The 56,036-nt window shown below is 74.0% G+C and carries 53 protein-coding genes (2 of these 53 running past the window's edge); 24 read left to right on the forward strand and 29 right to left on the reverse strand.

Going from position 1 to position 56,036, the window contains the following annotated elements:
* A protein-coding gene (gene betT / locus ACI8AG_RS05315) for a choline BCCT transporter BetT (RefSeq protein ID WP_456596201.1) crosses the window boundary here: on the forward strand, nt 1–1,005 show its 3' portion. Its footprint begins 996 nt before the window's first position; the window shows 1,005 of its 2,001 coding nt (coding positions 997–2,001); the start codon falls outside the window, past its left edge; its stop codon occupies nt 1,003–1,005.
* Between the two features lie 9 nt (nt 1,006–1,014).
* Here betT and phaZ read toward each other — a convergent pair whose 3' ends face one another.
* From phaZ to ACI8AG_RS05330, 3 genes are all read right to left on the reverse strand, one after another.
* Nucleotides 1,015–1,839 (reverse strand): poly(3-hydroxyalkanoate) depolymerase, encoded by an 825-nt coding sequence (phaZ, locus tag ACI8AG_RS05320; protein ID WP_456589986.1) that lies wholly within the window; start codon nt 1,837–1,839, stop codon nt 1,015–1,017.
* The gene (locus tag ACI8AG_RS05325) at nt 1,823–3,586 is read right to left on the reverse strand and encodes a PHA/PHB synthase family protein (RefSeq protein WP_456596202.1); all 1,764 of its coding nucleotides are present in this window, start codon (nt 3,584–3,586) and stop codon (nt 1,823–1,825) included. The genes phaZ and ACI8AG_RS05325 overlap by 17 nt, the downstream gene beginning before the upstream one ends.
* Before the next feature lie 121 nt (nt 3,587–3,707).
* The gene (locus tag ACI8AG_RS05330) at nt 3,708–4,892 is read right to left on the reverse strand and encodes an acyl-CoA dehydrogenase family protein (RefSeq protein ID WP_456596203.1); all 1,185 of its coding nucleotides are present in this window, start codon (nt 4,890–4,892) and stop codon (nt 3,708–3,710) included.
* Nucleotides 4,893–4,994: 102 nt separating this feature from the next.
* Here ACI8AG_RS05330 and ACI8AG_RS05335 point away from each other — a divergent pair, with 102 nt between their 5' ends.
* Nucleotides 4,995–5,726, forward strand: a complete 732-nt coding sequence (locus tag ACI8AG_RS05335) for a hemerythrin domain-containing protein (protein WP_456596204.1) — start codon at nt 4,995–4,997, stop codon at nt 5,724–5,726.
* A gap of 177 nt (nt 5,727–5,903) precedes the next feature.
* On the opposite strand, the gene ACI8AG_RS05340 is transcribed toward ACI8AG_RS05335, so the two are convergent.
* On the reverse strand, nt 5,904–6,944 hold the full coding sequence (locus tag ACI8AG_RS05340; RefSeq protein ID WP_456589982.1) for a YihY/virulence factor BrkB family protein: 1,041 nt from the start codon (nt 6,942–6,944) through the stop codon (nt 5,904–5,906).
* A gap of 118 nt (nt 6,945–7,062) precedes the next feature.
* Nucleotides 7,063–8,517, reverse strand: a complete 1,455-nt coding sequence (locus tag ACI8AG_RS05345; protein ID WP_456596205.1) for an MFS transporter — start codon at nt 8,515–8,517, stop codon at nt 7,063–7,065.
* A gap of 246 nt (nt 8,518–8,763) precedes the next feature.
* Here ACI8AG_RS05345 and ACI8AG_RS05350 point away from each other — a divergent pair, with 246 nt between their 5' ends.
* The gene (locus tag ACI8AG_RS05350; RefSeq protein WP_456589980.1) at nt 8,764–8,934 is read left to right on the forward strand and encodes a hypothetical protein; all 171 of its coding nucleotides are present in this window, start codon (nt 8,764–8,766) and stop codon (nt 8,932–8,934) included.
* Between the two features lie 69 nt (nt 8,935–9,003).
* On the opposite strand, the gene ACI8AG_RS05355 is transcribed toward ACI8AG_RS05350, so the two are convergent.
* Entirely contained in the window at nt 9,004–10,797 is a 1,794-nt protein-coding gene (locus ACI8AG_RS05355; RefSeq protein ID WP_456596206.1) for an acyl-CoA dehydrogenase, read from the reverse strand.
* Between the two features lie 111 nt (nt 10,798–10,908).
* Between ACI8AG_RS05355 and ACI8AG_RS05360 the strand changes: the two genes are divergently transcribed.
* Together ACI8AG_RS05360 and ACI8AG_RS05365 are read left to right on the forward strand one after the other, a co-directional pair.
* Nucleotides 10,909–11,364 carry a hypothetical protein gene (locus tag ACI8AG_RS05360; RefSeq protein WP_456589978.1) on the forward strand — a complete coding sequence of 152 codons (456 nt, stop codon included), beginning with the start codon at nt 10,909–10,911 and terminating at the stop codon, nt 11,362–11,364.
* Nucleotides 11,361–12,530: a zinc-dependent alcohol dehydrogenase gene (locus ACI8AG_RS05365; protein WP_456596207.1), complete on the forward strand. Its 1,170-nt coding sequence runs from the start codon at nt 11,361–11,363 to the stop codon at nt 12,528–12,530. The genes ACI8AG_RS05360 and ACI8AG_RS05365 overlap by 4 nt, the downstream gene beginning before the upstream one ends.
* Before the next feature lie 150 nt (nt 12,531–12,680).
* Here the strand turns inward: ACI8AG_RS05365 and ACI8AG_RS05370 are convergent, their stop codons facing one another.
* Nucleotides 12,681–14,453 (reverse strand): MDR family MFS transporter, encoded by a 1,773-nt coding sequence (locus ACI8AG_RS05370; RefSeq protein WP_456596208.1) that lies wholly within the window; start codon nt 14,451–14,453, stop codon nt 12,681–12,683.
* Nucleotides 14,450–14,989 (reverse strand): MarR family winged helix-turn-helix transcriptional regulator, encoded by a 540-nt coding sequence (locus ACI8AG_RS05375; protein WP_456596209.1) that lies wholly within the window; start codon nt 14,987–14,989, stop codon nt 14,450–14,452. The genes ACI8AG_RS05370 and ACI8AG_RS05375 overlap by 4 nt, the downstream gene beginning before the upstream one ends.
* A gap of 203 nt (nt 14,990–15,192) precedes the next feature.
* Between ACI8AG_RS05375 and hrpA the strand changes: the two genes are divergently transcribed.
* A complete protein-coding gene (gene hrpA / locus ACI8AG_RS05380; protein WP_456596210.1) occupies nt 15,193–19,167 on the forward strand; it encodes an ATP-dependent RNA helicase HrpA in 3,975 nt (1,324 codons plus the stop codon).
* A 10-nt stretch (nt 19,168–19,177) separates the two neighbouring features.
* On the opposite strand, the gene ACI8AG_RS05385 is transcribed toward hrpA, so the two are convergent.
* Nucleotides 19,178–19,546, reverse strand: a complete 369-nt coding sequence (locus ACI8AG_RS05385) for a hypothetical protein (RefSeq protein WP_456589973.1) — start codon at nt 19,544–19,546, stop codon at nt 19,178–19,180.
* A 212-nt stretch (nt 19,547–19,758) separates the two neighbouring features.
* Here ACI8AG_RS05385 and ACI8AG_RS05390 point away from each other — a divergent pair, with 212 nt between their 5' ends.
* From ACI8AG_RS05390 to ACI8AG_RS05400, 3 genes are all read left to right on the forward strand, one after another.
* Entirely contained in the window at nt 19,759–20,148 is a 390-nt protein-coding gene (locus ACI8AG_RS05390) for an ATP-binding protein (RefSeq protein WP_456589972.1), read from the forward strand.
* A 74-nt stretch (nt 20,149–20,222) separates the two neighbouring features.
* Nucleotides 20,223–20,387, forward strand: a complete 165-nt coding sequence (locus ACI8AG_RS05395; RefSeq protein WP_456589971.1) for a hypothetical protein — start codon at nt 20,223–20,225, stop codon at nt 20,385–20,387.
* 91 nt (nt 20,388–20,478) lie between these two features.
* Nucleotides 20,479–21,828, forward strand: coding sequence for a cytochrome P450 (locus ACI8AG_RS05400; RefSeq protein ID WP_456596211.1), 1,350 nt, complete (start codon nt 20,479–20,481; stop codon nt 21,826–21,828).
* A gap of 104 nt (nt 21,829–21,932) precedes the next feature.
* Here ACI8AG_RS05400 and ACI8AG_RS05405 read toward each other — a convergent pair whose 3' ends face one another.
* Entirely contained in the window at nt 21,933–23,276 is a 1,344-nt protein-coding gene (locus tag ACI8AG_RS05405; protein WP_456589969.1) for a sulfate adenylyltransferase subunit 1, read from the reverse strand.
* Between the two features lie 68 nt (nt 23,277–23,344).
* On the opposite strand from ACI8AG_RS05405, the gene ACI8AG_RS05410 reads away from it, so the two are divergent.
* A complete protein-coding gene (locus tag ACI8AG_RS05410) occupies nt 23,345–23,566 on the forward strand; it encodes a hypothetical protein (protein ID WP_456596212.1) in 222 nt (73 codons plus the stop codon).
* Here ACI8AG_RS05410 and cysD read toward each other — a convergent pair.
* The 6 genes from cysD to ACI8AG_RS05440 all read right to left on the reverse strand — a co-directional run bounded on the left by cysD (nt 23,557) and on the right by ACI8AG_RS05440 (nt 29,168).
* Nucleotides 23,557–24,465 (reverse strand): sulfate adenylyltransferase subunit CysD, encoded by a 909-nt coding sequence (gene cysD, locus ACI8AG_RS05415; protein ID WP_456596213.1) that lies wholly within the window; start codon nt 24,463–24,465, stop codon nt 23,557–23,559. The two genes, ACI8AG_RS05410 and cysD, sit on opposite strands and share 10 nt — an antisense overlap.
* An 86-nt stretch (nt 24,466–24,551) precedes the next feature.
* Complete coding sequence (locus tag ACI8AG_RS05420) at nt 24,552–25,301, reverse strand: inositol monophosphatase family protein (RefSeq protein WP_456596214.1); 750 nt, start codon at nt 25,299–25,301, stop codon at nt 24,552–24,554.
* The gene (locus ACI8AG_RS05425) at nt 25,292–26,014 is read right to left on the reverse strand and encodes a PaaI family thioesterase (RefSeq protein WP_456589965.1); all 723 of its coding nucleotides are present in this window, start codon (nt 26,012–26,014) and stop codon (nt 25,292–25,294) included. Before ACI8AG_RS05425 ends, ACI8AG_RS05420 begins: the two co-directional genes overlap by 10 nt.
* Nucleotides 26,015–26,036: 22 nt before the next feature.
* The gene (locus ACI8AG_RS05430) at nt 26,037–27,464 is read right to left on the reverse strand and encodes a sensor histidine kinase (protein ID WP_456596215.1); all 1,428 of its coding nucleotides are present in this window, start codon (nt 27,462–27,464) and stop codon (nt 26,037–26,039) included.
* A gap of 56 nt (nt 27,465–27,520) precedes the next feature.
* Entirely contained in the window at nt 27,521–28,285 is a 765-nt protein-coding gene (locus ACI8AG_RS05435; protein ID WP_456596216.1) for a response regulator transcription factor, read from the reverse strand.
* 88 nt (nt 28,286–28,373) lie between these two features.
* Nucleotides 28,374–29,168, reverse strand: a complete 795-nt coding sequence (locus ACI8AG_RS05440; protein WP_456589962.1) for a siderophore-interacting protein — start codon at nt 29,166–29,168, stop codon at nt 28,374–28,376.
* A gap of 104 nt (nt 29,169–29,272) precedes the next feature.
* On the opposite strand from ACI8AG_RS05440, the gene ACI8AG_RS05445 reads away from it, so the two are divergent.
* Nucleotides 29,273–29,482 (forward strand): DUF2945 domain-containing protein, encoded by a 210-nt coding sequence (locus tag ACI8AG_RS05445; RefSeq protein ID WP_456596217.1) that lies wholly within the window; start codon nt 29,273–29,275, stop codon nt 29,480–29,482.
* A 60-nt stretch (nt 29,483–29,542) separates the two neighbouring features.
* Complete coding sequence (locus tag ACI8AG_RS05450; protein ID WP_456589960.1) at nt 29,543–29,986, forward strand: DUF2795 domain-containing protein; 444 nt, start codon at nt 29,543–29,545, stop codon at nt 29,984–29,986.
* Between the two features lie 51 nt (nt 29,987–30,037).
* Here the strand turns inward: ACI8AG_RS05450 and ACI8AG_RS05455 are convergent, their stop codons facing one another.
* On the reverse strand, nt 30,038–31,102 hold the full coding sequence (locus ACI8AG_RS05455) for a hypothetical protein (RefSeq protein ID WP_456596218.1): 1,065 nt from the start codon (nt 31,100–31,102) through the stop codon (nt 30,038–30,040).
* Nucleotides 31,103–31,932: 830 nt separating this feature from the next.
* On the opposite strand from ACI8AG_RS05455, the gene ACI8AG_RS05460 reads away from it, so the two are divergent.
* Nucleotides 31,933–33,342 (forward strand): LCP family protein, encoded by a 1,410-nt coding sequence (locus ACI8AG_RS05460; RefSeq protein WP_456596219.1) that lies wholly within the window; start codon nt 31,933–31,935, stop codon nt 33,340–33,342.
* Nucleotides 33,343–33,398: 56 nt separating this feature from the next.
* Here ACI8AG_RS05460 and pstB read toward each other — a convergent pair whose 3' ends face one another.
* The 4 genes from pstB to pstS form a co-directional block, all read right to left on the reverse strand.
* Nucleotides 33,399–34,178 (reverse strand): phosphate ABC transporter ATP-binding protein PstB, encoded by a 780-nt coding sequence (gene pstB / locus ACI8AG_RS05465; RefSeq protein WP_456589194.1) that lies wholly within the window; start codon nt 34,176–34,178, stop codon nt 33,399–33,401.
* Nucleotides 34,179–34,206: 28 nt separating this feature from the next.
* Nucleotides 34,207–35,292 (reverse strand): phosphate ABC transporter permease PstA, encoded by a 1,086-nt coding sequence (gene pstA / locus ACI8AG_RS05470; protein WP_456596220.1) that lies wholly within the window; start codon nt 35,290–35,292, stop codon nt 34,207–34,209.
* The gene (gene pstC / locus ACI8AG_RS05475) at nt 35,292–36,245 is read right to left on the reverse strand and encodes a phosphate ABC transporter permease subunit PstC (RefSeq protein WP_456596221.1); all 954 of its coding nucleotides are present in this window, start codon (nt 36,243–36,245) and stop codon (nt 35,292–35,294) included. Before pstC ends, pstA begins: the two co-directional genes overlap by 1 nt.
* Nucleotides 36,246–36,361: 116 nt before the next feature.
* The gene (pstS, locus tag ACI8AG_RS05480) at nt 36,362–37,477 is read right to left on the reverse strand and encodes a phosphate ABC transporter substrate-binding protein PstS (RefSeq protein ID WP_456596222.1); all 1,116 of its coding nucleotides are present in this window, start codon (nt 37,475–37,477) and stop codon (nt 36,362–36,364) included.
* A 399-nt stretch (nt 37,478–37,876) separates the two neighbouring features.
* On the opposite strand from pstS, the gene ACI8AG_RS05485 reads away from it, so the two are divergent.
* The gene (locus ACI8AG_RS05485; RefSeq protein ID WP_456596223.1) at nt 37,877–38,218 is read left to right on the forward strand and encodes a hypothetical protein; all 342 of its coding nucleotides are present in this window, start codon (nt 37,877–37,879) and stop codon (nt 38,216–38,218) included.
* 26 nt (nt 38,219–38,244) lie between these two features.
* Here ACI8AG_RS05485 and ACI8AG_RS05490 read toward each other — a convergent pair whose 3' ends face one another.
* Both ACI8AG_RS05490 and ACI8AG_RS05495 read right to left on the reverse strand, forming a co-directional pair.
* Nucleotides 38,245–38,649, reverse strand: coding sequence for a hypothetical protein (locus ACI8AG_RS05490; RefSeq protein ID WP_456596224.1), 405 nt, complete (start codon nt 38,647–38,649; stop codon nt 38,245–38,247).
* A gap of 894 nt (nt 38,650–39,543) precedes the next feature.
* A complete protein-coding gene (locus ACI8AG_RS05495) occupies nt 39,544–41,022 on the reverse strand; it encodes a PhoX family protein (protein WP_456596225.1) in 1,479 nt (492 codons plus the stop codon).
* Nucleotides 41,023–41,307: 285 nt separating this feature from the next.
* Between ACI8AG_RS05495 and ACI8AG_RS05500 the strand changes: the two genes are divergently transcribed.
* Together ACI8AG_RS05500 and ACI8AG_RS05505 are read left to right on the forward strand one after the other, a co-directional pair.
* Nucleotides 41,308–41,955, forward strand: a complete 648-nt coding sequence (locus tag ACI8AG_RS05500) for a flavodoxin domain-containing protein (protein ID WP_456596226.1) — start codon at nt 41,308–41,310, stop codon at nt 41,953–41,955.
* 35 nt (nt 41,956–41,990) lie between these two features.
* Nucleotides 41,991–42,302 (forward strand): twin-arginine translocase TatA/TatE family subunit, encoded by a 312-nt coding sequence (locus ACI8AG_RS05505; protein ID WP_456589187.1) that lies wholly within the window; start codon nt 41,991–41,993, stop codon nt 42,300–42,302.
* Nucleotides 42,303–42,332: 30 nt separating this feature from the next.
* On the opposite strand, the gene mshD is transcribed toward ACI8AG_RS05505, so the two are convergent.
* Together mshD and ACI8AG_RS05515 are read right to left on the reverse strand one after the other, a co-directional pair.
* Entirely contained in the window at nt 42,333–43,226 is an 894-nt protein-coding gene (gene mshD / locus ACI8AG_RS05510) for a mycothiol synthase (protein ID WP_456596227.1), read from the reverse strand.
* Nucleotides 43,227–43,233: 7 nt separating this feature from the next.
* A complete protein-coding gene (locus ACI8AG_RS05515; protein WP_456589185.1) occupies nt 43,234–43,989 on the reverse strand; it encodes a winged helix-turn-helix transcriptional regulator in 756 nt (251 codons plus the stop codon).
* 250 nt (nt 43,990–44,239) lie between these two features.
* On the opposite strand from ACI8AG_RS05515, the gene ACI8AG_RS05520 reads away from it, so the two are divergent.
* The 5 genes from ACI8AG_RS05520 to ACI8AG_RS05540 all read left to right on the forward strand — a co-directional run bounded on the left by ACI8AG_RS05520 (nt 44,240) and on the right by ACI8AG_RS05540 (nt 47,495).
* The gene (locus ACI8AG_RS05520; RefSeq protein WP_456596228.1) at nt 44,240–45,064 is read left to right on the forward strand and encodes a hypothetical protein; all 825 of its coding nucleotides are present in this window, start codon (nt 44,240–44,242) and stop codon (nt 45,062–45,064) included.
* Nucleotides 45,061–45,750 (forward strand): LmeA family phospholipid-binding protein, encoded by a 690-nt coding sequence (locus ACI8AG_RS05525; protein WP_456596229.1) that lies wholly within the window; start codon nt 45,061–45,063, stop codon nt 45,748–45,750. The genes ACI8AG_RS05520 and ACI8AG_RS05525 overlap by 4 nt, the downstream gene beginning before the upstream one ends.
* Before the next feature lie 54 nt (nt 45,751–45,804).
* On the forward strand, nt 45,805–46,131 hold the full coding sequence (locus ACI8AG_RS05530; protein ID WP_456596230.1) for a thioredoxin family protein: 327 nt from the start codon (nt 45,805–45,807) through the stop codon (nt 46,129–46,131).
* 236 nt (nt 46,132–46,367) lie between these two features.
* On the forward strand, nt 46,368–47,195 hold the full coding sequence (locus ACI8AG_RS05535; protein WP_456596231.1) for a sulfurtransferase: 828 nt from the start codon (nt 46,368–46,370) through the stop codon (nt 47,193–47,195).
* A 6-nt stretch (nt 47,196–47,201) separates the two neighbouring features.
* The gene (locus tag ACI8AG_RS05540) at nt 47,202–47,495 is read left to right on the forward strand and encodes a DUF1416 domain-containing protein (protein ID WP_456589180.1); all 294 of its coding nucleotides are present in this window, start codon (nt 47,202–47,204) and stop codon (nt 47,493–47,495) included.
* 79 nt (nt 47,496–47,574) lie between these two features.
* Here ACI8AG_RS05540 and ACI8AG_RS05545 read toward each other — a convergent pair whose 3' ends face one another.
* Both ACI8AG_RS05545 and ACI8AG_RS05550 read right to left on the reverse strand, forming a co-directional pair.
* Entirely contained in the window at nt 47,575–49,332 is a 1,758-nt protein-coding gene (locus tag ACI8AG_RS05545; RefSeq protein ID WP_456596232.1) for a SpoIIE family protein phosphatase, read from the reverse strand.
* 126 nt (nt 49,333–49,458) lie between these two features.
* Nucleotides 49,459–50,136, reverse strand: a complete 678-nt coding sequence (locus ACI8AG_RS05550; protein WP_456589178.1) for a WHG domain-containing protein — start codon at nt 50,134–50,136, stop codon at nt 49,459–49,461.
* Nucleotides 50,137–50,265: 129 nt separating this feature from the next.
* Between ACI8AG_RS05550 and ACI8AG_RS05555 the strand changes: the two genes are divergently transcribed.
* The 3 genes from ACI8AG_RS05555 (at nt 50,266) to ACI8AG_RS05565 (ending at nt 53,571) form a co-directional block, all read left to right on the forward strand.
* A complete protein-coding gene (locus ACI8AG_RS05555; protein ID WP_456596233.1) occupies nt 50,266–51,195 on the forward strand; it encodes an NAD-dependent epimerase/dehydratase family protein in 930 nt (309 codons plus the stop codon).
* Between the two features lie 136 nt (nt 51,196–51,331).
* The gene (locus tag ACI8AG_RS05560) at nt 51,332–51,865 is read left to right on the forward strand and encodes an FABP family protein (RefSeq protein WP_456596234.1); all 534 of its coding nucleotides are present in this window, start codon (nt 51,332–51,334) and stop codon (nt 51,863–51,865) included.
* A complete protein-coding gene (locus ACI8AG_RS05565) occupies nt 51,862–53,571 on the forward strand; it encodes a DUF885 domain-containing protein (protein ID WP_456596235.1) in 1,710 nt (569 codons plus the stop codon). The genes ACI8AG_RS05560 and ACI8AG_RS05565 overlap by 4 nt, the downstream gene beginning before the upstream one ends.
* Here the strand turns inward: ACI8AG_RS05565 and ACI8AG_RS05570 are convergent.
* Nucleotides 53,568–54,326, reverse strand: a complete 759-nt coding sequence (locus ACI8AG_RS05570; protein WP_456596236.1) for a hypothetical protein — start codon at nt 54,324–54,326, stop codon at nt 53,568–53,570. The genes ACI8AG_RS05565 and ACI8AG_RS05570 overlap by 4 nt on opposite strands.
* A gap of 350 nt (nt 54,327–54,676) precedes the next feature.
* Nucleotides 54,677–56,036 carry the 3' portion of a Na+/H+ antiporter NhaA gene (nhaA, locus tag ACI8AG_RS05575; RefSeq protein ID WP_456596237.1) on the reverse strand. The gene runs 257 nt beyond the window's last position, so the window shows 1,360 of its 1,617 coding nt (coding positions 258–1,617); its start codon lies off the right edge, out of view — the gene reads right to left on this strand; it ends in the stop codon at nt 54,677–54,679.

The following is a 56,036-nucleotide window of genomic DNA, read 5'->3' on the forward strand; positions in this document are numbered from 1 at the left end:
GCGTCCTTCGTCGGGCTCTTCCTCGCCCGCATCTCGCGGGGCCGGACGATCCGTCAGTTCGTGGCCGGGACGCTGCTGCTGCCCTTCAGCTACATCCTGATGTGGGTGTCGATCTTCGGGAACAGCGCCATCCACCGCATCCGGCAGGGCGATGCGGCGTTCGGCGAGACGGCGATGAACATCCCGGAGCGGGGCTTCTACACCCTCCTGGCGGACTACCCGGCCTTTCCGTTCATCGCCTCGATCGCGACCTTCATCGGCCTGCTGTTCTACGTGACGTCCGCGGACTCCGGCGCGCTGGTGATGGCGAACCTGTCCTCGCGGCTGCGCCGGCCGCAGGACGACGCGGCCGCCGGCGTCCGGATCGTCTGGGCGGTCGTGACCGGCGTGCTCACCGCTGCGATGCTGCTGGTCGGCGGCGTGCCCGCGCTCCAGAACGCGACCATCATCATGGGCCTGCCCTTCGCCTTCGTGATGGTGGCGGTGATGGTCGGGCTGCACCGCGCGCTGCGCAGCGAGGCCGATCGCGCCGTCAACCGCCACCGGATCGCTCCCTCCGGCCGGCCGGCCGCGCGGCGGCGCGCCCGGCTGCGACGGCGCCGGGCACCTGTCCCCACCGGCCGTGAGCGGGTCGACCAGTACCTCCACGAGACGGCGCGGCCGGCTCTGGCGGAGGCCGCGGCCGAGCTGCGCGCCCGGGAGGTCGAGTCGGACATGCACTGGGCCGTCGACGACTCCGGCGCGCCCTGCGTCGAGCTCACGGCGCAGGCCGACGGCGGCGCGCCGTTCCGCTACCGCATCCGGCCCAGCCGCCCGCCGCGCCGCGGGGACGGCGCCCGGCCGTCGTCGGACCCGGGTGCCTCCCGGCTCGACGTCCAGGTCGAGCCGGGCAGCCCGGCGGGGGCGGGCGGCTACGACGTCATGAACTACACCCACGCCCAGCTCATCGACGACGTGATGGACCGCTTCGAGCAGCACGTCGCCGCCGCGGCCGCCCGCGGCTGAACCGCCCGGTCAGCCGTCGAGGAACGACTCGATCACCGGGGCCAGCTCGTCGGCCTCGGTGACCAGCGCGATGTGCCCGCCGCGGTAGACGTGCAGCTGCGCCCGGGGGATCAGCCGGGCCATCACCCGGGCGTTCACGACCGGGATGATCGGGTCGTCGTCCCCCGCCACCACCAGCGTCGGCTGCCGGATGAGCCGCAGGAACGGCAGGCTGCTCCACCCGGTGCTCGAGGCGAGCTGGTAGTAGTAGCCGCGCTTCGGGCCGACCCGGGTGTGCGTGTGCAGCGCCGCCGCCGCCCGCTCGGGGTCGGTGCGCATCGTCCCGCCGTAGATCAGGCCGGCGATCTCGCGGGCGTACTCCGGGTCGCGGTGCCGCCGCGGGGTCAGCATGCGGGCCAGCACGGCGGGGCGGGCCGGCACCATGAGGGAGCCGGTCGCCGTCGCGGCCAGCACCAGCCGCCGGCAGCGGCGCCGGTGCTGCACCGCGAAGTGCTGGGCCAGCCCTCCGCCCCAGGACAGCCCGAGGACGTCCACCGGCCGGTGGTGGCCCAGCCGGTCCAGCAGCCCGGCGACCACGGGGCTCAGCGTGGAGAGCAGGTAGGGGACGACGGGTGGCGGTGAGCCGCCCACGCCCGGCACGTCGAACCGGATGACGGTGCGCCGGGGATCCAGCGCGTCGACGAAGGGCTGCAGCACCTCCAGGCTGGCGCCGATGCCGTTCATCAGCAGCAGCGGCGGCACCGCGTCGTCGGTACCCGGCCGCACGGCGGTCCGGAGCGTCCGGCCCCCGACGGTGAGGCTGCGGACGACCTCCCGGCTACTTGTCGAAGACATAGGTGCCCGGGGCCTCGGCGAGCACCTCGAGGCCGTTCCCACCCAGCTCGGCCGGCGCCGGCACCTCCTCGCCCGACCGCTCGCCGAGCCAGGCCATGAAGTCCGGCCACCAGGAGCCCTGCACCGTCTCGGCCGACCGCAGCCACTCCTGGGGGTCGGGTGGCGTGGCGCCCGCCACCTGGAAGGTGGACTTCGGGTTGCCCGGCGGGTTCACCAGGGAGGCGATGTGGCCGCTGGTGGAGAGGATGAACCGGCTCTCCCCGCCGAGCAGCTGGGTGGTCCGGTAGCAGGCCTGCCACGGGCACAGGTGGTCGGCGATCCCCGCGGTGACGTAGGAGTCGACGGTGACCGCCGACAGGTCCACCGGCGAGCCGAGCATGGTGGCCCGGCCGGGCTCGGTCAGCGCGTTGCCCAGTGCCACCTCGATGAAGTCGCGGTGCAGGGCCGCGCTCATCCGGGTCGTGTCGGCGTTCCAGAACAGGATGTCGAAGTTCGGCGGCGGCTTGCCCTGCAGGTAGTTGTTGACCCAGTAGTTCCAGATCAGGTCGTTGGGTCGCAGCCAGGCGAACACCTCCGCCAGCTGGGCGCCGTCGAGGTAGCCCTTCTTCCGGGAGCGTTCGGTGGCGGCCTGCACCTCGTCCTCGTCCATGAGGGCGGAGATGGTGCCGGCGCGGGCCCAGTCGAGGACGGTGACGGCGTAGCTGGCCGCGCGCACCCGGTCCTGCCGGCCGGTCGCGGCCAGGTGCGCCAGCACCATCGCGGTGATGATGCCGCCGGAGCAGAACGCCTGGACGCTCACCTGCTCCTGCCCGGTGACCCGCTCCACGGCGTCCATCGCGTCGAGGACCGCCTGCCCGTAGGCGTCCAGGCCCCAGTCGGCGTGCCGCTCGTCGGGGTTGCGCCACGAGATCATGAAGACCTGCTGACCGCTGGCCACGTAGTGCTCCACGATGCTGCGGCCCGGTGCCAGGTCGGTGATGTAGTACTTGTTGATCGTCGGCGGGACGATCACCAGCGGCACCGCGCGCACCCGCTCCGTCGTCGGCCGGTACTGGATCAGCTCGAAGACATCGGTGCGGAACACCACGGCCCCCGGCGTCACCGCGAGGTCCTCCCCGACGGTGAAGGCGTCGGGCTCGACCATCGACGGCACCCGGGGCGGGTTCGCCAGGTCCTTGACCATCCGCCGCACGCCCTCGACGGCGTTCTTGCCGCCGGTGTCGATGACCGCCTTGAGGGCCAGCGGGTTGAGCACCGGCACGTTGCTGGGGGCCAGCGCGTCGACCAGGTTCGTGGCGGTGAACCGGATCCGTTCGTCGTCCTGCCAGTCGAGGCCGGCGTCCTCGATCAGCTCCCAGGCCACCCGCGCCGTCGCCAGGTGCGCCTGCATGGCCCGCCGGAGCAGCGGGTTGCCGCTCCACGCGGGGTCGGCGAACCGCTTGTCCTTCTTCCCGGGCGCGAGCTCCGAGCGGCCGAGCACGACCTTGCCGAGCTCACGGGCCAGTTCCCCGCCGCGGCGGGCCACCACGTCCGGCTTGCGGGCCAGCGCCGAGCCGAAGCGCAGCGCGGTGCCGGCCGGCGGGACCAGCCGGCGCAGCGGCCCGCGAGCGGCATCGACCAGGACCATGTCCAGGCCCGTCGCGGCCTCGGCGGCCTGCTCGGGGGTCCCGGCGGGGAGATCGCTCTCGGGGCGGCCGGCGGTGGGTGTGGAGGCCGTCCGGTCCGGTTCGGTCGCGGGCTGCGCCATGGCGGTTCCCTTCGTGCGCTTCCCCGGGCCGGCGACGTCGCCGGCCCCTGGGAGGGGCAGTGTGTGACCCCGACCACTCAACCACAGCCCTCGGTACCCGGCAGGCCGTGCGCGCTGCCCGTCAGACGATCGCGCTGGCCCCCGTGACGCCGCGGCCGACGATGAGCGTGTTCACCTCGCGGGTGCCCTCGTAGGAGTAGATCGCCTCGGCGTCGGCGACGTACCGGCCGACGTGGTTCTCCAGCAGGATCCCGTTCCCGCCCATGAGCTCGCGGGCCCAGCCGACGGTCTCGCGCATGCGCATCGTGCAGAAGGCCTTGGCCAGCGACGCGTGCTCGTCGGTCATGGTGCCCGCCATCTGCAGCTGGGACAGCCGGGCGCACATCGCCCCCGAGGCGGTGATGTTGCCGAGCATCCGCACCAGCAGGTCCTGCACGAGCTGGAACTCCACGATGGGCTGCCCGAACTGCTCGCGCTCCAGCGCGTAGCGCAGCGCGTGCTCGTAGGCGCCGCGCGAGCACCCGACCGCCGACCAGGCGACCCCGGCCCGGGTGGTGCGCAGCACGTTCGCCGTCTCCCGGAAGCTGTGCGCCTCCTGTAGCCGGTTCTCCTCCGGCACCCGCACACCGTCCAGGGTGATGTGCGCGTTCTGCACGGCGCGGAGCGCGATCTTGTCCTGGAGGTCGACGGCGGTGAAGCCTGGCGTCCCCTGCTCGACGACGAAGCCCAGCACGCGTTCGGTGTCCACGTCGCGCGCCCAGATGATGACCAGGTCGGCGAAGCTGGCGTTGCCGATCCACTTCTTCTCGCCGTCGAGCACCCACTCGTCGCCGTCCCGGCGGCACGTCGTCTGCAGGCCGCGGGCGACGTCGGAGCCGTGGTCGGGCTCGGTCAGCCCGAACGCGCCGATGAGCTCCATGCGGGCCATCGCCGGGAGCCAGCGCTCCTTCTGCTCCTCTGAGCCGCAGAGGTAGATCGAGCCCATGGCCAGGCCGCCGTGCACGCCCATGAACGTCGAGATGGAGGGGTCGCCCTTGGAGAGCTCCATCGCGATCATGCCGTCGAGCAGGGATGAGCGCCCCGGGCAGCCGTAGCCCTGGAGCGAGACGCCGGCGATGCCCAGCTCGGCCATGGCGGGGATGAGCTGACGGGGGAACTCCGCGCGGGTCCAGTACTCGTTGATGACCGGCGTCACCTGCTCGTCCATGAAGGTGCGAACCCGGTGCAGCAGCGCCCGGTCGTCGTCGTCGAGCAGCGCCTCGAGGTCGTAGAAGTCGGAGGTGATCGTCGACGGTTCGCTGCTCATGGGGGCTCGGGCCTCCTGGATCGGGGAACGGTGGTCCGCACCTACCCGGGGGTCGTGGTGGCAACCAGGCGTGCCGCGGGCCCGCCGGGGGCAGGACACCAGGTGACCGACCGACCGGAGGAGTTCCTGATGCGTTCCATCGCCGACCAGACCGTCGAGGAGCTGGGCGGGCCGGGCAGCGTGCTCGTCCGCCAGCGCCGCGACCACGCGGAGCTCGACCGGCTGCTGCACGAGCTCGACGGCACGACCGGCGCCGCCCAGGAGGAGGTGCTCACCCGCATCGACCGGCTGGTGTTCAGCCACGCCTTCGCGGAGGAGACCGTCCTCTGGCCGGTGATCCGCCGGGCGCTGCCCGACGGCGATGCCCTCACGCGGCAGGTGGAGGAGGAGCACCAGGAGGTCAACGAGCTGGTCAGCGCGCTGGAGCGCGACGGCCTGGACCACCCCGAGCGCCCGGCGCGGCTGCGGCGGCTGGTGGAGGTGCTCCGCGAGGACGTGCGCGACGAGGAGGACGTGATGTTCCCGCGGCTCCAGGAGGCGCTCAGCCCCGAGGAGCTCCGCGCCCTGGGCCGGCGCTGGGCGGTGATGCGGCGGATCTCGCCCACCCGCCCGCACCCCACCGTCTCCCGTCGCCCTCCGGGCAACGCGCTGTCCGGGCTGCCGCTGTCGCTGATCGACCGCACCCGCGACGTCGTCGACGCCGGGGTGCGCCGTGTGCCGGACCGGTTCGCCCCCGCCGGGCGGGCGGTGAGCCAGGGCCTGGCCGCCGTCGCCGGCGTGGTGGAGCGGGTGCCCCTGGCCCGGCGCGGCGACGGGCCGCCGACCAGCCGCTGAGCCGCGCGCCGCAGCCCGGGCGGCCCCGGCCTCGCCCGAGGGAACGTCGACGGCCCCCTCCCGCAGCGGGAGGGGGCCGTCAGCCGCAGTGCGTGCTGCGCCTACGTCGCCGGATGCGACGAACTCGTGGTCATCAGCGGTCGATGACCACGAGTTCGTCGTACTCGGGCAGTTCGGTCAGGTCGTCTGCTTGTCGTCGGGCTCGTCCCGGGCGTCGAGCTGGATCTCCTTCTCCGCCCGCGGCACGCCCTCCTTCAGCTCCTTGGTGCGCTCCATCTCGGCGTCGAGCTCGATGCCGAAGAGCAGCGAGACGTTGATCAGCCAGAACCAGATCAGGAAGATGACGACGCCCGCGAGCGCCCCGTAGGTGGCGTTGTAGCTGCCGAAGTTCGCCACGTAGAAGGCGAACGCGGCCGACGCGACGACCGCCACCAGGATGGCGACGCCGGCCCCGGGGCTGATGAACTTGAAGCCGCGCAGCTTGGCGTTCGGCGTCGAGTAGTAGAGCACCGCGATCATCAGCGCCAGGATCACCAGCATGACCGGCCACTTGGCCCAGCTCCAGACGGTCAGGACGGTGTCACCCAGGCCGATCGCCTGGCCGACCGCGTCGACCACCGGGCCGCTGAGCACCAGCATGGCGACGAGCAGCGCCGCGAACAGGATGCCGACCAGGGTGATCAGGATCTGCAGCGGCTTGAGCTTCCAGACCTTGCGCCCCTCGCGCGTCTCGTAGACGACGTTCGCCGCGCGGGTGAAGGCGCCGACGTAACCGGAGGCCGTCCACAGCGAACCGAGGAGACCGAGGACGAGAGCGAAGCCCAGGGGCGCGGTGTTGCCGGCGATGTCCTCGATGGCCGGTCTGATGGTCTCGGCCGCGGACTGCGGGACGACCTGCGTCAACGCGTCGGTGAGCTGCTGCGGGCTGGTGAACAGACCCACGACGGCGGCCAGGGCGGCGAGCGCGGGGAACAGCGCCAGCACCCCGTAGTAGGTCAGCGCGGCGGCCCAGTCGGTGAGGTTGTCCTCGCTGAACTCCTTGGCCGCGCGCTTGAGCGTGCCGCCCGTCGTGGGCTTCGGATCGGCGCCGGTGGGCGCGTAATCGGCCCGCGTGCCGCTGATGTTGTCGTCCTGCGGCGCGGGATCGCCGCCGGCGCGGTTGTCGGTGAAGCGCGTCTCAGCCTTGGTGCGGCTGGACGAGCCGGTGGGTCGGGCCATGAAGAAGTCCTCCTGGGACGCGGGCGGTCGCGCCTGTCGATGCCCCGGACGAACTCGTTCCATGCCGGACGCGCCGGTAACGGTCCGGCCACACCTCTCACCGGCGCCCGTGCCCCGGTCAGCGCACCCCGGACACCGGTGACCACTCGCCTGCCCCGGCGGTGGCCTGTTCCACCTCCGCCAGCGGATCGCGGCGGCCTCGCCCGCCGCGGCGGTCGGCGAGCATGCCGAGCAGCGCGACGAGCACGACCACGACCGAGGCGCCGACGCCGATGAGCGCGACCAGCGTGAAGGCGATGGCCCGCGGCAACCCGGTGGCGGCGTCGATGCTGCCCGCGATCAGCGTGACGGCGAGCGTGCTGCCCAGCGCCTGCCCGACCGAGCGGGCGATCGAGTTCACTGCGTTCGCCACCCCGGTCTCCTCCTCCCGGACCGCGTCGACGACGAGCGCGGGCAGCGCCGCGTAGGCCACGGTGACCGAGACCTGGGTGAGCAGGCCGGCGACGATCACCAGCCACGGTTCGCCGCGTGCCCCGGCGAGCAGGGCGAAGCCGGCGACCCCGCACGAGGCGCCCGCGGTCAGGGTGGGCAGGCCGCCCAGGCGGTGGACGACCCGGCCCGCGAAGGGCGCGAGCAGGATGCCGACCACCCCGCCGGGCAGCAGGTAGACCACTGCTGCCTCCAGCACGCTCGCGTCGAAGCCGTACCCGGTGACCTCCGGGTCGGCCTGCACGTACTGCAGGACGGCGAGGAAGGAGGCGAACAGCGCGATCCCGCTCATGAGGCCGGCCACGTTCGGGACGAGGGTGCGCCGGTCGGCGAGCATGGACGGGCGCACCAGCGGTTCGGCGGTGCCCCGCTGCAGCGCCACCCACGCGGTCAGGACGACGCCCGAGCCGGCGAGGCAGCCGAGCGTGCCCGGTGAGGCCCAACCCCAGGTGTGTCCCTGGGAGAGGGGCAGGAGAAGGAGCACCAGGCCCAAGCCCAGCACCAGGGCGCCCCACCAGTCGACCCGGCCGCTCGCCGAGACCGGGCGGCGGGGGAGCAGCCAGGCGGCGAGCAGCAGGGCGACGAGGGCGATGCCCAGCCCCAGCCAGAAGGCGTGCCGGTAGTCGCCGTCGTCGCCGGTGATCAGCCCGGTGGCGACCAGGCCGACGACGCCGCCCACCGCGAGCGTGCTGCTGACCACCGACATCGCCACGCTCAGCCGCGCCTCGGGGAGTTCCCGTCGCAGGACGCTGATCGACAGGGGGAAGAGGCCGTAGGACGCCCCCTGCAGGACCCGGCCGGCCAGCAGCAGCGGCAGGGACTCCGTCAGGACGATCAGCAGGGTGCCCAGCACGACCGCGACCAGGATGCCGAGGATGACGGGGCGCTCGCCCTTCAGGTCGCCGAGTCGGCCGAGCACCGGGGTCAGGACGGCGGCGGCGAGCAGGTTGGCGGTGAGCACCCAGCCGGCGGCCCCGGGTGAGACCCCGAGCTGCTCCTCGATCCGTCCCAGCGCCGGCACGACCAGGCTCTGCAGCAGCGACAGCGTGGTGACGCCCAGGGAGAGGGCCACGACCAACGCCACGGGACGGGTCCCGGAACCGGTGCCGGCCGCCGGAGCTGCTGTGGGTTCGGACACGCTGTGATGCAACCACGCCGCGGTTCCCCGCTCGGCGCGCGTAACGGTTGTGCATCGGATCACACCCGGCCAGGTGAACTCCCGGAACCGACGATTGAGACGGGTTCGAGCGGGGGACAGTGAGCCCCGACGACGTGCCGCCGTCCCTGACCCGGTGGTGGCATCCGCGAGTTCTGCGAGGAGAGCGATCTGATGATGTTGTGGCCGGCCGTGACCCTGCTGGGGTTCTTCGTCCTGACGGCCCTGGTCATCGCGATGGGCACCCAGTCCACCGCCCGGTACGAGCAGGAGCAGCGGGCGGCCCGCGGTGCCGCGAACGCCCGGCGCTCCGGCTCCGAGCCCGTGGGGGCCGCACGAGCCTGACCCCCGCAGCACAGCGAACGACGGCGCCCCGCCGCTCCACCCGGAGCGGCGGGGCGCCGTCGTCGCGTCTCAGAACCAGGCGTCGCGGGCGTCCAGCACCGTGCGGTCCAGCGACTCCAGCAGGTCGAACCAGCCCCGGGTGCGGGGCAGCTCCCAGCGCCAGAAGTAGCGGGCCGCGGCGCGCTTGCCCTCGTGGAAGTCGGTGGTGCCGGCCTCGGCGGCCAGCGCCTGCTCCAGCCACAGCCACGCGACCACGATGTGGCCCGCCGCCTCCAGGTAGACGTGGGAGTTGGCCAGGGCCAGGTCGGGGTCGCCGGTGCCCCAGAGGGTGGCGGTGACCGCTCCCATCCGGGCGACCGCGGCGTCCAGGTCCGCGGCGAAGCCGGCCCACTGCGTGCCGGCGGCGCGGGCGGTGGTCGCGGCGATCGTCTCGCCCAGCAGGGCGAGCCCCGCCCCGCCCTGCATGACGACCTTGCGGCCGAGCAGGTCGAGGGACTGGATGCCCTGGGTGCCCTCGTGGATCGGGTTGAGCCGGTTGTCCCGGTAGAACTGCTCCACCGGGTAGTCCCGCGTGTACCCGTAGCCGCCGTGCACCTGGATGGCCAGGTCGTTGGCGGCCAGCCCCCACTGCGAGGGCCACGCCTTGGCGACCGGGGTGAGCATGTCGAGCAAGAGGTGCGCTCGTTCCCGCTCCTCCTGGGTCTCCGCGGTCTGCTCCTCGTCGACCAGGCGCGCGCAGTACAGGCCCAGGGCCAGGCCGCCCTCGGCGTAGGACTTCGCGGCCAGCAGCATCCGGCGGACGTCGGCGTGCTCGATGATCGGCACCATCGGCGAGGCCGGGTCCTTCGCGCCCGCCGGCCGCCCCTGCGTGCGGGTGCGCGCGTACTCGAGCGCGTGCAGGTAACCGGTGTAGCCGAGCACGGTCGCGCCCATCCCGACGCCGATCCGGGCCTCGTTCATCATGTGGAACATGTAGGTGAGGCCCTTGTGCGGCTCACCTACCAGGTAGCCGACGGCGCCGGGCTGCCCGCCCGGCCTGTGCACGCCCTCGCCGAAGTTGAGCAGCGTGTTCGTCGTCCCCCGGTAGCCCATCTTGTGGTTGAGCCCGGCCAGGACGACGTCGTTGCGCTCGCCCAGCGAGCCGTCCTCGTTCACCAGGAACTTCGGGACGATGAACAGCGAGATGCCCTTCACCCCGGGCGGGCCGCCGGGGATCTTGGCCAGCACCAGGTGGACGATGTTCTCGGTGAGCTCGTGGTCGCCACCGGAGATCCACATCTTGTTGCCGGTGAGCCGGTAGGTGCCGTCGTCCTGCGGCACCGCCCGGGTGGTGATGTCGGCCAGCGAGGAGCCGGCCTGCGGCTCGGACAGCGCCATGGTGCCGAACCAGCGGCCCTCGATCTCCGGGGCCACGTAGGTGTCGATCTGCTCCCGGCTGCCGTGGGCCAGCAGCAGGCGCGCGTTGCCCATCGTGAGGAACGGGTAGGCCGACGTGCCCACGTTGGCCGCCTTGAACCACGCGAAGACGGCCTGCCCGACCACGTGCGGCAGCTGCATGCCGCCGAACTCCTCGTCGAACTCGCCGGCCATCAGCCCGGCCTCGGCGAAGACCTCGAGCGCTTCGGCGACCTCCGGGATCAGCTCGACCTTGCCGTCGACGAACCGCGGCTCGTTCTCGTCGGCCTTGCGGTTGTGCGGGGCGAAGTGCTCGGTGGCGATCTGCTCGGCCAGGTCGAGCACCGCGTCGAAGGTCTCTCGCGAGTGCTCGGTGAAGCGTGACCGCTTGGTGAGCGACTCGACGTCGAGCCACTCGTTCAGCAGGAAGTCCAGGTCACGGCGGGACAGGATCAGCGACGACGGCACGAGGTCTCCAGGGCGCGGGTCTCCGGGGCGGTGCGAACCACCTCACACTAGGCCGGTTGCCCCGGCGGCATGTGCGGGTAGGTCGGGACCGTCGTCGACCGAGGAGGAGCCATGGAGCTACCCGCCATCGTCAGCCGCGCCGGAGGCGCGCTGCTGAGCACCCTGCAGCACGTCCGCATCCCGGGCGTGGGGCAGGCGTCGGTGACCGACGACCCGGCGACCGCCGCCCGCCGCTGGCGGGCGGTCACCGTGCTGAAGGCGCCTGACCAGGTCGGTTCGCCAGCGTCGCCGCCGCCCCCGCTGGACCGCTTCGGCGACCGGGTCGAGGTGCGCATCGCCGCAGCCCCCGGGGACAGGGGGACCGAGCTCGCGGCCCGCTTCAAGGAGACGCCGACCGACGACGAGATCGGCGAGCTGCGCGCCGCGCTGCGCGAGGCGAAGCAGCGGCTGGAGACCGGTGAGGTGCTGCGCGTGGACCCGCAGCCGCACGGCTTCCGCAAGCCGACCCCCCAGGGCGCGGCCCTGGAGGGCATGACGGGATCGGCTGCGAAGGAGGGTGTGCTGTGAAGGCCGCGACGTGGACCGGGGTCAACGAGGTGTCGGTGGAGGACGTCCCCGAGCCGCAGCTCCTCAACGACCACGACGTGATCCTGAAGATCAGCCAGTCGGTCACCTGCGGCTCCGACCTGCACCTGATCGGCGGCTACATCCCGTTCATGCGCGCCGGTGACGTGCTGGGCCACGAGTTCATCGGCGAGGTCGTCGAGGTCGGCAAGGAGGTCCGGAACCGCAAGGTCGGCGACCGCGTCGTCGTCGCGCCGTTCGCGGCCTGCGGCAGCTGCTGGTACTGCAAGCAGGAGCTGTACTCGCTCTGCGACAACGGCAACGCGAACCCGGGGATCACCGAGGGGCTGTGGGGCCAGAGCCCTGGCGGGTGCTTCGGCTACTCGCACGCGATGGGCGGGTACGCCGGCAGCCACGCGGAGTTCATGCGGGTGCCCTACGCCGACGTCGGCACCTTCGTCGTCCCCGACGGGCTCTCCGACACCCGGGCGCTGTTCGCCTCCGACGCCGCATCGACCGGCTGGATGGGCGCCGACCTGGCCGGGACGAAGCCCGGTGACGTCGTCGCGGTCTGGGGGGCCGGCGGCGTCGGTCAGATGGCCGCCCGCGCGGCGATGCTGCTGGGTGCCGAGCAGGTCGTGGTGATCGACCGGATCCCCGAGCGGCTCGCGCAGGTGCGCGACCACGTGGGCGCCGAGGCCGTGGACTACACGACCACCGACGTCGTCGCGGAGCTGCGCGAGCGCACCGGCGGGCGAGGCCCGGACGTCTGCATCGAGGCCGTGGGCATGGAGGCGCACGCCCCCGGTGCGCCCGGCATCTACGACCAGGTCAAGCAGCAGCTGCGGCTGCAGACCGACCGGCCGACCGCGGTGCGCGAGGCGATCATGGCCTGCCGCAAGGGCGGCACGGTGTTCACCCTGGGGGTCTTCGCCGCGATGGTGGACAAGTTCCCGCTGGGCGCGGCCATGAACAAGGGCCTCACGATCCGCGGCGCCCAGGTCCACGCCCAGCGCTACATCCCGGAGCTGCTGCGCCGGATGGAGGCCGGGGAGCTGGTCACCGAGCACCTGGCCACCCACGTCATGCCGCTGACCGAGGCGCCGGAGGGCTACCGGCTGTTCAAGGAGAAGGAGGACGGCTGCGTGCGCGCGGTCTTTCTGCCCTGACACCGTGACACCGTCGTCCTCCGGACGACCACCGCGACCAGGAGCCGTTCCCGACCGGCGCTGAGCCCGGCCGTGCGTGGCGGCGGGAGGCCTCCGGCCCGCGCACCGCCACGCACCGTGCAGCGGCGTCGTGGCGGTGCGTCCGGAGGCTCAGCGTGGGGCGCGGGGGTTGTCGCCGGGCTGGCCCACCGGCGGCGGGACCGACGTCGGCGCGGCCGCGCCCACGGCCTCGGTCGCCTCCTCCGCGGGATCTCCGGGGTCGCTGGTCGCCGTGCCGGCCGCCTCGCCCTGGCGGGCCTGGATGCCCGACTTGGTGCTCAGCGCCAGCTGGGGCAGGAAGAGGAACACGAAGAACCCGACCGCCACGACGCAGGCGGCGATGAGGAACACCAGGTCGATCGAGTTCGAGAAGCCGACCTTGAAGGGCTGGGCCAGGGCGGCCGGGAGGTCCTGGATGAAGGAGGTGTCGTCCAGCGCTGCTCCGCCGCCGGCGTCCAGCTGCTGGAACTGCGGGGCCAGCTCCGGGTTGGCCCGCACGGTGTCCTGCACGGCGGCGTCGATGTCCCGGGGCAGCCGGGTGAACAGGATCGACAGGAAGGCCGCCGTCCCGATCGTGCCGCCCATCTGGCGGAAGAACGTGACCGAGGAGGTGGCCACGCCCATCTCCCGGGGGGAGACGGCGTTCTGGACGGCGAGGATGACCGGCTGGAAGTTGAAGCCCAGCCCCAGGCCCAGCAGCACCATGAACGGGACCAGGGACCAGATGGAGGTGTCGGCCTCCACGAGGAAGGACATCGCCAGCAGCGCGGTCACCATGAGGGCGATGCCGACGAGCGGGAAGACCTTGTACTTGCCGGTCCTGGAGATGGCGATGCCGGAGCTCATCGCGCCGACCATGATCCCGCCGACGAGGGGGATCATCTGCAGCCCCGCCACCGTGGCGCTGGAACCCTGCACGATCTGCAGGTACTGCGGCAGCAGCAGCAGGCCGCCGAACATCCCGGCACCCATGACCACGCTGCCCACACCGCTCACCGCGAAGCTGCGGTTGCCGAACAGCCGCAGGGGCAGCAGGGCGTCGTCCCCGTACGCGCGCTCGGCCAGGAGGAACAGCACGAAGCCGACGGCGCCGATCACGTAGCAGGTGACGGCCGCCGAGGAGGTCCAGCCCCAGGTGCGGCCCTGCTCGGCGACGATCAGCAGGGGGACGAGGAAGGTGACCAGCGCCAGGGCGCCGGGCCAGTCGATCCGGTGCTCACGGCGCTCGTGCGGGAGGTGGAGCACCCGCCACACGGCGGCGAAGGCCAGCACGCCGAGCGGCACGTTGATCCAGAAGATCCAGCGCCAGCCGTCGACGCCGAGGATCGAGTCGTGGCCGGCGAAGAAGCCGCCGATGACCGGGCCGAGCACGCTCGAGGTGCCGAAGACGGCCATGAAGTAGCCCTGGTACCGCGACCGCTCCCGGGGCGGGACGATGTCGCCGATGATCGCCAGCGCCAGGGACATCAGGCCACCGGCGCCGATGCCCTGGACCGCCCGGTAGGCGGCGAGCTGGTACATCGTGTCGGCGATGCCGCACAGCGCCGAGCCGACCACGAAGATCGTGATGGCGAACAGGTAGAACGGCCGCCGGCCGTAGATGTCGGAGAGCTTGCCGTAGAGCGGCGTGGCGATGGTCGAGGTGATGAGGAAGGCCGTCGTCGCCCAGGCCTGCAGGTCGTAGCCCTGCAGGTCGTCGGCGATCGTGCGGATCGCGGTGGCCACGACGGTCTGGTCCAGGGCCGCCAGGAACATCGCGACCATCAGGCCGACCAGGATGGTGACGATCTGCCGGTGGCTGAAGGTCCCGCCGGAATCGGGTGCGGCGGCGGCCGCGCGGGCGCTGCGGCGCGCCGCCGCGGCGTTGCGGGTGGTCTGGCTCATCGGGCCTCTCCGGCTGGATCGGTGCTCGGGGTGGAGGCGGCGGCGTTCTCGGCGGCTCCGGGCAGGTCGGCCGCGATGTCGTCGAGCAGGCGGCCGAACAGAGTGGTCAGGGCGGCGAGGTCGGCCTCGTCCCAGTGCGCGGTCACCCGCGCCAGGTGGGCCGTCCGCTCGCTGTGCAGCGCTTCCAGGGCGGCGCGTCCGGCATCGGTGACGACGAGCAGGCTGGCCCGGCCGTCGCTCTCGTCGGCGACCCGGCGCACCAGCCCCTGCTCCACCAGTGCCGCCACGTGCCGGCTGATCGTGGAGGGGTCGGCGTGCACCAGCTCCGCCAGGGCTCCCTGGCGGAGGGCTCCGAGGCGCACCAGGGGAAAGAGCAGGACGAGCGCTGCGCGGTCGCGGTTCTCCGGGCCGGAGGCCTGGTTCTTCAGGGCCTGGACCAGTCGCATGAACCGGGGCAGCTGCTCGGAGAGCAGTTCCACCTGCGGACGGCCGCCCGTGGGGGTGGTGGCCGCTCCGGGGCGCGCGGGGGAAGACATGGGCCTCCAGGAACGAGGAGATTGGATGTAACGTACAACCCGTTGTTCGGTGCATGCAACGAGTTGCGGTCCGCACGCGCAGTGACCTGTCCCACCACCGCCGCGCCGGGCGGTCGGGCAGTGGGATCCTGGACGGCGGCCCGCCCGTCCCCGGGGCGGCGCCCCGGTACCCCGTCCCGGCCGAGAGGAACGCGAGCGCCCCCGTGAGCCATGTGCACCCCGAGCAGCGGGCGCCGCGCGACGATCTCCGGGAGCGCCTCGCCGGCCTGACCCTCGCCGACGAGCACCGGCTGCGCCGCCGGCTGGACGGGCTGCGCCGGACGAAGGACCAGGGGGCGCGCGACCGGCAGCGGGAGCGCATCGCCGCCGACGTCGCGGCGGCCGAGGAGCGGATCGCACGGCGGCGGGCCGCCGTGCCGGCGATCGGCTACCCCGAGGAGCTGCCGGTCAGCGCCCGGCGCGAGGACATCGCCGCTGCGCTCCGGGACGCCCAGGTCGTGGTCGTCGCCGGCGAGACCGGGTCGGGGAAGACCACCCAGCTGCCCAAGATCGCCCTCGAGCTCGGCCGTGGCGTGCGGGGCCGGATCGGGCACACCCAGCCGCGGCGGATCGCGGCACGCAGCGTGGCCGAGCGGATCGCCGAGGAGCTCGGCACGCCCCTCGGCGAGGTCGTCGGCTTCAAGATGCGCTTCGCCGACCAGGTGTCGGACTCGACGCTGGTGAAGCTGATGACCGACGGCGTGCTGCTGGCCGAGATCGGGCACGACCGGCTGCTGCGCCAGTACGACACGATCATCATCGACGAGGCGCACGAGCGGAGCCTCAACATCGACTTCCTGCTGGGCTACCTCGCCCAGCTGCTGCCGAAGCGGCCCGACCTGAAGGTCGTCATCACCTCCGCGACGATCGACGTCGAGCGGGTCGCGAAGCACTTCGGTGATGCGCCGGTGGTGGAGGTCAGTGGCCGCACCTACCCGGTCGAGGTCCGCTACCGCCCCGTGGTGGACCCGGACGATCCGGACGCCGATCCGGACCGCGACCAGGTGAGCGCGATCCTCGACGCGGTCGACGAGCTGGTCGCCGAGGGGCCGGGCGACATCCTGGTCTTCCTCGCCGGCGAGCGGGAGATCCGCGACACCGCCGACGCGCTGGCCGACCGCGCCCTGCCGAACACCGAGGTGGTGCCGCTCTACAGCCGGCTCTCGGCCGCCGAGCAGCACCGGGTGTTCCAGCCGCACACCGGCCGGCGGGTCGTGCTCTCGACCAACGTCGCCGAGACGTCACTGACGGTTCCGGGCATCCGCTACGTGATCGACCCGGGCACCGCGCGCATCTCCCGGTACAGCCATCGCACGAAGGTCCAGCGGCTGCCCATCGAGCCGGTCAGCCAGGCGTCGGCCCGCCAGCGCTCGGGACGGTGCGGGCGGCTCGGCCCGGGCGTCGCGATCCGGCTCTACAGCGAGGACGACTTCCTCGCCCGCCCCGAGTTCACCGATCCCGAGATCCTGCGCACCAACCTGGCGTCCGTGCTGCTCCAGATGGCCGCGCTGGACCTCGGGGAGGTCGCCGAGTTCCCGTTCATCGACCCGCCCGACCGCCGCTCCGTCGCCGACGGGCTGGCGCTGCTGGAGGAGCTGCACGCCCTCGACGAGCACGGCAGGCTCACCCCGACCGGCCGCGCCCTGGCCGCGCTGCCGCTGGACCCCCGCATGGCCCGCATGGTGGTGGAGGCCGACCGGCGCGGCGTCCTCGACGAGGTGCTGGTCATCGCCGCCGGCCTGACCATCCAGGACCCGCGCGAGCGGCCCGCCGAGCACCAGCAGGCCGCCGACCAGATGCACGCCCGGTTCGCCGACGAGAACTCCGACTTCCTGGCCCTGCTCAACCTGTGGCGCTACCTCGGCGAGCAGCAGGACGCGCTGTCCGGCAACCAGTTCCGCCGGACCGTGAAGCGGGAGTTCCTGCACTATCTCCGCATCCGCGAGTGGCAGGACCTGCACGGCCAGCTGCGCGGCACCGCGCGGCGGCTGGGCATGGCGGTCGGCGAGCCGGCCGGCGAGCCCGACGAGCGGGGCATCCACGCGTCCCTGCTCGCCGGGCTGCTCAGCCAGGTGGGGCTGCAGGTCGAGCACGGCCAGGGGCGGCGGGGCGGGCAGGAAGCAGAGCGTGACAAGCGCCCCGGTCGCGAGTACCTGGGCACCCGGAACACCCGGTTCGTGATCGCGCCGGGCACCCCGCTGGCGAAGAAGCCGCCCCGCTGGGTCGTCGCCGCCGAACTGGTCGAGACCAGCCGGCTGTTCGCCCGCACGGTGGCCCGCATCGACCCCGAGACCGTCGAGAAGCTCGCCGACCACCTGGTCAAGCGCCAGTACTCCGAGCCGCGCTGGGACGCCAAGCGGGGCTCGGTCGTCGCCACCGAGCGGGTGACCCTCTACGGGCTCCCGCTGGTCGTGGGCCGGCGCGTCCAGTACGGCTCCATCGACCCGGTCGTCTCCCGCGAGCTGTTCATCCGGCACGCCCTGGTCCAGGGGGAGTGGACCACCCACCACCGCTTCTGGGCGGAGAACCAGCGCGCGATCGAGCGGGTCGCGGAGCTGGAGGAGCGGGCCCGCCGGCGCGACATCGGCGTCGACGACGAGACGCTGTTCGAGCTGTACGACGCCCGCATCCCCGCCGACGTCGTCTCCACCCGGCACTTCGACCGCTGGTGGAAGCGCGCCCGCCACGAACAGCCGGACCTGCTGACCTTCACGCCGGAGATGCTCACCAACGCCGCCGCGGCGGCGCAGGTCCGGCCGGAGGACTATCCCGACGAGGTGCGCCTGACCCAGGGCCTCGCCCTGCCGCTCTCGTACGCCTTCGCCCCCGGCAGCGCCGAGGACGGCGTGACCGTCGACGTGCCGCTGGGCGTGCTGGACTCGGTGGCGCAGCGCACGTCGGGCGAATCGCTGGCGTTCACCGTGCCGGGGCTGCGCGAGGAGCTGGTGACGGCGTTGCTGCGCACGCTGCCCAAGCCGCAGCGCCGGGCGCTGGTCCCGATCCCCGACCGGGTCCGCGCCGTCCTGCCCCGGATCGACCCCGGCGAGCCCCTGTTGCCGGCCCTGGAGCGGGAACTGCGACGGACGGCCGGTGTGGTGATCCCGCCGGACGCCTGGCAGCCGGACCAGGTGCCCGATCACCTGCGTGCCACCTTCCGCGTGCTCGACGACCAGCAGCGGCCGCTGGCGACCGGCAAGGACCTCGCGGCGCTCAAGGCCCAGGTGGCGCCGCAGGCCCGGGCCAGCCTGGCGCGGGCGGCGTCGGACCTCGAGCGGACCGGCTGCACGTCGTGGCAGTTCGGTGAGCTGCCGCGCACCGTGGAGGTGCGCCGCGGCGACCACGTCGTCACCGCCTATCCCGCGCTGGTGGACGAGGGGACGACGGTCGGCGTCCGGGTGGTCCCCACCGAGGCGGAGGCGAGCCGGCTGACCTGGCGTGGCGCCCGCCGGCTGCTGGTCCTGGTGGCGGGCTCGCCGGTCAAGCAGGTGGTGAAGGGGCTGCGGCCCGCCACCCGGCTGGCCCTGCAGTTCAACCCGGACGGCGAGATCCCCGACCTCGTGGCCGACTGCGTCGACGCGGCCGCCGACGAGCTGATCGCCGCGGCGGGCGGCCCTCCGCGGGAACCGGAGGCCTTCGCGGCACTGGTGACCACGGCCAGGGCGCAGCTGCAGCCGCTCACCGTCGACGTCGTCGGCCGGGTCGAGGCCGTGCTGACCCGGGCGCGCGAGGTGGCGGTGGCGATCGGTGCGGCACCGGGCCGCCGGGTGCCCGACGCGGCGGTCGCCGACCTCCGGCGCCAGATGACCGGGCTGCTGCACCGCGGCTTCGTGGCCGCGACCGGTCGCCGGCGCCTGCCCGACGTCGTCCGGTACCTCACGGCGATGGCGCACCGGCTCGAGAAGCTGCCGGCGAACGCGGCGCGCGACGAGCTGTGGATGCAGCAGGTGGCCGCGGTGACGGCCGAGTACGAGCAGCTGCGGCGGCAGGTCCCGCCGACCGGGGCGCCGGACGACCCGGTCGTCCGGGTGCGCTGGATGATCGAGGAGCTGCGGGTTGCTCTCTTCGCCCAGAACGTCGGCACGCCGCGCCCGGTCTCCGAGCAGCGCATCTACAAGGCGATCGACGCGATCCTGGGGTAGTCCGACGGGCTCACCCGGCCGCGCCGGCGCCGCTCTCCTTCAGCAGCGCCGAGATGCGCTGGCGGGTGACGCCGAACAGCGCCGCGATCCGGTTGATGCTCACCTGCTCGCGCTGCAGCGCCGCCGCCTCCTCGCACCGCCAGGTGTGGCCGGCCGTCGCCAGGGAGGTCAGCACGGTGGAGACCCTCTCGACGACCAGCGGGCGGGACTCCTCCGTCACCAGCTCCAGCCAGGGCCGGCCCGCGCGGCGCTCGACCAGCAGCCGGTCGGCCCGGGCGCGAGCGCGTTGCAGCTCTACGAGCGAGCCGTCGATGCAGGCGATCAGGCCTTCGAGCGCCTGCGTGGCGGGCTCGTCCGGTGCTGCGTCCGGACTGGGCATGCTGCTCCTCACGGACGCGGGCAACGGGACGGGCGAACTCTAGCGGGATATATATCGCACACAACCGGCATGAGGCGCAAGGGGGGTTGCGCCCCGTACCCCGACAGTGGACAGTTGCGCACAACACAGTCGAGTTCCCCGTCCGAACTGCCGATGAGTCCGGCATCGGGCGGCCGCGCCGACACCCGCCCGCCGGCAGAACGGAACGCTCCATGTCCACGCTCAGCGCCAGCCTCGACCTCCCCCCGGTCGCCGCCAGTGTCCCGGCGGCCCGGCGGCTGGTGCGCGAGCTGCTGCGGTCGTGGGGCGCCCGCCAGGACCACGACGACGCGGCCCTCCTGGTGACCGAACTGGTGGCCAACGTCGTGGACCACGTGGGCGGCAGCGCGTGTCTCACCGTGGAGGCGACCTACTCCGAGGACTGGCTCCGGCTCGCCGTCGTCGACTGCTCCCCGGTCCGGCCGGCGGTCCAGCAGCTCTCCCCGGACCGACCCCGCGGGAGGGGCATGCTGATGGTGGAGGTCCTCGCCGACCGGTGGGGGTGCGAGGACTACCGCGACGGCAAGCGGGTGTGGTTCGAGCTGCGTCCGCCCCGGCTGTGATCCACAGCTGGTTTGCCGCCCTCGCCGAGCGGGGACGGGCGGAGGGGAAGCCAGCCGAAGGAAGGGACTGCGCGATGAGCGAGCCGAACACCCACGCTGCAGGTGAGGGAGTCTCCGACGAGGAGATGATCGAGACCGTCGCCGGCCAGACCGACAGCGCGTCGGAGAACGCCGACGTGGCGGGCAAGGACTGGGACGGCGATCCGGGCGCGGCGCCCGCGCCCACCGACGAGGCCTGACCTCCCGACGTCCCGCACCGCCCCCGTCCCGCTGCCGGGACGGGGGCGGCGCCGCGTTCCGTCGCCGGGTCCGCGCTGGCAGACTTCGGTGATGACCGCCACAGCCGAGGTGCGGCCCGCACCCTCCGGGGCGGCGCTCGGGCCGCTCGCCCGCCCCGCGCGCACCGCGGTGCGCTGGGCCGTCCGGCACGCCCTGCCGGCGGTCTACCTGTCCCGCAGTGCGCGCCGCGGTGACCTGGTCGGCCGGCTGATGCGTGATCCGGCGCTGCGCGAGCACCCCTACGACCTCTACGAGCAGCTGCGCGCCCGCGGCCCGCTCCCGGGCAGCAGCCTGGGTCTGGTGACGACGTCGCACCCCGTCGCGCAGGAGGTCCTGCGCAGCGACCGGTTCGGCGTCGGCTGGGACCGTTCGGCCGCCCCCGGGGTGATCCGCTGGGCGCTGGAGTTCGGCGACGACCCCACGGCGGCCGGTGTCGCCGAACCGCCGTCCATGCTCGTGGTCGACCCACCCGACCACACCCGGTTCCGCCGGCTGGTGAGCCGGGCCTTCACCCCCCGGGCGACGGCGGCGTTCGAGCCGGTCATCCGGCGCACGGCCGAACGCCTCCTGGACGACCTGGCGCGCCGCGACGGCACGGTCGACCTCGTCGGTGCCTACGCCGCCCAGCTGCCGGTGCTGGTGATCGCGGACCTGCTCGGCGTGCCTCTCGAGCGCCGGGAGGACTTCCTGCGGTGGGGCGCAGCGGCCGCCGCGACCCTGGACCCCGGCCTGCCGCTGCGCCGCTACCTCGCCGCCGAGAAGGCGCTGCGGGCCATGCACCGATTCCTGGCGGAGCACTTCGCGCGGCTGCGCCACGACCCGGCCGACGACCTGGTCAGCGGGCTGGTCACCCTGCCGGCGGAGGATGCGCTCACCGACCGGGAGCTGCACGCCACGGTGCTGCTCCTGCTCGGCGCCGGCTTCGAGACCACGATGAACCTGCTGGGCAACGCCGTGGTGCTGCTCGACGCGCACCCCGGCGAGCGGGAGCTCCTCCGCAGCGGCGCCGCGGGCTGGGACGACGCCGTCGAGGAGGTGCTCCGGCTGGACAGCCCCGTGCAGCTGACCGGCCGGACGGCGCGCGCGGAGGTCGAGCTCGCCGGGCGGACGGTGGCCGCCGGCACCCGGGTGACGCTGCTGCTGGGGGCGGCCAACCGCGACCCCGAGGTCTTCCCCGACCCGGCGAGGTTCGACGTCGCCCGGGCCAACGCGCGGGAGCACCTGGCCTTCTCCGGCGGCATCCACTACTGCCTGGGCGCGGGGCTGGCGCGGCTGGAGGGCGCCGTCGGGTTGCAGGCGCTCGACGAGCGCTTCCCGCGGCTGCGGGTGGCCGGCCGTCCGCGGCGCCGCGACCTGCGGACCCTCCGCGGTTTCGAGGTCCTCCCGGTGACCCTGCGCTAGGGACCCGCTCCGCTCCCTGTTGATCAGGTCACCTGATCAACAGGGGTCCTGGCTCACGGTGGACGGTGAGCCAGGACCCCTGCAGGTGAGCCAGGACCGCCCGTTCAGCTGCCGGGGACCAGCATCCCGGCGCCGACCGTCGCGTTGGTCGCCTCGTCCACCAGGATGAACCGGCCGGTCACCCGGTTGCGGCTGTACTCGTCCACGAACAGCGGCTGGGTGGTGCGCAGCCGCACCCGGCCGATGTCGTTGAGGCCGAGCTCGGTCGCGCCCTGCTCGCGGTGCAGCGTGTTGACGTCCAGCCGGTACTGCAGTTCCTTGACCACCGCGCGCACCGAGCGGGTCGTGTGCTTGACGGCCAGTCGCTGCCGGGGACGCAGCGGCTCGTCGGTCATCCAGCACACCAGCGCGTCCAGGTCCTGCGTCACGTGCGGGGCGTTCGCGGGCCGGCAGATCAGGTCGCCGCGGGAGACGTCCAGGTCGTCGGCCAGCCGGACGGTCACCGACATCGGGGCGAAGGCCTCCTCGACGGGGCCGCGCGGCCCGTCGATGCCGGCGATCGTCGTCGTCAGCCCGCTGGGCAGCACCTGGACCTCGTCGCCGGGGCGCAGCACCCCGCTGGCGACCGTCCCGGCGTAGCCCCGGTAGTCGTGGTGCGCGTCCGACTGCGGGCGGATCACGTACTGCACCGGGAACCGGACGTCGATGAGGTTCCGGTCGCTGGCCACGTGCACGTGCTCGAGGTGGTGCAGCAGCGAGGAACCCTGGTACCAGGGGGTGTGCTCGGAGCGGCGGACGACGTTGTCGCCGTGCAGCGCCGAGATCGGGACGACGGTGAGGTCGGGGACGTCGAGCTTCGCGGCGAACGCGGTGAACTCGTCGCGGATCGCCTCGTAGGTGTCCTCCGACCAGTCGACGAGGTCCATCTTGTTGACCGCGACGACCAGGTGGGGCACTCGCAGCAGCGAGGCGAGGAAGGCATGGCGCCGGCTCTGCTCCAGCATGCCCTTGCGCGCGTCGACCAGCACGATCGCCAGGTCGGCGGTCGAGGCGCCGGTGACCATGTTCCGCGTGTACTGCACGTGACCGGGGGTGTCGGCCAGGATGAACGTGCGCCGCGGGGTGGCGAAGTACCGGTAGGCGACGTCGATGGTGATGCCCTGCTCGCGCTCGGCGCGCAGGCCGTCGGTGAGCAGGGCCAGGTCGACGTAGTCACCCTTGCTCGCGCGCTCGACCGCCTCGTACTGGTCCTCGAACACCGCCTTGCTGTCGTAGAGCAGGCGGCCGATGAGCGTGCTCTTGCCGTCGTCCACCGAGCCCGCGGTGGCGATGCGCAGGATGTCCTTGCGCGCGGTGGCGATCTCCGCCGCCGCCTCCGCCGCGGGCGAGTGGACGTCGATGGGGGCGTCGGGGTGGACGCCGGGCTGGTCGGCGGAGCCGGCGGTCATCGGGAGATCTCCTGGCAGAGGACGGCGGAGCGGCGGACGCTGGGGTCCGTCGTCCGGGGAGGCAGAGCGTGTTCGTGCTGGTCGCGGCGGTACCGGCGCTGCTCGTCGTGGTCGCCGGCTACGTCGTCGGCTTCGCGGTGGCGGGCTGGGTCTGCGACCTGCTCGGCGCGCGACCGGGCAGCACGCCGGAGGTGACCGGCTGGTCGGCGGGCGTGGTGCTGCTCGCCGCCGTGGTGCGGGTGCTGCTCGTGCTCCGGCGTCGCCGCGGACGGGAGGGGCATCAGAAGTAGCCCTCCTTCTTGCGGTCCTCCATCGCGGCGTCGCTGACCTTGTCGTCGCCCCGGGTGGCGCCGCGCTCGGTCATGCGGGTCACTGCGATCTCGGCGATGACCTCCTCGACCGTGGTGGCGGTCGAGGGCACGGCGGCGGTCAGGTTCGCGTCACCGACGGTGCGGTAGCGGACGCTCCGGCGCTGGACCTCCTCGTCCTCGCGCGGGGAGATGAACTGGTTGACCGCGTACAACATGCCCTGGCGCTCCACGACGTCCCGCTCCTGCGCGAGGTACAGCGGGGGGATGGCGATCTCCTCGCGGAGGATGTACTGCCAGATGTCGAGCTCGGTCCAGTTCGACAGCGGGAACACCCGGATCGACTCGCCGAGGTGGATCCGGCCGTTGTAGAGGTCCCAGAGCTCGGGCCGCTGGTTCTTCGGGTCCCACTGGCCGAACTCGTCGCGGAAGGAGAACACCCGCTCCTTGGCGCGGGCCTTGTCCTCGTCGCGCCGGGCGCCGCCGAACAGCGCGGTGAACCCGTGCTCCTCGACCGCGTCGAGCAGCACCGGCGTCTGGATGCGGTTGCGGGAGCCGTTGGGCTCCTCCTTCACCGTGCCCGCCGCGATCGCCTCGGGCACCGAGGCGACCACGAGCTGGACACCCAGCTCCGCCACCCTCCGGTCGCGGAACTCCAGGACCTCCGGGAAGTTCAGCCCGGTGTCCACGTGCATGACCGGGAACGGGATGCGCGCCGGCGCGAACGCCTTGCGGGCCAGCTCCAGCATCACGATGGAGTCCTTGCCGCCGGAGAACAGCAGCACCGGCCGCTCCAGTTCGGCGACCACCTCACGGATGACGTGGATGGACTCGGCCTCCAGCGTCTCCAGCTGGCTGAGCCGGTAGTCGGGCGTCGTCACGCTCTCGTGCTCCACGGGGCTAGGGGTCGGGCGACCCGATCGGCGCAATCCGATCGGGTCGGTGGGGATTCGGTGCCCAGTGTCCGCTATCGGGCGGCGGCGACCGCAGCCAGGACCTCGTCGGCCAGCTCCGGACGCGCGACGACCAGGTCGGGCAGGTAGGGGTCGGGGGCGTTGTAGACCAGCGGCGACCCGTCCAGCCGGCAGGTCACCAGGCCGGCGGCGCGAGCGACGCCGACCGGCGCGGCGGAGTCCCACTGGTACATCCCGCCGCCGTGCACGTAGGCGTCGACCTCGCCGCGCACCACCGCGAGGGTCTTGTAGCCGGCCGAGCCCATCGGCACCAGCTCGCCGCCCAGAGCGGCGGCCACGGCCTGCGCCTCGGCCGGAGGGCGGGTGCGGCTGACGGCGATGCGGACCGGCCCCGCCGGCCGGGGCGGCAGCGCCGGTGCGGGGTCGGTGACGTGCACCTCGCCGAGCGCCGGCAGCGCCACGGCCGCCGCCACCAGGTCACCGCCGGCCCACAGCGCGACGTGCACCGCCCAGTCGCTCCGGGCGGGATCGGAGTACTCGCGGGTGCCGTCGAGCGGATCGACGATCCAGACGCGGTCGGCGGTCAGCCGGCGGGGGTCGTCCACGGCCTCCTCGCTGAACACGGCGTCGCCGGGGCGTGCGTCGGTGAGCACGGCGAGGATCGCCCGCTGCGCGGCGGCGTCCCCGGCGTCTCCCAGCGCCCGCCCGCCGGGCCCGCCGGTCCGCAGCGGCAGGAGGGCGGTGGCCGCGGCGCGGGCGGCCGCCACCGCGACCGCGACGTCGCCGCCCGGGGTCAGCTCCACTGGACCGAGGTGGCGTCGCCCGGCCGGCGGGGCGGGGTGTGCCGGCCCGCGACGTCGGTGATGGCGCCGAAGTAGGCCCGGGCCTTCTCCGGGCGCGGCATGACGAAGATCCCGCGCGCCTCGACGAGCGGCTGCCCGGGCTCGGCGGCCAGCGCGATCGTGCCGGCGATGACCGACTTGCGGCCCTCGGTGCTCTCGACCCACGCGCGCAGCACCAGCGGGGTCTCCAGCGGCAGCGGGCCGCGGTAGTCCAGCTCCAGGTGCGCGGTCATGCCCCACAGGCCCGCCGCCCCGGCCGCGCTGCCGAGCAGCTGGTCCATGAACAGGGCGCTCATGCCGCCGTGCACGTAGCTGGGCGGGCCCTCGTAGGCGACACCCAGGGTGACCTCGGCGACCACACCGCCCTCCTCCCGGCGCACCACGAGCGGCGGCGCGAGGGCGTTCCCGGCGCCGACGACCGGATTGAAGACCCGTCGGCCCACGGACGGGTCGTCGAGCGCCGGCAGCACGGAGGCCGGGCGCCGGGAGGCGGCGATGCGGGCGGTCGCCTGCCGCACCAGGTCGGTCGCGGCCGCGATCTCGGTCGCCGGCTCCGTCGTGGTGACCGACATCTCGATCAGCTCGCGGATCGCCGCCCCCAGGTCGGTGGACGCCGCCATCAGCGCCGGGTCGTAGGAGGCCGCGGTGTCCGGGTGGCCGTCGTTCGTCGTCACCACCAGATGGTCGCAAGCCGGGTCACGACGAACTCGTCGCACCCCCGTCCGGGCCGCCGCGGGGCAGCCGCACGGTGACGGCCAGGCCCGCCCCGGGCGCAGTCTCCAGCGAGGCGGATCCGCCGTGGGCAGCCGCGAGCGAGGCGACGATCGACAGCCCGAGGCCGGTGCCGCCGGCCGCCCGCGTGCGGGAGGCGTCGGCCCGGTAGAAGCGCTCGAACGCGCGCTCGGCGTCGGCCGGCTCCATGCCCGGGCCCTCGTCGGCGACCCGGAGCAGGAGGACGTCGTCGTCGGCCGGGTCCTGTGCCACGGAGACCTGCACGCGGGTTCCCGCCGGGGTGTGCGTGAGCGCGTTCGTGACGAGGTTGCCGACCACCTGCCGCAGGCGGCTCTCGTCGCCGAGCACGACCGGCACGTCGGTGAGCGACTCGTCCAGGTGCAGGCTGATCGGCCGGTCCGGCTGGACGGCGCGGGCGTCGTGCACCGCGTCGCCGGCGATCGCGGCCAGGTCGACCGGGGCCAGGGACAGCGGTCGCTGCTGATCCATCCGGGCCAGCAGCAGCAGGTCCTCGACCAGCAGTCCCATCCGGCTGCCCTCGGCCTCGATCCGCTGCATCAGCCGGGCGACGTCCGCCTCCTCCCGGACGGCCCCCTGCCGGTACAGCTCGGCGAAGCCGCGGATGGAGGTCAGCGGGGTGCGCAGCTCGTGGCTGGCGTCGGCGACGAACCGGCGCAGCCGCTGCTCGGAGCCGCGTGCCTGCTCCTCCGACGCCTGCTGGGCGCGGAAGGCCGTCTCGATCCGGGCGAGCATGCCGTTGAGCGCCGTGGAGAGACGGCCCACCTCCGTGCGGTCGTCGCCGACCGGGACCCGCCGCGAGAGATCGCCCGCGGCGATGGCACGGGCGGTCTCCTCGACCTCGGCCAGCGGCCGGAGGCTGTTGCGCACCAGGACGTAGCCGGCGGCGCCCAGCAGCGCCAGCACCGCCAGACCCACGACCAGCTCGATGCGGATCAGCCGGGAGATCGCCCCTCCGTCGCGCCCCTGGTCCTCACCGACCACCAGGGTGTAGCCCCCCGGCAGCTCGCCCGAGGCCATGCGCCACGCGTTCCGGTCGGAGCCGACCGTGATCGCGGGACCACCCTCGCGGAGGGCCTCGACGTCCGCCTCGTCCAGCTCCGGCAGCTCGTGGACGCCGGGGCCGTACGGCTCCCCGATGACCACGGGCTCGTCGCTGTCCGGCGGGAGGCAGGCGACGTAGAGGGGGCTGGGTTCCGAGATCTCCCGGAGGCAGGTGCTGACCAGCCGCGGGCCCTGGTTGCTGGCGACGATGGCCTGCAGCTCGTCGTCCTGCTGCTCCTGCAGGTAGTCCGCGAGCAGGGACGTCGCGGCGGCCCCGGTGGCCAGGAGCGCGACCGAGACGAGGGCGACCAGGAGTGCGACCAGGGTCACGCGCAGGGGGATCTGCTGCCCCCCGGCGCGCACGGGGCCCCGCCCGTCCATCGCGGTCAGGAGCCGCGCGGCAGCCGCAGGGTGTAGCCGACCCCGCGGATCGTCTGCAGCAGGCGCGGCTCGGTCGTGTCGATCTTGCGGCGCAGGTAGGAGATGTAGGACTCCACGACGTTCGCCTCGCCGTTGAAGTCGTAGTTCCACACGTGGTCGAGGATCTGCGCCTTCGACAGCACCCGCCCGGCGTTGGCCATCAGGTAACGCAGCAGCTTGAACTCGGTGGGGGAGAGGCTGATGACCTCGCCGGCCTTGACGACCTCGTGGGTCTCCTCGTCCAGCTCGATGTCGGCGAACGTCAGCCGGGGGGCCTCGGCCTCCCGCTGCGTTCCCGCCGTGCGCCGCAGGACGGCCCGGATGCGGGCTACGACCTCGTCCAGGCTGAACGGCTTGGTCACGTAGTCGTCGCCGCCGAGGGTCAGCCCGGAGATCTTGTCCTCCGCGGCATCCCGGGCGGTGAGGAAGAGCACCGGGGTGTGGCGGCCGGTCTCCCGGAGGCGCCGCACGACACCGAAGCCGTCGAGGCCCGGCATCATGACGTCCAGCACCAGGAGGTCGGGCCGGAACGAGGCGGCCAGCGCGAGGGCCTGCTGACCGTCGGCGGCGGTGGCCACATCGAAGCCCGCGTAGCGGAGGCTGGCCGACAGCAGTTCGCGGATGTTCGGCTCGTCGTCGACCACGAGCAGGCGGGCCTCCGGGGCCGTGCGCCCGGTGGGCTGGGTGCCGGACATCGCTCCTCCGGTGGCGTGCGCCGATGCCGTCGTCATGCCCCCAGGGTGGGGACGCCGGCTGCGGTGGATCTGGACGCTACCTGTGAACCCCCTGGGAACCGACCCGGGCCACGCGGCGGACGGGTCAGCCGGCCGGCGCCATCGCCCGGCCGCGCCGCCAGTAACCGATGGCATGGTGCTGGGCCCGGCCGAGCCCCCAGCGACCGCGCAGGTCGGCCCGGATGGCGCGCACGGCGGCCGACTCGGCGCCCACCCAGGCGAAGACGTCGTCACCCGGGGGCCGCTCCAGGGCCGCCACGGCGTCGACGAGCAGGGTGCTCTCCCCGGGAGGCGTCGCGCCCCGGTGCAGCCAGCGCAGGTCGACGCCCGGTGGGGCGGCCAGCTGCTGCTCCTCCTCCGGTCCGGCCACCTCGAGGTAGGCCACACCGGTCGTCTCCGGCGGTGCGGCGGCGAGGATGCGGCTCACGGCGGGCAGCGCCGTCTCGTCCGCGGCGAGGAGCAGCCACCGTGCCGGGCGTTCGGCGAGCGAGGCGGCGCCGGCGACGCCGAGCAGGGCGCCGGGGCGGGCCGCCGCGGCCCAGGACGCGGCCGGGCCGTCGCCGTGGAGCACGAAGTCGATGTCCAGCTCGCCCGCGGCCGGGTCCTGCCGGCGGGCGGTGTAGCTGCGCAGTGCGACGCCGTGGCTGCCGTCGGGCCACACGACCCGGCCGTCGCGCTGGATCAGCGGCCAGCGGGGAGCCGGGTCGTCCACCCGGGGCACCAGCAGGTTCACCGTCGGCCCGGCCGCCGCCACCGCCTCCGCCGTCCCGGTGAGGGTCACCCGGCGGACCGAGGGCGTCACGTCGGTGACCGCGACGACGGTGAGGACGTCGACCGGGCGCAGGCCGTCCACGAGGGCGGCGTCGTTCGCGGTGGTCACGTCCGACGAGCCTAGGCGGGCGGCCGGCCCGGTCTGCGCATGTGTGTCCGGGCCTTGCTGCGGGCAGGGGCAGGGGCAGCACCGTCCGACGAACGGAGACCACGATGGCCGACGAGTTCGACAAGGGTGACCACGTCACCTGGAAGAGCCACGGCTCGACGACGGAGGGCACGGTCGAGCGGAAGATCACCTCCGACACCGAGGCCTCCGGCCGCACCGTGCGCGCCAGCGAGGACGACCCGCAGTACGAGGTGCGCAGCGAGAAGTCCGGGCGCACCGCGGTGCACAAGCCGGGTGCCCTCGACGAGGCCTGACCCCCTTCGCGGACGGATCCACGGCCCGGCGGTGCCGGGCCCCAACACCAGGAGGCACACGTGACCGAGTCCGCAGGCGAGTTCGCCGGCTCGCGCAGCACCAAGCACAACCCGCGCCTCGACGAGGAGCTCGAGCACGAGACGCAGGGGATGATGAAGGCCGAGCGGGCCACCCGGTCGCACGAGTGGCGCGAGGTCGAGCCGGTCGCCGAAGGTGACCCCGACGTCGACGCCGACCCGGCCGGCACCCTCGTCGGTGGCACCCCCGTGGGCATGACCGAGGACGCGGTCGTGGCGCGCGCCGAGCTCGCGCGGTGGCTGGACCGGGCCGACTTCCCGAGCACCGGCCCCGACCTGGTCGAGGCGGCCCGCGACCACCGGGCCCCCGACGTCGTCGTCAGCGAGCTGGAGCGACTGCCCGAGGGGGAGACCTACGAGCGGATCGGCGACGTGGTCCGCGCGCTGGGCTACCCCACCGAGACCGGCTCCGGTCCGGGCGCCTAGCCCGGACGCCCCTCCGGTCGCCTCGACCGCCCGGGGTGGGAGGGCGTCGGCTCAGGAGCCGGCGCCCTCCGCCTCTCTCTCCCGCGCCTCGCCGTCGGCGATCTCCTCGGCACCGCGCCGGCGGAACAGCTTCGAGCCGGGGAAGCCCTTCACGATCTGCCGCATGTCCTGGACCGTGTCGACGAGGTCCCGGACGTCGGTCCCCACGTTCTCCAGCCCCTCCAGCGCGGGGAGGACCTGCTCGTCGAGGTGCCCGAGCACCTGCGGCAGCCGGTCGATGAGCGTGATGAGCGCGTCCACCTCCGTCGCGTCGAACTCGGCCGCCAGTCGCCGGATGGACGGCGCCAGGGCGGTGAGCGCGGGCTCGTAGTCGGTCAGCAGCGGCTCGACGCGACCGACCAGCCCCTCCGCGCGCCCGACGATGCCGTCGGCCCGTTCCGTGGTGCCGGCGACCCGGTCGATGGCGTCGTCGGCCTTGGTGCGGGTGTGGCCCATGGCCTCGATGGCGTCGTCGGCCTTGGTGCGGGTGTGGCCCATGGCCTCGATGGCGTCGTCGGCCTTGGTGCGGGTGTGGCCCATGGCCTCGATGGCGTCGTCGGCTTTGGTGCGGGTGTGGCCCATGGCCTCGATGGCGTCGTCGGCTTTGGTGCGGGTGTGGCCCATGGCCTCGATGGCGTCGTCGGCTTTGGCGCGGGTGTGGCCCATGGCCTCGATGGCGTCGTCGGCTTTGGCGCGGGTGTGGCCCATGGCCTCGATGGCGTCGTCGGCCTTGGTACGGGTGTCGCCGATGGCCTCGATGGCGTCGTCGGCCTTGGTACGGGTGTCGCCGATGGCGGTGATGGCCTCGTCCGCGGCGATCCGGGTCCGGCCGACGGCGACGATGGCCTCGTCCGCGGCCAACCGGGTGTCGTCCAGACCGGTGATCGCCACGTCCGCCCGGTCGAGCAGCGTCTCGACGCGGGCAACCATCCCGGACGCCTGGTCCAGCAGCTGCTCCACGCGGCCGAGGACGCCGGCAGCCCGCGGCACCAGAGCGAGGGCGTCTGCCACGCCCTCGCGCAGACCGCCCACCGCGGCGAGGACGTCGGACGGGCCGGGAACGGAGGGCAGGCGCACCGTGTGGACGGTACGCAGTGCGCCGGTGGCCCACCATTCGGTTGCGCCCCTCGCCCCGATCGGGCCGCACGTCGGCGCAGCGGCGCCCGCGCGTCGGCGTGGCGATCGCAGATCCGCCCGTATCGTGGGACGACAGGCAGGGACATGCGGACGACGAAAAGGTGTCGACACCTGTGGGTGATCAGCCGAGGTGGGGCGACGCGGATGGCCGCGACGTCCCCGGTCGCACCCGCCGGGGGCGCGCCCCGGCCGACGGCGCCGCGGAGCCGGTGACCGTCGAGCAGCTCCTCGCCCGGCAGGGCAACGCCGTCGGTGGTCGACGGGCCGCTCGGCGGGGCTCTGCCCAGCCGTCGTCCTCCCGCGGTGACACCGCTGCCCCCGATGGCCGGCGTGAGGCGGCAGATCCGGCCCGAGGCGGCGACCAGCCGCGGCCGGCCGAGCCCGATCCGCTCTCCGGGCCCGGCGCCGGCATCCCTCCGGCCGGCCCAGCGGACGCCCCCGCCGTCCGGTCCGGGCTCCCGCCGGTCCCCGGCGCCGCCCGGCCCGGCCGCGTCGCGGGGTCGCAGCCCGGCCTCCCGCCGGTCCCCGGCGCCGAGCCGGGGGTGCCGCCGGCGGCCGGTGCGCAGCCAGGACTTCCCCCGGTCCCGTCCGCTCCGGATCGGTCGTCGGCGGCCGGGACACCGACGGCCTGGGTGCCCGACGAGCGGCCCTCCCGGCGCAGTGGACCCATCCCCCCGCTTCCCGGCCTGGCTCCGCCGCCGCGCCCGTCGGGCGCCACCCGCCGGCGGGCCGCTGACCGCCCTCCGCGCAGCCCGCGCCGCCGCCGCCTGATGCGTGCGGGAACGGCGCTGGCCGCGGTGGTGGGCGTGGTCGTCCTCTACCACCTGGCGCTGTACTTCTACGTCGACCAGAGCATCGACCGGGTCGACGCGCTCGCGGTCGACGGCCCCGAGGTCCTCGCCCCGGGTCTGCAGGACGCCGCCGAGACCTATCTGGTCGTCGGTACGGGCGTCCCCGGGCAGACCGGTGCGGCGTCGGTGGCCACCCTGGTCGTCTCGGTCTCGGCCGAGGGTGACCGCGCAGCGCTGGTCAGCGTGCCCCCCACGGCGCTCGTGGACACCCCGGTCTGCCGTACGCCCGACGGCACGCTGCGCGACCCGGTCACCGAGGCGTTCGCCAGCTCGCTGCTCCAGGGCGGGCCCGCGTGCACGGTGCGGGCGGTCCAGCAGCTGTCCGGCCTCCGGATCGACCACTACCTCGGCGTGGACCTCGCCGGCCTCCCCGGGATGGTCGACGCCCTGGGCGGTGTCCCCGTCTGCGTCATTCCCTCGACGACCACCGCTGCCGCGGCCACCCCGCCCCCGGCCGGGCCGTCAGAGCTGTCCGGCGCCGCGGCGTCGGGTTTCCTGGAGCCGGGGGACAGCGGGGTCGACGTCACCGGTGCGGCCGTCGCCGAACGCGCCCAGCGGCTGCTCACCTCCACCCTCCGGGCCGCGATGTCCGCGGACACGGTGCTCGACCCGGTCACCCTCACCCGCTTCCTCTCCCGGGCCGCGGATGCGCTGACGGTCGACGAGCAGACGACGCTGGGGGATCTGCGCGTCCTCGCTGCCACGCTCGGCGATCTCTCCGGTGACGCGGTCCAGCGCGCCGCGCTGCCGGTCGCCCAGGTCGGCTACGTGCCGGCCGGCACCGATGAGGCCTACGTGATCCTCGATCGGCAGGGCACGCGCGCGCTCTTCGACGCGGTCATCGACGGCGCCCAGGTGCCGGCGGAGCTGCTGGCCACCCCGGAGGCGCCGGAGGCGGCCGCGCCCGAACCGGCGCCGGAGCAGGCGCCCGAGCCGGCGGCGCCCGAGCCGCTCACCGCGGCCCCCGGTGAGATCACCGTGGACGTGCTCAACGGCACGGCCACCACCGGGCTGGCGGCCACGGTTGCCGACGCGCTCCGCGGGCAGGGCTTCACCGTGGGCGCGGTGGGCAACGAGCCGGGCACGGTCAACGGGACCGTCGTCCGGTACGGGCCGGGTGCGCTGAACGGCGCCCGCACCGTGGCCGCCGCGGTGCCCGGTGCGGTTCTCGAGCCCAGCGACGCGATCGGCGACGCGGTCCAGCTGGTCATCGGCCCCGGCTACTCCACGGTCGTGCCGGTCGAGGTCAGTGCCCGGGAGCCGGTCCAGGCCGCGCCGGACACGGCGGCGGCCGCCCCCGAGCCGGAGGCGGCCGCCGTCACCTGCTGAAGGACCCCGTTCTCCTCACCCCTCGCAGGCTCGGGGCGAGCCTTGGAACGGGGCCCTCAGCCGAAGCGTCCGGAGATGTAGTCCTCGGTCGCCTTCTCGTCAGGGTTGCTGAAGATCTTCTCGGTCGGGTTGAACTCGATCAGCCGGCCGGGCTGCCCGACCCCGTTGAGGTTGAAGAAGCCGGTCTGCTCGCTGACCCGGGCCGCCTGCTGCATGTTGTGGGTCACGATGACGATCGTGAACCGCTCCTTGAGCTCGGTCATCAGGTCCTCGATGGCCAGCGTCGAGATCGGGTCCAGAGCCGAGCACGGCTCGTCCATGAGCAGCACGTCGGGCTCGACGGCGATGGCGCGGGCGATGCAGAGCCGCTGCTGCTGACCACCGGAGAGGCCCGAGCCCGGCCGGTCGAGGCGGTCCTTCACCTCTTCCCACAGGTTGGCTCCACGCAGCGAGCGCTCGACGAGCTCGTCGGTCTCCGACTTCTTCATCTTCTTCGCGTTCAGGCGCATGCCGGCGGCGACGTTGTCGTAGATGGACATCGTCGGGAACGGGTTCGGCCGCTGGAACACCATGCCGATCTGCCGGCGGACCGTCACCGGGTCGGAGTCGGAGCCGTAGAGGTCCTGGCCGTCCATGACGACCTTCCCCTCGACGCGCGCACCGGGGATGACCTCGTGCATGCGGTTGAGCGCACGCAGGAACGTCGACTTGCCGCAGCCCGACGGCCCGATGAGCGCCGTGATGCTGCGCGGCTCGATGGAGACGTTCACGCCCTGCACGGCGAGGAACTTGCCGTAGTAGATGTCGAGATCCGACACCTCGATGCGCTTGGCCACGAGTGGTCCCTTCCTGGGTGGATGAAGCTCAGCGACTGGTCTTGGGGGCGAAGACGCGGCTGATCACGCGGGCGACCACATTGAGGCCCATCACCAGCATGATGAGGACCAGCGCCGCTGTCCAGGCCCGGTTGATCGCGTCCTCAGGCGGTACACCCGGCTGGGTCAGCTGGTAGAAGGCGTAGACCGGCAGGGTGGCCATGCGGCCCTCGAACGGGTTCAGGTTGGTGCCGTTCGTGATGCCGACCGTCACGAGCAGCGGCGCGGTCTCACCGATGACGCGCGCGATGGCCAGCGTGACGCCGGTGCCGAGACCGGCGATCGCGGTGGGGATGACCACCTTGAGGATGGTGCGCCACTTGGGGACCCCGAGGGCGTAAGCAGCCTCGCGCAGCTCGTTGGGCACGAGCTTGAGCACCTCCTCGGCCGACCGCACCACCACCGGGATCATGAGGACCGAGAGGGCGACGGCGCCCATGATGCCGAGCCGGATCCCCGGCCCGAAGAAGATCACGAAGAGGGCGTAGGCGAAGAGGCCGGCCACGATCGACGGGATACCGGTCATCACGTCGACGAAGAAGGTGATCGACCGCTTGAGCCGGCCGGACCCGTACTCCACCAGGTAGATGGCGGTCATCAGGCCGATCGGCACCGAGATGAGCGTGGTGAGCAAGGTGATGATCAGGGTGCCCATGATCGCGTGGTACGCGCCGCCACCCTCGCCGATCACGCCCTGGAGGGACGCGCCGAAGAACTCGCCGTCGAACCGCTGCGCACCGCGGCGGATCACCTCGTAGGCGAGCGACACCAAGGGCACCATGGCGATCCCGAAGGCGGTCACCACCAGGCACGTGACCAGCCGGTCGACGGCCCGCCGGGGGCCTTCGACGACGCGCGACGTCGCGTAGACGGCGACGGTGCCCAGGACGACGGTGTAGATGACCAGCAGGACGATGTTCGGGCTGGTCAGGAACCCGATGAGGGCGGCCAGCGCCAGGGCCGCGGCGAAGCAGGCCCACGGCGCCCACTGGGGGAGCCGGCCGTTGCCGCGCCGCTCGGGGGGCGTGCCCGGGGCGCTGACGCCCGTGCTGCGCTGCTGCATCGACGTGCTCATCAGTTGGCTCCGGAGAAGTCGGCCCGGCGGTTGACGATCCAGCGGGCGAGCATGTTGACCAGGAGCGTGATCACGAACAGCACCAGGCCGCTGGCGATCAGCGTGTTGACGTCCAGCCCGGTCGACTCGGGGAACTGCAGCGCGATGTTGGCTGCGATGGTCTGCGGGTTGGCGCTGGAGATCAGGGCGAAGGTGATGCCGGCGGCCGAGCCGGAGAGGATGATGGCGACCGCCATGGTCTCGCCGAGCGCCCGGCCCAGGCCGAGCATGGCGCCACCGATGACGCCGCTCTTGCCGTACGGGATGACCGCCATCTTGATCATCTCCCAGCGGGTGGCGCCGAGGGCGAGCGCCGCCTCGCGGTGCAGCGACGGCACCTGCGTGAAGACCTCGCGGGAGATGGCGCTGACGATCGGCAGGATCATGACGGCGAGGACCAGCCCGATCGTGAGCATCGTCCGCCCCGTGGCCGAGACCGGCCCGGCGAACAGCGGGATGAAGCCGAGGTTCTCCTCGAGCCAGCGGTAGAAGGGCACGAGTCGCGGGGCGAGCCAGGCGATGCCCCAGAAGCCGTACACGATGCTCGGGATCGCGGCCAGGAGGTCGACCACGTAGCCGAGGACCTGGGCGACGCGGCGCGGCGCGTAGTGGGTGATGAACAGCGCGATGCCGACCGCGAGCGGGGTGGCCACCAGCAGGGCGATCGCGGCGGACAGCAGCGTGCCGAAGATCAGCGGCCAGACGTAGGAGACCAGCCCGCCCTCGCCCGGGAGCTCCTCTGCCGGCGCGGTCAGCGCCGGGAGCGACTCGGCGAGGAGGAAGACGGTCACCCCGGCCAGGATGACGAGGATGAGGATCCCGGCGCCCTTGGCGCTGCCGGCGAAGATCCGGTCGCCGGGCCGGCGTACTGCCCGGGGAGCCGTCGGTTCCTGCGGGGGACTGCTGACTGTCACCGCTGCTCCGTCTGCTGCGCGTCGATGGGGTGCCCGTCGGGTGTGCCCGCCGGCGGCGGGCGGAGTGACGGCCCGGAGCGTCTCAGACGCTCCGGGCCGTCACTGATGGTGCCGGATCAGCCGGCGGCGGTGATCGCGTCGATCGCGGACTGGTTCTGCTCGCGCAGGGAGTCCGAGATCGGCGCCGACCCGGCGGCCTCGGCGGCGGCCTGCTGGCCCTCCTCGCTGATCACGTAGCCCATGAAGTCCTTGACCAGGTCAGCGGTCTCCTGGTCCTCGTACTCGATGCAGCCGATGTGGTAGCTGACCAGCACGATCGGGTAGTTGCCGGACTCCGTCGTGTCGCGGGCGAGCTCGATGGCGAAGTCGTACTCGCCGCGGCCCTCCAGCGTCTCGGAGTTCTCGACGACCGCGGCCGCGGCCTCGGCGGACGGCTCGACGAACTCGTCGCCCACCCCGATGTTGGCCACGCCGAGGCTGCCGGCCTGGCTCAGGTCGGCGTAGCCGATGGCGCCGTTGCCGGCGCCGACCGCGCTCACCACGCCCGAGGTGCCCTGGGCAGCCTCGCCGCCGGACACCGGCCAGACGCCGTCGGGCTCGTGCGGCCACGCGTCGCCCGCCGCGGCGGCCAGGTACTCGGTGAAGTTCTCCGTGGTGCCGGAGTCGTCGGCACGGTTGACCGGCGTGATCGGGAGGTCGGGCAGCGTCGCGTCGGGGTTGTCGGCGGCGATCGCCGGGTCGTTCCAGTTGGTGATCTGCTGGTTGAAGATCCCCGCGAGCGTCTCGGGGGAGAGGTTCAGCTCGTCGACGCCCTCGAGGTTGTAGACCACGGCGATCGGCGCGATGTAGTTGACCAGCTCGAACACCCCGGAGGTCCCGCAGCGCTCCTCGGCCTCGGCGAGCTCCTCCTCGTCCAGCGCGGCGTCCGAGCCGGCGAAGTCCGTACCGCCGGCGAGGAACTGCTCGCGGCCACCGCCCGAGCCGACCGGGTCGTAGTTGACGGTCACGTCCGGCTGGACGCTGTTGTACCCCGCGGTCCAACCCTGCATGGCCGCCTGCTGGCTGCTGGCGCCGGCGCCGACGAGCGTGCCGCTCAGCTCGCCGCCGCTGCCGGCGTCGCTACCCCCACCGGCGTTGCTCGACTCGTTGGACGCGCCGCAGGCGGCGAGCGCGAGGGTGCTGGCGAGCGCCACGGAGAGCGTGGTGGCGCGCGTCTTGGTGCTGAGCTTCAACTCAGGGCCTCTCAGGTTCGCCCGGACGTCTTCCGGGCAGCGTGGGACCGACGCGATCGAAGCTAGGGACCTCAGGTGGCGCGCTTACCGAGGGCAGGTGAACGCAGGGTGAACGACCGCAGAGGACTGAGATGATCATGGGTGGCCGGCGTCACGTCTGCCAGGGAGGATGCTCCCTCAGGAGCTGCCGGCCGGGCAAGACCGGGTGCGGCTCGGGGCGCGTCCTCCCCGGTCGGAGTCACCGGGCGGCGCGGAGGCCGCCGACCGGGGGTCCGTCGGCGCCCGGAGATGCCGCGCAGACTCCAGCCCGCTGACACGTCCGCGCCACCCCGGGGTCACGTCCACCGCCGACGGTGGGCACGTGAGGAGCCATTCCGGCCGCGTCGAGATCCGCGGGTCGTGACCACGATGGTCGCCGTCCTGCTGCTGCTGGCGGCCGCGGTGCTGGCGGTCGCCGCGGGCGCGTCGATGGTCCACCAGGCGGGGGAGCCGCCGGTCGAGTCCGGCGACCCCGAACGCGAGTGCGGTCGCGCGGTGCGTGTCCTCGTCCTGGCGGCATCGGCCGTCGCCGCGGGGACCGCAGGGGCCGCCCTGGTGAGCACGGGCGAGGTGTCCGCCGGCGGCCTCGGACCGTTCGCCTTCCCCGCGGCCCTGGTGCTGACCCCGCTCGTCGCAGGGGTCTGCCGCGGCCGGCGGGGCGGTCGCGGTCGCGGTCGCCGGGGCGCCGGCGTCGGGCTGTAGCGCGGCGGTGTCCCGGCGGCGTCGCCTCAGGCGGCCGGCGGGATGTGCCGGCGCGGGACGGGGATCCCGGGCCGGCCGAGGGTGGAGGTCGACCGGGCGTGGCCGGGTGTGCTGCCGTCCGGCGATGGCAGGGGCCGGCCGGCACCACCGATCGCGTGCGCCGCGAGGGCCCTCCGGTCGTGCGTGGTCGCCTCCAGCGCGGGCAGCAGGTGCACTTCGGCCACGAGGTCCCGCGTGGCGAGGGTCCGTCGGATGCTGCTCCCCAGCGAGCCACCGACGCAGACGGGCCGGCCGGTGGGCCGGGCGGTGGCGGTGCGGTACCGGATCGACACGGGGCACACCGCCGCGCCGGCGTCCACGGCGGCCTGGAAGAAGACCGGGCGGAAGCCCAGGACCGGTCCACCGCAGTTCGGTGCTCCCTCCGGACGCACCGTGACGGATTCGCCGCGACGGAGTCTGCACCGACCTCCGCAGCCGCTGCCGCGACCGACTGCGGTCGCTCGGGCTCCACGACCACCACGCCGAGGCGCCGTGCCAGCCGGCCCACGAGCGCCCGGTCCCGCTCGCCGGCCTCGACCACCGGTGTCGCCCGCACGGCCACGAGCAGAGCGAGCCCGTCGAGCCAGGAGGCGTGGTTGCTCACGACGAGGTGGCCGGTCCGCGGGCGCGGCCAGGGCCGCGGCGGGTTCACGACCTCGACGCGGACCCCCAGCGCGGTGAGGATGCCGGCGGCGCTGCAGACGGCGGCCCGCCGCCGGCCGTTCCCGCCGGCGCCTGCCCGCAGCGGGACGCGGATCGCCGCGGCCAGCAGCGCCCCGACCAGGCGACACGACCGGCGCCGGCGGGTCGCCGCGTCGGCGCGAGGGCCGTCAGCCCACCCGCAGTGATCCGCCGGCGTCTGCAGCGGGCTCCGCTCCAGCGGCGACGTCACCGAGCGCTCCGGCCGAGCGGGCGCCTCGACGTCGACGGGCTCGTGCGGGGGCACCCGCAAGGCCAGGAGGGGAGGTGCCGGGCGCGGACTCCCCGGACGCCGGCGTCCACGGGGATCGACGCGCATCCGCGCCGGCGGGTCCGGGAGCGGCCGGGAGCGTCGGGCCGGCCGACGTGGTCTGGGGCAAGGGGCACGACGACACGGTCGCGGGTCCGGGTGGATGCGCGGTGTCCGCGAGGCAGAGCCGGCGCGACGGCGGATCGAAGAGTCACGGGCGGGGCGATGGGCGACCCGGGACACGCGACTGCGCCCCGGCATCCAGGGAGATGCCGGGGCGCAGCCGGTGGACCGAGGCGTCAGCGTGCGTGCCGGAGCCCCGCGCAGGTACCGGGCGTCAGATCGCGCCCTTCTCCCAGGGGCCGCGGATGGCGAAGCTGACACCCGGGGTCTGGATGTTGACGAAGAGGACGTCGCCGTCCGGGCTGAAGCAGGCCCCGGCGAACTCGTTGTTCATGTCGTCCTCCGTGCCCTCGATGCTGTTGCGCGCGAAGTCGAAGATCTCGCCCCGCTCGTTGAGGGCGCGGACGTACTGCTCACCGCCGCCGTCCTCGCACAGGACCAGCCCGCCGCGGGGGCTGACGGTCAGGTTGTCCGGCGCGTCGAGCACCTCCAGGGACGGCGACTCGAAGAGCAGGATCAGCTGGCCGCCGGAGCGACCGCGCGGCCGGAACTCCCACACCTGGCCGGCGCCGACGTCACCGCCGCTGGTGGCGTTGAAGAAGATGCTGCCCCCGTCGTACCAGCAGCCCTCGAGACGGGCGAAGGCGGCGCCACCCTTGGCGAAGCCCTGGTTGAAGACCGACTCCGTGGTGATGTCGGCCGGGTCCGGGTCGTCGATGGTGACCCACTCGACCTGCATCGGCTGGCCCACGCGGTCGCTGTGGCCCTCGTACGTCTTCAGCTGGGGCTGACCCTTGACGGCGAGCATCTGGAGGGTGCCGCCCTCGGCCAGGTAGCCCGGCTTGTTGGGGAGGAAGCGGTAGAACCCGGAGGTGTTGCCGCTGTCCTCGGTCTCGTAGACGGTCCCGTTGGCCGGGTCGACGGCCACCGCCTCGTGCGCGAACCGGCCCATCTCCGGGAAGGGGCCGCGGCTCCGCTTCCGGTCGGGGGCGTTGGCCGGGACCTCGAAGATGTAGCCGTGGTTCTTCGTGAACCCGTTCTGGGTCCCGTTGACCGTCTCCTCGCAGCTCAGCCAGGAGCCCCAGGGCGTCGGGCCGCCGGCGCAGTTGACCGACGTGCCGTTGAGGCTGATGAAGCTGTCGACCAGCGTCAGCGAACGCGTGTCGAACGTCAGGGTCGTGGTCCCACCGGCGGCCATCGGGTCGTACGCCGACGCCGGGTCACCGATCAGGTCGCGGTCGTAGTCGCGGCCGGTGTAGTCCCCCGGCTCCTGCCCCGCGTCGATCGGCGAGTAGCCCTGCTCGTGGTTGCGGACCAGCTTGATGATGCCCCGGTAGCTCTGGGGCTCGGTGAACGTCGCCATGCCGTCGTGACGGCCGGGGGTGGGGTACCCGTCGGAGCCGACCGCGGCCGGCAGGCCGAGGGCGGCGGCGTACTCGGCGGCGTGGCCGAACGAGGCGTACTCGAAGCCGGCCGGCAGGTTCAGCAGGGTCCGCCCGGTGGTCCGGTCCTTCGTGGGCTGCAGCGGGCCGTAGCCGCCGTTGTCGGGGGCCTTCAGCTGCTGGCCGCGAGCGCCGGGTGCGGCGAGCGCGCCGTGCGCCCCCAGGAGCTGGGTGCCGCTGGCCAGCATCGTGCCGGCGGTGACCGCTGCGCCGCGCTGCAGGAACTTGCGTCGATCGAACGAGATGGTCATGAACCGTGTCTCCTCGGAGTGGGTCCTCGGGGCCGGTGCAACCCCAGGCCTGTCGGACGCTAGGCACGCCAGGAGGCGCTCGGACGGCCCGCGGGCGAACCCTCGGACAACGGTCGGGGCGTCGAGTTCACCCGGCGGCGAGCCGGCCGACCGCGCGTTCTCCCGCGGCGCCGGCCTCCGCGCGCGCGGGACTCGGGAGCCCTCTGCACCGGCTCTCCCGGGGTCGGCGGCTGTTCCCCCGGAGTTCACGCCGCCGCCGTCCCGTGCCGCATAGCGTCCACGGTCATGACCCACCTGCTGGCGACGAGCCCCGGCGCGACCCCCACGCCCGTCCGGGCCTGTCCTCCCGGAACCGGGGATCTCCTCACCTCGCTGACCGCCCGGACCGGCGGCAGCGGTGGTCCCCGCGTGCTGGTGGCCTTCGCCAGCCGGCACGGGTCGACCAGGGAGATCGCCGCCGAGCTGGCCCGGGGGTTGTCCGCATCGCCTGCGGGACGCAGCGGTCGGTTGTCCGCGACCCTGGCTCCGGTGGAGCTGCTGCCCGACCCGGCCGACTTCGACGCCGTCGTGCTCGGCAGCGCCGTCTACTCGGGCCGCTGGCTGGAGCCGGCCCGGCGCTACGTCGAGGCCGTCGCCCCGGAGCTGCTCCGCCGCCCGACGTGGCTGTTCTCCAGCGGACTGGGCGCCAGCCACCCGAGGTGCTCCGACGGTGGCGACGGGGACGCGCGCTCCTTCGGTGACCGCATCGGGGCCCGCGGTCACCGCCTGTTCAGCGGCCGGCTGGAGCGGCGGCTGCTCTCGGCCGCCGAACGGAGCGTCTGGCCGACCGGCGGCGCGGGGGGCGATCTCCGGAACTGGGGAGCCGTCCGGAGCTGGGCGGAGGAGATCGCCACCGAGGCCGCCGTCCGGCACGCGGTCCCCGCCCTGGGCTGAGTCCTGTCCGCTGATCGACCCTGAGGGGAGCGCCGGTGTTCAGCTCCATCGGGTGGGGCGAGATCGTCGTCCTCGGCCTGGCCGCGCTGTTCATCTTCGGCCCGGAGCGGCTGCCGGACCTGGCGAAGGACGCCGCCGGCGGCCTGAAGCGGGTGCGGGGTGCGGTGACCGGTGTGCGCGGACAGCTGCACGACACCCTCGGCGGGGACTTCGAACACCTCCGCGACGTCGACCTCCGCCGCTACCACCCGAAGACCTTCCTCCGGGACCACCTCCTCGGGGAGGACGACGACCAGTCGGCGTACCGCGGTGACCCGGCCCGTCGGGGTTCCGCCACGTCGTCCTGAGCGCTCCCGCCCCGTAGCCGCCGAACGGCCTCAGGAGCGCTGCGGCTCCCGGTGCCACGCGACGTCGACGGCGAACCGGCGGAACCCCCGCCCCTCGTACAAGCGCACCGCCGCCGCGTTGTCCTCCTCGACGTACAGCAGCACCTCCTCGAGGCCCTGCCGGCGCAGGTGTGCCAGACCCAGATCGGTGAGTGCCCGACCGAGCCTCAGCCCCTGGGCCGCCGGGTCGACGCCGAGCACGTAGATCTCCCCGACCGGCTCGGGACCGGCGTCCCCGGCCGGGTGCACCTTGGTCCAGTGGAAGCCGAGCAGCTCGCCGGCTCCCGGATCCCCCCGCCAGGCCATCAGGAAGCCCTCCGGGTCGAACCACGGCTCGGCCTCGCGCAGCTCGAGGTCCGCGCGCGTCATCCGGCCCTGCTCCGGGTGCCAGGCGAAGGCGCGGGCGTTCACCCCCAGCCACGCCTCCTCGTCCCGGCCGGGGACGAACGGCACCACCCGGACGTCGGCGGGCAGCTCGGGTCGCGGCTCGGGGTCGATGCCGGCCAGGCCCCGCCGCATCTGCAGCAGGACCCGTGCCCGCCGGAACCCGTGCGGAGCGAGCAGCTCGGCGGATCCGGGCAGGTCGCCGTGCGCCCAGACGTCCAGCGGCCGGTCGCCGGCGACGTCCAGGAGGCGGCGCAGCAGCGCGGTGCCGTGGCCACGCCGTCTCCGCTCGGGGTGCACCACCAGCTCGGCGGTGTCGCCGTCGAGGCGGGCGTAGCCGGCCAGGGCGCCGTCCTCGTCGTGGACTGTGAGGTCGTGCCCACCGGGGGACCCGTGGCGGAGCCGCAGCTCGCCCTCCTCGGAGACGGGGCGGACCCCGTCGGCGGCGCCGGCGGCGCGGAGCAGGGCGAGGACGCCGGCGACGTCGGGATCGTCGATCACCGGGCCATCAGACCAGTTCGGCGCCGGCCCTGTCCTCGGCGGTCGCGGCGCGGCCCTCCGCGGCGGCCCGGGCGGTGGCGTCGGCCACCTGCTGGTCCAGCTTGTAGCCGACGTTGCGCACGGTGCCGATCAGCGCCTCGTGCTCGGTGCCGAGCTTGGCCCGCAGCCGGCGCACGTGGACGTCGACGGTGCGGGTGCCGCCGAAGTAGTCGTAACCCCAGATCTCCTGGAGCAGCTGCGCGCGGGAGAAGACCCGCCCCGGGTGCTGCGCCAGGTACTTCAGCAGCTCGAACTCCTTGTAGGTGAGGTCGAGCGGGCGGCCACGCAGCTTCGCCGAGTAGCTGTGCTCGTCGATCACCAGCTCACCGGCCTGGGTGACCCCGCCGTCGGCGCCGTCGGCCGGGGTGGTCGCGGCCAGCCGCCGGGCGGTCGCCCACTTCAGCCGGGCGTCGACCTCCGCCGGGCCGGCGGTGTCCAGGAGGACGTCGTCGACGCCCCAGTCCGCGGACAGGGCGACCAACCCGCCCTCGGAGAGCACCGCGACCAGCGCCGAGGCCACCCCGGTGGAGGACAGCAGCCCGCACAGGGTGCGCGCCTGGATGAGGTCGTACCGGGCGTCGACCAGGACCACGTCGCCGGAGTCGCCGTCGAGGAGGCTGGAGAGCTCGGGCGCCACGACGCGGACCTGGTGGCCGAGCAGCCCCAGGGCGGGCAGCACCTCGGTCGTGGCCTGACGTGCGGCGGTCATGAGCACGAGTCGCATGTCGTCTCCTCCGGGGTCCGGGGCCGGCGGGCGCCGACCGGACCTGCGACAACGCTGTCGAGGTGAGCCAGCAGGATAGCGGAGGTGCCTGCCGGACAGCCCCAGCTGCCGCGGAGGCGGCCGGTCGAGGTGCCGCCCGCAGGCCCACCGCCACCGCACGGGTGGTCCCGGGGCCCGGACACGCCGAGAGCGGAGCGAGCGCTCCGCTCGTCGGGCGGATCGGGCGTCGGGCTTCTGAGACGATCGGCGCGTGAGCCCCACCGCGGTCCCGTCGACGACACCGGCCCGACCGCACCACCTGTCGGCCGCGGGGCTCGCCGTCGTCGCGGCGGGCCTGCTCGCCGGCCTCCCGGCGGCGGTCGGCGAGGTGGGCGCGCTCGCCGCCGTGCTCGTGCTGCAGCTGGCGCTGGTCCTCTCCTGGGTGCTCGCCACCGGGATGCAGGGCTTCGCGGCCTCGCTCGCCGTCGGCACGGCCGCCGCCGTGGCGGCGGACCTCGCGCTGGCGCTGCCCGAGGACCCGGGTCCGGGCGGTCTGCTGGCCGTGCTCGGCATCGGCTTCCTCGCCGCCGTCCTGCAGCAGATGCTGCGCTCGCCACGGCACGACCTGGTCGACTCGCTGGCCGGGTCGGCCGTGCTGGTCACCGCCGTCGGCGCACTCGCGGTGCTCCTCCCGCTGGGCCGGGCCGACGACGGCCGCCTGGCCACGATCGCCCTGGTGGCCGGGGTCGCGCTCCTGGTCGGCCACCTGGTCGACCAGGTGCTGCCGCGGCCGCAGCTCGCCCCCGGCGTCCCCCGTGGGCTGCTCGGCATCGTCCTCGCGGTGCTCGCGGGCGCGGGCACGGCCTGGGCCGTCCGCGACCTGGCCGAGCTCGGTGCGCTGCGCGCACCGGCCGTCGGTGCCGTCGTCGCCGGGGTGGTGGCGCTGGTGGCCGTGGCCGGCAGCTACCTCGCCGTCGAGACGACCAGCGAGGGCCAGGCGGAGGCGCTCTCCCCGTGGGCGCCGACCGTGGTGCAGGTCGTGCTGCCCTTCGCCGCCTGCGCCCCGGTGGCCCTGGCCCTGCTGACCGTCCTGTGAAGGTCGTCGCCGTCCTCCTCGTCCTGCTCGTCGGCCTCGGCGTCCTGCTCGACCGGGTCGCGGTGGGCTTCGCCGAGGACCGGGTCGCCGAGCAGCTGGCGAGCCAGGACGAGCTGGCCGGCCGCCCGGAGGTCGACGTCCGCGGGTTCCCGTTCCTCACCCAGGCCGTCGGCGGGCGCTACGAGGAGGTCCACGTCTCGCTGACCGCGGAGGACCTGGGCCAGCCCGAGGGCACCCGAGCCGACGTCACCCTCCGCGGTGTGCACCTGCCCCTGTCCGAGCTGCGGTCGGGGACGGTGCAGGAGGTGCCCGTCGAGCGCATCGACGGGACGGCGACGCTCTCCTACGAGCTGCTCGCCCGGGAGCTCGGCGGGGACACCACGCTGGAGCGCGAGGGTGAGGGGCTCCGGATCACCCGGACGGTCGAGCTGCTCGGCCGCACGCTGCCGCTCACCGCAGCCGGCACCGTCTCGGTCGACGGGGACGAGCTCGTCGTCGACGTCGACCGCGTCGCCGGTGCCGGCGTCGAGGTGCCCCGTTCCCTCGTCGGCCGGGTCACCGAGCTGCTCGACCTCCGGTACCCCGTGGAGCTGCCCTACGGGCTCCGGCTCACGGACGTGACCCCCGCGGAGGACGGCGTCGAGGTGCGCGCGGTGGCCGAGGACACGGTCCTCCGGCCGGAATAGCGCCCTGGTGGCCCCGGTTCGTCCCAGCCGGTGCCCGGAGCGGAGGTGGATGCGGTGGACACGACTGCGGTGTTCGGACGGCTCGGCGTGCGACCGGCCGAGGCGGACCTGACCGTGGTGCAGTTCTCCACCGCGTTCTGCGGGCCGTGCCGGGCGACCAGGGCGCGGCTGGCCCGGCTGGCGGCGACCCGACCCGGCCTCGTCACGGTGCACGTCGACGCGGAGAGCCACCTGGACGAGGTGCGTGAGCTCGGCGTCCGGCGGACGCCCACGCTCTTCTACCTCGACCGGGCCGGAGCGCTCGTGGGGCGCAGCACCGGCGCACCCCGGCCGGAGGAACTCCTCGCAATGGTGGACGCCCACGTGGGTGGGGCGCGGTGATCGGCTACCCTCGCGCCGTGGGCATCCTGCTGACCTCGCGCCGCACAGTCGACCTGTGCCGCGTCGGCAGCTGCCTGTGTCCCGCCCTCTGAGGGCGGCACCGCGCCGTCCAGACGCGCTCTCCGCGCCGTCGGGATGCCCCTCTCTCCCGTGAGTTCCGCGGTCCGAGCGATCAGCGTCGTCCCTGCAGCACCAGACCGACCGACCGCACACCGATCATCCGGAGGACCACCACCATGAGCCGCAACGACGTGCTCGTCACCGTCGACTGGGTCCAGGAGCACCTGGGCCAGCCCGGCATCGTCCTCGTCGAGGTCGACGAGGACACCAGCGCCTACGACGGCGGCCACATCGAGGGCGCCGTCAAGCTGGACTGGAAGAAGGACCTGCAGGACCCGCTGCGCCGCGACTTCCTGGACAAGAGCGCCTTCGAGGAGCTCATGTCGGCCCGGGGGATCAGCAACGACGACACCGTCGTGCTCTACGGCGGCAACAACAACTGGTTCGCCGCCTACGCCTACTGGTACTTCAAGATCTACGGCCACTCCGACGTGAAGCTGATGGACGGCGGCCGGAAGAAGTGGGAGCTGGACGGGCGCCCGCTGTCCAAGGACGCTCCGCAGCGCCCGGCCACGCAGTACCGGGCGAGCGAGCCGGACCTCTCGATCCGCGCGTTCCGCGACGAGGTCGTGGCCTCCATCGGCAGCAAGAACATCGTCGACGTCCGCTCGCCCGACGAGTTCTCCGGCAAGATCCTCGCGCCCGCGCACCTGCCGCAGGAGCAGTCGCAGAAGGCCGGCCACGTGCCCACGGCGATCAACATCCCGTGGAGCAAGGCCGCCAACGAGGACGGCACCTTCAAGTCCGACGAGGAGCTGGCCAAGCTCTACGCCGAGCAGGGCTTCGACGACAGCCGGGAGACGATCGCCTACTGCCGCATCGGCGAGCGCTCGAGCCACACCTGGTTCGTCCTGCGGGAGCTGCTCGGCAAGAAGAACGTCAAGAACTACGACGGCAGCTGGGTGGAGTACGGCTCCCTCGTCGGCGTCCCGATCGAGAAGTGAGCTGACATGTGCGGAGCGCCGAAGCAGGGCGGTTCCCTCGACGGGATCGACCTGAGCACGCAGACGGTCATCCAGGGTTCGGTGTGGCACGACGGCGCCCCGGTGGCCGGGGCATACGTCCGGCTGCTGGACTCGACCGACGAGTTCACCGCCGAGGTGGTCACCAGCCCCGAGGGTGAGTTCCGGTTCTTCGCCGCCCCCGGGCCGTGGAAGCTGCGCGCCCTGGCCGCGGTCGGCAAGGGAGAGCGCGAGCTCGCCGCCGAGGTGGGGCTGAACGAGACCACGGTCCCGATCGCCTGACGCGGTGGTGTCCGACGGCCCGTCTCCCTCCGGGGGACGGGCCGTCGGTGTTCCCGGGGCGCCGCACCCGGGCCCGCCCTCAGGCGAGACCCGGCGGCACCCGGCGCGGACCGGCCTCGGCCGGCCGGGGCCGGTCCTCGGGGAAGGCGCGGACGGCCACGATGGCGACGTCGTCGGCCCCGGCGTCGGGCACCAGCCGGGTGAGGACGGTGTCCAGCAGCTCTTCCAAGTGGGTGCGGCCGAGGTCGCGCAGCGCCTCGCGCAGCCGCTCCAGGCCCTCGTCCAGGTCGATGTCGCGGCGCTCGACGAGCCCGTCGGTGACCAGCAGCAGGGTGCACCCGTCGAGCAGGTCGGCGGTCTGGTCGCCGCGGGGCGCACCGGGGTCGATCCCGAGCATCAGCTCCGGGGTGCTGGTGAGCAGCGTGGTGGTGCCGTCGGGGGCCAGCAGGATCGGCGGCAGATGCCCGGCGTTGCTCCAGCGCAGCAGCCGCCGGCCGGCGACGGGCTCCTCGGGATGCCGCTCGATGCGCGCCAGCACGGCGGTGGCCAGCGAGGAGACCGCCAGCCCCCGCGCCGCGTGCTCGACCCGGGTGAGGGTCGCCGCCGGGCCGTCCTCCTCGGCGTAGGCCAGCGCCCGCAGCAGGCCGCGGAGCTGGCCCATGGCCGCGGCCGCGTTGCTGTCGTGGCCGACGACGTCGCCGATCACCAGCATGGTGGCCCCGTCGGGCTGGAGGAACGCGTCGTACCAGTCGCCGCCCACCTGCGCCTCGTGCGCCGCGGGGCGGTAGCGCACGGCGATCTGCAGGTGGTCGGGCTCCGGCGGCGGGGTGAGCAGGGACTGCTGCAGCCGGTCGGACAGGGCGCGGTCCGCGGCGGCCCGGGCGGCCAGGGCCTCCAGCTCCGCGGCCTGGCGCTGGGCGGCCAGCCGGTCGGTGAGGTCGCGGAAGGAGACCACCACGCCGGTGAGCTCGTCGTCCTCCACGGTGGGCACGACGACCATCTCGACCGGGATCGGGGTGCCGTCGCTGCGCCAGAACGTCTCCTGGTCGGCGACGACGGTGCGGCCGGTGCGCAGGGCCCGCCAGACCGGGCACTCCTCGCGCGGGTAGGGCGAGCCGTCCGGGCGCGTGCCGTGGATGAGGGCGTGCTGGTCCTTGCCGAACTGCTCGCCGGGCGGGTAGCCGGTGAGCCGGGCCGCGGCGGGGTTGAGGAACTCGACCCGGCCGTCGACGTCGAGGCCGTAGATGCCGTCGGCGACGTTGGCCAGCACCCGCTCGGTGATCGCGAGCGCCCGGGTGAGCTTGGCCTCGGTCTCCTGCAGCACCTCGAGGTCCCGGGCGCGCGCGGTGGCGACCTGGCGCAGCGTGGTCGCCTCGGCACCGGCCGCGCGCGCCTCGGCGGTGAGGCGTTCGTTCTCCAGCCGCTCGGTGACGTCCAGGCCGGTGACCAGCAGGTACTCCTCCTGCGTGCCCTCGCTCACCAGTTGCAGGGTCAGGTCGGCGACCCGCCGCGTCCCGTCGGCCAGGAAGAAGCCGGTGGCCGCACGCACCGGCTCGCCACCGGTGGCCACCTGCTGGCACCAGGCGGTGACCCGGGCGCGGGCCTCGGGGTCGCCGGCCCACCAGCCGACGTCCCACAGCAGCCGGCCCAGCTGGTCGCGGCGGTCGAAGCCGCAGTCCTCCAGCGCCAGCCGGTTGGCGGTGAGCAGCGTGCCCCCCGTGTCGCAGACCGCGGCGAGCAGCAGCGAGGAGTCCTGCAGCACCGAGAACCACGACGGCGTCCCGGGCAGCGACTCCTCGCCCGTGATCTGCGCCGCGCTGCGGCCGGCCTGGGCCATCCCGATGTCCGCTCCTCCCACTGTCTCCCGCGTGCGCGGGGCCGGTCCAGCCTGCCGTACGACCCCCCGGCCCACCAGCAACCCGGGCTGTCGGGTCGGCCTCACCCGGCCCGCGCCGGTGGCCGGTCAGAGGCCGAGCGAGCCGGCGAGCTCGGCCATGGCGCGGTCGAACCAGCGGTCGCGGTCGACCACCGAGCCCACCAGGTGGCCGAACAGCTCGAAGCTGATGGCACCGAACATCGAGCTCCAGGCCAGCAGGGCACGCACGCGCACCGTCTCGTCGAGGGCCGGGTGCTCGCCACCCAGGATCGCGACCGCGCCGTCGCTGATCAGGCCCGGATCGCGCTCGCCGGCGGCCTCGGGGAGCGCCCCGGAGCGGGCGGCATCGCCCAGGATGCGCCCGAGGACCACGCCTGCGCGGGCGGCGGCGGGCACGGTCTCGGCCGGCGCCTCGTACCCCGGGACGGGCGACCCGTACAGCAGCGCGTACTCGTGCGGGTGCTCCAGAGCCCACCCGCGCACCGCCCGGCAGACGGCCAGCCAGCGCCGGCGTGGCGGGTCGGAGGGGACGTCGGCGGCCTCGGCGGCGGCGCCCAGGTCGTCGTAGCCGTCGATGATCAACCGGGTCAGCAGCTCGTCGCGGCTGGGGACGTAGCGGTACACGGCGGAGGACGCCATGCCGAGCTCGCGGGCCACCGCCCGCAGGGAGAGCCCGGCCGCACCGACCGCGGCGAGCTGCCGCCGGGCCGCGTCGGCGATCTCGGCGGTGATCTCGGCGCGGACGCGCTCCCGGGCGGTGGGCACCGGTCCAGCGTGCCGCTTCGGAGCAGTGCGCGCAAGCGAGAGCAGTGCTCTTGACACGCAACGGTCGCCAGCGCGAGCATTGCCCCACAACGAGAGCGCCGCTCACATCACGACCACCGGGGAGCACCCATGGCACTGCACGTCGTCGTCGGCAAGGGGCCGGTCGGCCTGACCACCGCCCGCGAACTGCGGGAGCGCGGGCACGACGTGCGCGTCCTCTCCCGGAGCGGCGGGGTCTCCGCGGACGGGCTCGAGCACCGGCAGGTGGACGCCGCCGATGCCGGGGCCCTCGCGGACGCCGCCCGCGGCGCGGCCGCGCTCTACAACGCGGTGAACCCCGCCTACCACCGGTGGGCCACCGACTGGCCGCCGGTCGCGGACGCGCTGCTCCTGGCCGCCGAGCGCACCGGCGCCGTCCTGGTCACCATGTCCAACCTCTACCCCTACGGGCGCCCCCACGGGCCCATGACGCCGCGGACGCCGCTGGCCGCCACCGACACCAAGGGGCTCGTCCGGGCGCGCATGTGGCAGCAGGCGCTGGCCGCCCACCAGGCCGGCCGGGTGCGGATCACCGAGGCCCGCGCCGCGGACTTCGTCGGACCGCAGGTGTCGGCTGCGCAGTCCCACCTGATGCGCCAGCTCCCCGCCCTCCGGCGCGGTCGCACCGCCTGGGTGATCGGGGACCCCGACGCTCCCCGCAGCTGGGCCTACCTCCCCGACGTCGCCACCACCCTGGCCACCCTGGGCACCGACGAGCGCGCCCTCGGCCGGGCCTGGCACGTGCCGAGCGCCCCACCGCGCTCCCAGCGCGCCGCCCTCACCGACCTGGCGGCGGCCATATCCGCCCCGGCGCCGACCGTCCGTGGCGTGCCCTGGCCGGTGCTGCGCGCGGTGGGGCTGCTGTCGCCGCTCATGCGGGAGGTCGTCGCCGTGCGGCACCAGTTCGACCAGGAGTACGTGATCGACGCGGCGGACACGACGGCGACGTTCGGCATCGCGCCGACCCCGTGGGCCGAGGTGGTCGCCGCGACCGCGGAGCACGCACCGGTGGCCGCCTGAGGACCGGTCGCCCCGCCGTCACTACGGTGGTTCCCATGGTCTCTGCCTGGCTCCTGGTCACCCTGACGGCGTCCGGCGCCGTGGCGCTGGGCTACGGCGCCCTCCAGCTCGCGCGCGGCCCGAAGGCGGGCCGGCGATGAGCGGCCCGACCCAGCTGCCGGTGCCCGACACCGCCGACGTCCGCAGCGGGCCGGAGGTCTCCGAGCAGCTCCTCGCGGTGCTGCCCCTGCTGGGGGAGTGGCACGGGGAGGGCCAGGCGGCCGGCACCGGCGGCGACCACCGGTTCGGCCAGTGGATCCGGTTCGCCCACGACGGACGGGGCTTCCTGGCGTACGAGTCGCGCACCTGGCGGCTCACCGACGACGGGAGGATCGTGGGGCCGGACGTCCGGGAGTCCGGCTTCTGGCGCCCCCGCGGGAACGACGACGTCGAGCTGCTGGTGGCCAGCCCCGACGGGCTCGTGGAGATCTACGTCGGCACCGCCCGCACCACCACCAGCTGGGAGCTCACCAGCGACGTGCTGGCGCGCACGCCCGACGCAGTCGAGGTCACCCGGTCGGTGCGGCTCTACGGCATCGTCGAGGGGGCGCTGATGTACGCCATCGACCGCGCCGTGGGGGAGCAGCCGCCCCGCCCGGTCATGTCGGCCCGCCTCGAGCGCATCCGATGACGGCCGGCAGGAGCCGCGCCACGACTCCTCGCCAGGTCGCCGACGCCTACGTCGCGCGGGCCGCCGAGCTCGATCCGATCCTGGCCACGGCGCTCGGCGTGCGCCCCGGTGACGACCGGCTCCCGGACCTGTCGCCGGCGGGCATCGAGGCCGAGGCGGCGCTGGCGCGCGAGACGCTCACCGAGCTGGACCGGGTGCTGGCTGCCGACCCCGCGCTCGGCGACGACCCGGTCGAGCGCCGGTGCGCCCGGCTGCTGCGCGAGCGGCTCACCGCCGAGCTGGACGCGCACGGCGTGGGGGAGCCCTACCGCTCGCTGAACAACCTCTTCAGCCCGGTGCACTCGGTGCGCCAGGTGTTCAGCATGATGCCGGCGGCGTCGGAGGAGGACTGGTCCGTCCTCGCTCGGCGCCTGGCCCGCGTCCCGGACGCCTACCGCGCCTACCGGGAGACGCTGGAGGAGGCCGCCCGGCGGAACCTGCTCGTGGCCCCGCGCCAGGTGCGCACCGTCGTCGAGCAGCTGGACCAGTGGCTGGCCGGTCCCTACTTCGCGACGTTCGTGGCCGCCGGCCCGGAGGCGCTGCAACCGCAGCTGCGGTCGACCGCCGAGGCCGCCGACGCCGCGGTGGCCGCGATCCGCGACCACCTGCGCGACGAGTACGGCCCGCGCACCGAGGACGTGCCCGACGCCGTGGGCCGCGAGCGCTACACCCGGGCGGTGCGCCGCTGGACCGGGTCGGACCTCGGCTCGGGTGGCGGGCTGGAGGAGGTCTACGCCTGGGGCTGGGCCGAGCACCGGCGGATCCTGGCCGAGCAGCGGATCGAGGCGGAGAAGGTGCGCCCGGGCGCCACCCCGCTGGAGGCGATGCGCTGGTTGTCCACCAACGGCCCGGCCGTCGAGGGCGTGGCGGAGATCCGCGAGCGGCTGCAGCAGATGATGGACGACGCGATCGCCGAGCTGGACGGGGCGCACTTCGACCTCGCCGAGCCGGTGAAGCGGGTGGAGGCGATGATCGCGCCGCCCGGCAGTGCGGCGGCGCCGTACTACACCCGGCCGGCGCAGGACTTCTCCCGTCCGGGCCGCACCTGGCTGCCCACCCTGGGCCGCACCCGGTTCCCGCTGTGGGACCTCGTCTCGATCTGGTACCACGAGGGCGTTCCCGGCCACCACCTCCAGCTGGCCCAGTGGGTCCACGTCTCCTCCCAGCTGTCGACGTACCAGACCTCGGTCGGCTCGGTGAGCGCGAACGTGGAGGGCTGGGCGCTCTACGCCGAGCGGCTGATGGACGAGCTCGGCTACTTCGGTGACCCCGCGGAGCGGCTGGGGTTCCTGGACGCCCAGCAGCTGCGGGCGGTGCGGGTGGTCATCGACATCGGCATGCACCTGCAGCTGCCGGTCCCCGACGACGCCGACGGCGCGCTGGCCGAGCACCGCGGTCAGCCCTGGACGCCGGAGCTGGCGCGCGCCTTCCTGGGCGAGCACTCCGGCGCCGACGTCGCCTTCCTCGACAGCGAGCTGGTGCGCTACCTCGGGATCCCGGGGCAGGCGATCAGCTACAAGCTCGGGGAGCGGGCGTGGCTGGCCGGCCGGGCCGCGGCCCAGCGGGCCCACGGGGCGGCCTTCGACCTGAAGGCCTGGCACATGGCGGCGCTGTCGCAGGGGTCGCTGGGCCTGGACGACCTCGAGGCGGAGCTCGCGGTGCTCTAGCGTCGCGGCGGGGTCGGGTTCACCGGGTCGTCGGCGTGGCCGACCCGGTCGTCCACCCCGGAGGCCAGGACCTCCAGCCCCGGCGTGGCCATCAGCTCGGCGACGCAGGCGGGGCTGCCGCCGACGTAGGTGCTCATCAGGTCGATGTCGGTGGCCACGGCCCAGACGCGGTCGGCCGGCCACCACAGGTTGGCGCTCTGCTCGGCGGGCTCGGGCGCCAGGTTGCGCGCTGCGTCGGCCACCCGGCCCCGCACCAGCACGGCGTCGCGGCCCCGGGGCAGCGGCAGGGTGGGCTGACCGCGCAGTGCGGCGGCGTCGGCGCCGAAGCCGGCCCACCGGCCGAACAGGCAGTCCCCGGGCGCGGTGGTGTGCCGGGCGAGCACGGCAGCCATGCGCGCGGCGACCGCGGTGGGCAGGTGACCCTCCGCGGGGGCGCCGTCCCAGTCGGGGGGCTGGCTGTCCTCGTGCAGGTACTCCCAGCCGCCGGTCACCGCCGGCCATTGCGCGAGCGGGTGGACGACGGTGCCGTTGAGCGCGGCGACCGCGGTCCAGGGGACCTCCACGTCGTCGTCGCCCTCGTAGCGGTAGGCGGGGTGCAGCACGCGGGCGTAGGCGGGGAACACCGGCGGCACGAGCGAGGCCACCGTGCCCCAGTGGGCCCGGCCGACCGCCTCGGCGAGCCAGGCGCCGGCGGACACGTCGGTCTCGACGGGGAGTCCGCCGAGCTGCACGTACGCCTCCTGGAAAACGGACAACCCCCGGGCTGCTCCGCGGCGCTCCACAGGGGAGCCGCACGCGGGCCGACTGGACAACTGTCGGCGGCCCGGGGGTCGGGTGACTGTCCGGTTCTCGCTCGCCGCCATCGACGGACGGGCGATCATGCCGTCGTTCGGATTCCCATCCGAACGGGCGGCCCATCTGGACGGCGGCTAGCGGACAGCCACCTCACGAGTCCTGTAGCTCAGCAAAGTTACGGACCACCTCCTCTCTCGTGTGCCACGACGGTACGGCCGCGGGCACGGGAGCGGCAACCGATTTGCTCCGCTGTGAGCGAACGCCCTGGTGGCCGGTCCGGGACCGGCGTGTCGCGGTGAGCCGGGAGGGGTCAGCCTCCGCTGCCTGGACCGATCGTGCGCCCCGGCGGGCGGGTGCCCGACCAGTCGGGGTCGTGCTCGGCCTGGTCGTCGACCGTCTCGTAGTCCGGCCGCGGACCGTCGTCGTCCCCGAGGTCCTCGGCGGCGTCGGTGGCGGTGCGCCCGGGAGGCGGGGTGGCGCCCTCCCACTCCGGCTCGTGCTCGGCCTGGTCGTCGACCGTCTCGTAGCCGGGTTGCGCGGCCTCCTCGCCCAGCTCCTCGGTCGCGGGGGTGGCGCCGGGGCCGGGCGGCGTGGCGGCCGCGCGGGCCGGCTGCCCGACGCGGTCGTCGACGGTGTCCCAGGCGTCGGGGACGCCGTCCTGGTCGAGGTCGCTGAGCTCGTGCAGGTACATCGCCTTGTAGCGGCGGTTGCGCAGCCGCAGGATCACGCTGGCCAGCAGCGCCGCGGCGACGGTGCCGGCCAGGATGCCGACCTTGGCGTGCTCGTAGCTCTCGCTCTCGGCGCCGTACGCGAGCTCGGTGATCAGCAGCGAGACGGTGAAGCCCATACCGCCGAGCAGCGCCAACCCCAGGACGTCGGGCCAGCCGAGGTTCTCGTCGAGCTGGGCCCGGGTGAAGCGGGCCACCAGCCAGGTGGCGCCGGTGATGCCGATCGCCTTGCCGGCGACCAGCCCGGCCACGATGCCGATGGCGATGCTGTCGCCGAGCGACTCGCCCAGGCCCGACAGCCCGCCGACCGCCACGCCGGCGGAGAAGAACGCGAAGACCGGGACGGCCACGCCGGCCGACAGCGGGCGGATGCGGTGCTCGAAGTGCTCCGCGAGGCCCGGCCCGGCGTCGGGCCCGCCGGCGGCCTCGCTGCGGACGACCGGGACCGTGAAGGCGAGCAGGACGCCCGCGACCGTGGCGTGGACGCCCGACTCGTGGACGAGCACCCAGGTGACGGCGGCCAGCGGCAGCAGGAGCCACCAGGAGCGGATCCGCTTCTGCACCAGGAAGCCGAACAGCGCCAGCGGGATCAGCGCCAGCAGCAGCGGGGTGACCGCCAGGGCGGAGGTGTAGAAGATCGCGATGATCGTGATGGCCAGCAGGTCGTCGACGACCGCCAGCGTCAGCAGGAACGTGCGCAGGGCGCTGGGCAGGTGGGTGCTGATCACCGCCAGGACGGCGAGGGCGAAGGCGATGTCGGTGGCCGAGGGGATCGCCCAGCCCGCCAGCGCACCCTCGGGGCCGCCCAGGTTGAGCAGCACGAAGAACAGCGCCGGGACGGCCATGCCGCCCACCGCTGCGGCGATGGGCAGGGCCGCGCGGCGCGGTTCCCGGAGGTCACCGGCGACGAACTCCCGCTTGAGCTCCAGCCCGGCCACGAAG

This window comes from Blastococcus sp. SYSU DS0552 (genome assembly GCF_054050815.1).

Excerpts from the sequence above, each read along its gene's own strand:
- phaZ (WP_456589986.1), bottom strand. The coding sequence starts at position 1,839 with ATGTCTTCGACAAGTAGCCGGGAGGTCGTCCGCAGCCTCACCGTCGGG.
- ACI8AG_RS05325 (WP_456596202.1), bottom strand. The coding sequence starts at position 3,586 with ATGGCGCAGCCCGCGACCGAACCGGACCGGACGGCCTCCACACCCACC.
- ACI8AG_RS05330 (WP_456596203.1), bottom strand. The coding sequence starts at position 4,892 with ATGAGCAGCGAACCGTCGACGATCACCTCCGACTTCTACGACCTCGAG.
- ACI8AG_RS05340 (WP_456589982.1), bottom strand. The coding sequence starts at position 6,944 with ATGGCCCGACCCACCGGCTCGTCCAGCCGCACCAAGGCTGAGACGCGC.
- ACI8AG_RS05350 (WP_456589980.1), top strand. The coding sequence starts at position 8,764 with ATGATGTTGTGGCCGGCCGTGACCCTGCTGGGGTTCTTCGTCCTGACG.
- ACI8AG_RS05360 (WP_456589978.1), top strand. The coding sequence starts at position 10,909 with ATGGAGCTACCCGCCATCGTCAGCCGCGCCGGAGGCGCGCTGCTGAGC.
- ACI8AG_RS05370 (WP_456596208.1), bottom strand. The coding sequence starts at position 14,453 with ATGAGCCAGACCACCCGCAACGCCGCGGCGGCGCGCCGCAGCGCCCGC.
- ACI8AG_RS05375 (WP_456596209.1), bottom strand. The coding sequence starts at position 14,989 with ATGTCTTCCCCCGCGCGCCCCGGAGCGGCCACCACCCCCACGGGCGGC.
- ACI8AG_RS05385 (WP_456589973.1), bottom strand. The coding sequence starts at position 19,546 with ATGCCCAGTCCGGACGCAGCACCGGACGAGCCCGCCACGCAGGCGCTC.
- ACI8AG_RS05390 (WP_456589972.1), top strand. The coding sequence starts at position 19,759 with ATGTCCACGCTCAGCGCCAGCCTCGACCTCCCCCCGGTCGCCGCCAGT.
- ACI8AG_RS05395 (WP_456589971.1), top strand. The coding sequence starts at position 20,223 with ATGAGCGAGCCGAACACCCACGCTGCAGGTGAGGGAGTCTCCGACGAG.
- ACI8AG_RS05400 (WP_456596211.1), top strand. The coding sequence starts at position 20,479 with ATGACCGCCACAGCCGAGGTGCGGCCCGCACCCTCCGGGGCGGCGCTC.
- ACI8AG_RS05405 (WP_456589969.1), bottom strand. The coding sequence starts at position 23,276 with ATGACCGCCGGCTCCGCCGACCAGCCCGGCGTCCACCCCGACGCCCCC.
- ACI8AG_RS05435 (WP_456596216.1), bottom strand. The coding sequence starts at position 28,285 with ATGACGACGGCATCGGCGCACGCCACCGGAGGAGCGATGTCCGGCACC.
- ACI8AG_RS05445 (WP_456596217.1), top strand. The coding sequence starts at position 29,273 with ATGGCCGACGAGTTCGACAAGGGTGACCACGTCACCTGGAAGAGCCAC.
- ACI8AG_RS05460 (WP_456596219.1), top strand. The coding sequence starts at position 31,933 with ATGCGTGCGGGAACGGCGCTGGCCGCGGTGGTGGGCGTGGTCGTCCTC.
- pstA (WP_456596220.1), bottom strand. The coding sequence starts at position 35,292 with ATGAGCACGTCGATGCAGCAGCGCAGCACGGGCGTCAGCGCCCCGGGC.
- ACI8AG_RS05495 (WP_456596225.1), bottom strand. The coding sequence starts at position 41,022 with ATGACCATCTCGTTCGATCGACGCAAGTTCCTGCAGCGCGGCGCAGCG.
- ACI8AG_RS05500 (WP_456596226.1), top strand. The coding sequence starts at position 41,308 with ATGACCCACCTGCTGGCGACGAGCCCCGGCGCGACCCCCACGCCCGTC.
- ACI8AG_RS05515 (WP_456589185.1), bottom strand. The coding sequence starts at position 43,989 with ATGCGACTCGTGCTCATGACCGCCGCACGTCAGGCCACGACCGAGGTG.
- ACI8AG_RS05535 (WP_456596231.1), top strand. The coding sequence starts at position 46,368 with ATGAGCCGCAACGACGTGCTCGTCACCGTCGACTGGGTCCAGGAGCAC.
- ACI8AG_RS05540 (WP_456589180.1), top strand. The coding sequence starts at position 47,202 with ATGTGCGGAGCGCCGAAGCAGGGCGGTTCCCTCGACGGGATCGACCTG.
- ACI8AG_RS05545 (WP_456596232.1), bottom strand. The coding sequence starts at position 49,332 with ATGGCCCAGGCCGGCCGCAGCGCGGCGCAGATCACGGGCGAGGAGTCG.
- ACI8AG_RS05555 (WP_456596233.1), top strand. The coding sequence starts at position 50,266 with ATGGCACTGCACGTCGTCGTCGGCAAGGGGCCGGTCGGCCTGACCACC.
- ACI8AG_RS05560 (WP_456596234.1), top strand. The coding sequence starts at position 51,332 with ATGAGCGGCCCGACCCAGCTGCCGGTGCCCGACACCGCCGACGTCCGC.
- ACI8AG_RS05565 (WP_456596235.1), top strand. The coding sequence starts at position 51,862 with ATGACGGCCGGCAGGAGCCGCGCCACGACTCCTCGCCAGGTCGCCGAC.